Raw genomic sequence first — 57,671 nt, 5'->3', positions numbered from 1 at the left:
ACAATCAAGGGCATTTTATAGCCATGCGCTTGCACTTCACGTAGTAATTCGAAGCCGTTCATACCAGGCATTTGAATATCTAGAAACACCAAATCAGGCTGCTCGCGTCCAATAACCTCCAGCGCCTCTCGTGCGCTAGGACACTCTTGTAGGAGTTCAATTTGCTCAAACTCCTGCAAACGCACCACTAAACCACGTCGAGCGAGTGATTCATCATCGACAACTAAGGTGCGAATTTTATCAGTCATGCTTACTCTACCTGCTCTAATGGAATGCGAATTTCAATGCGTAAACCGCGCGGTTTGTTAGGTGTTAATGTAAATGAGTAATTCTTTCCATACAAGGCTTGTAATCGCTCACGTGTGTTCGCTAAGCCAACACCGCCTGATTCTGACAAGCTTTCGAGAGGTTTTGTGCAGCCTGGGCCATTATCAGCCACGGTAATTAGCAAATCTTCGCTAAATCGCTGAGCACGAACAACAACTTCACCCCCCTCTTCCAACTTGGCAATGGCATACTTTATCGAATTTTCAATTAATGGTTGCAAAAATAAACTCGGCACCAATGCGTGCTTTACATCTTCATCAATATCAACCGTAACTTTCAAACGGTCATCAAAACGCACTTTTTCAATATCTAAATACAGCATCAAAGCATCTAACTCACGCTCAAGCGGTATTTTTTTAATCGGCTCATTATCTAAGCTAAAGCGCAAAAATAAACTGAGCTTCGACATCATGCGATTAGCTAAATCATTTTCCTTCACCAAAATCAGCGTTGAAATGGCATTTAGTGTGTTAAACAAAAAATGCGGGTTTAATTGATATCGCAACATTTTTAACTGTGCTTGATGCGCCATCGATGTTGCCATTAAAGCCTTTTGTTTCTCATCTTGTAGCATCTGGTAATACTTGATACCAAAATACAAACCACTCCAACTTAACATGATGTAAAACTTGGCAATTGTATTCTTAAAATAGAACCAATTACTATCGGGACTAAAACCGAACTTATAAATTTCCCAATACGTTGCGTTATCCACTACTGCCCACAATGCAGCACAGACATAGCTTGCAGCAAGCACCACCAAAATCAATAACCACGGGCTTGAATCCCATATCCGGCGGTATAGGTATCGAAGTGGTACCGTTAATAGAAAACCTGCATAGGCGCCAAGTAGCAGAATTAACGCATAAATATCGCGCATTTCATGCATTAATGAGCCAATGTAATGCACTAAGGCATAACCACTCCAGCCGGCTGCTTGTAGAACCCAGAAAAAGCGATTACGGTCTTCTAACAGTTGTTTCCAATTATTCAGCATAAAGCCCCGAATGAGCGAAAGGTATTACCATCATTATACCGATTAAAATTCGCCAAGTGACATCCTTCATCGCAGTTCAACTGCTATATAGCGCGCTTCACCCGTGCTAAGATGTTTAACAAAAGCTAATTCAAGCATTTTGAGGATCGCTATGCTGCATTACCTAATTCGTGTTCAAGATGCCAACGCACACACCTTTTCGGTCACGATTGATATTCCCATTGTCAAAGCCCAAGAAGCTATTCATCTGAGCCTACCCGCTTGGATTCCAGGTAGCTATATGATCCGCGACTTTTCCAAAAACATCATTGGCATAAAAGCAGAACAACAAGGTAGTGCCTTGCCAATTGTGCATTGTGACAAGCAAACGTGGCGTATTGAAGCGCCAGAAGCCGGCATTGTTCAAGTAACCTACGAAGTTTACGCCTACGATTTAAGTGTGCGCAGTGCCTATTTAGATCAGCACTGGGGTTTCTATAATCATTCAAGCTTGTGTATGGCTGTTGATGGGCGCACTAACGAGGCCTGTGGTGTGACTATTACTGCACATAATGGTTGGCATGTCGCAACAGGAATGCCACGCAAGCAAGGGCACCCTTTTGGGCCTGGCGAATTCGAAGCAGAAAGCTATGAGGCACTGATCGATTACCCAGTGCTGATGGGGCGTTTAGATATCCATGAATTCATTGCCGGTGGAATTAAACATTCCATGGTGTTCGCTGGCCGTCATTTTGGCGATGCCGACAGAATTTGTCGCGACGTGGCCGCTATTTGTGAATACCAAATAGAAATGTTTGGGCAAGAACCGCCTTTTAAAGAGTATTTATTCCTTACCATGGTGGTCGGTAAAGGCTTTGGCGGGCTTGAGCATCGGAACTCAACCGCATTAGTCTGTAGCCGTAAAGATCTTATCCTGCCAGGCAAAGCGCAAATCGACGCGGATTACCGGACGTTTTTAAGCTTATGTAGTCATGAATATTTTCACAGCTGGAATATTAAGACGCTGAAGCCGAAAACATTTATCCCGTATCAATTAGACAAAGAGCATTACACGGAGCAGCTATGGTTCTATGAAGGTGTGACATCCTATTTTGACGATTATGTTTTACACCAAGTGGGCCTTATTGATGCCCCAACCTATTTGAGCCTAGTTGGTGAAACCATTGCGCGAGTTCAGCGCGGTGCGGGCGTAGACAAGCAAACTGTTACCGAATCGAGCTTTCATGCGTGGACCAAATTTTATAAACAAGATGAAAACTCGCCCAATAGCATCGTTAGTTATTATGCCAAAGGTGCCTTGATAGCCTTGTGTCTTGATTTAACCTTGCGGCTTGAATCGAATCATCAAGTTACTCTCGGTCTACTCATGCATGATTTATGGCATCGCTACGGGAAAACCTTAGAAGGCACGGATGATGACACCGTGGTTGAATTTATTCGTGACAACTATGGCATTGACTTGACAGGTTTCATTCACCAAGCACTTTACACCACTCAGCCGCTGCCAATCACCGAGCTACTAAACAAGTTTGGCGTGCAAGTAAAACGCGAAATCGGTGCTGACGATAACAGTTATGGCGGTAAACATGCGACCAATCAGTTACCTGTTGCACTTGGCGCAAAATACAAAGCGTCCAATCAGGGCTTAGAGTTACAAGTGGTTTTTGATGCTGAAGCAGCCCAAGCGGCGGGCCTTAGTGCTAGCGATAGAATTATTGCTATCGATAACCTGCAAGTTACCGACAGCAATGTCAAAGAGGTATTTGAACGATATAAACCTGACCAACAGGTTACTGTTCACGCATTTCGTCGCGATGAATTGATGCAACTTACACTAACCTGGCAAGCGCCGAAAAAAAACAATTATTTGTTGAGCGTTAGCGCAGCTCAGCAGGCACAGGGTTGGTTGCAGTTGCCGAAAAATGCTCAATAACTAACGCTGGGTCAAGCCGTTGATGGCGCCAATTGACGCGCCAATCGAGGTGAGGCCCAGTCACTCGGCCTGTTGCACCAATATCTGCAATGCGTTGTCCCTGCTCGACTTCTTCACCAACCTTGACGTGTAGCTTGTGTAAATGAATATAGGCGCTGGTGACGCCGTAACCATGGTCAATAATTAATGTGCCACCGGAATAAAATAAATCATTCTCAGCAACAATCACTTTACCCGCCCAAGGCGCAATGACCGGGCTACCGGTTGGAGCTGCTACATCCAAACCAAAGTGCGGATTGCGCGGGGTACCGTTAAAAATACGTTGGCTACCGTAAACACCACTGATACGACCTTTCGCCGGCATGATGGCAGGCTCTAAAAAATCAAGACGCTCACTCACTGCATCATTTCGTGCTTTCCAGACTAAAGCTGCTTCGCGACGCGCGCGCTCTTGCTGTTGCGGATCTGGTGTAACGGTTTGTTGCGGCACGCCATCAACCCGATCAATTTTATATTCGCGCGGCGCGATATCGATCACCCGTTTAAATTCGCGCCCCTCATCCGTAAACAGTGACAGTGTTTGAGGTCCATGTTGATCTCGCCCGAACCCGAATACAACACGGTTATCTGGCGTTAATTTTAACGCTTGACCATTAAGTTCCACGCGGGTTGCGCCGGTTATTTCAGCGATAATCAGGCCTCCAGACGTTAACGCGCCAGACAGCTCAGCGTTTGGAGTTTCTGCCGCTACGGAGCCAAACCAGCAACCCAAAGTAACTATTGCTAACGCTGCGAGCTTACGCATATCCAATCGCCCCTTTCCCGACACCTTCGAAACCAGTGACTTGTATCGATTCATTCGGATGGCTACGTTTGATAGTTTGCGCCAGATAAGTGGCAATGCACTCAACCGTTGAATCTGTCGGAATGATGTAATTCTCAGCCACTGGTACGAGTAATTCAAACAACCCCTGATCAGCAATATAGCTATAACCCACGTGACTTTGCGCAGTAACGTGTTGGGCATTTTGTGATCGTTGTAGCTGCGCAACTGGAACGACATCCTCTTCGGAGCCCAAATAAATATCTTGCCAGGTAGACGCCCATTGTTGTTCTAACGATTCAGAACGAGTCCCATTTAATGCGATATAGATACGCGAGCGGTGACCGTGAGCAATGCGCTGGCAATTACCATCATGTTTCTTCAAACCGTGCGTATAGTGGTAAAACGCCCCCGGAATTTCTTCGGCGCGCAATTGCAGTTCCAAGCCTTGTACATTATCTGGTAATTCGCGCTTTATGACTGCCCGCAGATAGTCAGTCACCGACGCCATGGTGACTCGTTGCGCGTCGATAAAGGCAAACGCATCAGCTGGACAAAATAAATGAATAGAGCGCTGCTCAGGCCGCATAAAATCGACCCAATAACTATTACCATCGTCATGATGAGTGACATGTGTATAGGCGTGTTCGGCTGGCACGGCAAGCTTGTGGTCGACAGCACCGTCAATAATTCGCTTGATTTGCTTTTTAACTCGACCAAAATCTAAAACCATCGATTGCTCGTTAAGCGAGCCATCAAGAATGATATCAACAATCCAACTCTCTCCTACCATGCCACGTTCGGGACACAGGTAAGAAAAATCAATAACGGTTAGATCGTTTACAAATAACTGCATAATTGTCTCTAATATCTCGAAAAATAAGCTCGTGCCAAGTATATCACCGCCTATGGCGTAGCGATAACTTTGATCAACACAAACCAATCATAAATAAGTTTTGCACTCAATAGCAGCAATGCTGTGCCCATGGTGCGATCGATCCAATGGCTAATTGCCCACAGACGGCGATAAAATGGGCGCCAAGTTATCAATGTGGCAAGCAAGGCAAACCAAATACCCGTGGCAATGGCCATGTAAATGCCATAAAACAACTTCACGCTTGTTGGTGTTGCAGGGTTAATCACCGTACTAAACAAGGCTAAGAAAAACAGTGTTGCTTTTACGTTTAAGCCATTCGTAAGAAAGCCGACCCTAAACGCTTTGGCGGAGCTAATTTCACTTGCCTGTAGGTGGTGTTCGGGAGCTGAACCTTGACGCGGCTGAGATTGAATTGCTTGCCATCCGAGCCAGCCTAGATAGCCTGCTCCAACTAATAATAATGTGCCATATATCCAAGTATAACGATGAATAATCAGTGCAACGCCAAGAACCGAATAAGCAACATGCAATAAGATGCCAGTGCCGATGCCTAACGCAACCCAACGACCAACCCGTCGGCCAAAACTCATGCTGTAACGCGTGGTGACAGCAAAGTCAGGACCGGGGCTGGCGACAGCCAATAAATGTAACGTGGCGATAGTTAAAAACTCTGCCCAATAGATTGCCAAATAATCCATTCTGATTTACTTTAAGTTAATTGGTTTTCGCGCTGGAATTCTAAAATGAAACAACAGAAACTCCCTTCTCTCAATGCGTTACGCGTATTTGCAGTTGCTGCACATGCCGAAAGTTTTAAACAGGCCGCACAGCAATTAGGCGTGTCGCAATCAAACATTACACGGCAAATTCAAGCACTTGAAGAGCAATTAGGGACACGTTTATTTCAACGAGATAATCGCGTTCACGCACTTACTACCGCAGGCGAGACGCTGGCCCCTGATCTCTTACGATTGTTTCGAGAACTGGATCGCACGGTTGATCGCGCTCGAAATATCGGTGATAGTGAGGCCACTACGTTACGCATTGCGCTTCCCGAAAGTTTTCTCCGCTGGTGGTTATCAAGTCGACTTGCCGAGTTTTACGCTTTATATCCACACATTCAGGTACAATTTAATACCGTATCACTGTTTCCAGATGCTTCAGAGCGCGCCAATATATGCTCCGAGCTTCAACATGAACAGCTTGATATTGCACTTCACTACGGACAACTTCGTGATCAGGCATTAAAACAGATGCCATTATACACGCCAACTTATGTTCCCGTCGCCCCTATTGATAGCGAAATACCATTAGCGTCACGTCCGTGGTACGTTGACCCAAAAGCGCCGTATTGGCAACACTTTAAAAAAGCTCAATCTCATCTGGCTCGGCAGTTACAAACGCGTCACGTTGGCAACAGCAATATAGCTATTGATTTGTTGCATGGTACCGATAGCATTACCCTTATTGACCAACTGTATTTAACCCACCCACAGTTACAGCAGTTTGCTAAACACACCGAATATCAAGTGACGCTTCCAGAGCCCATTGCACTAGCAGTTAAACAGCGGCAACGTCAACCGGTCGCACTTGTGGCTTTTACCAAATGGTTACAGGCTCGATTACTTAGTTCGCAGGCGGATACCGTTCGGCAAGACTAATGCTATCGCCAGTATGGGTAACCACTCGCGCATGACGACGATTCAATTGACGCGGATCGGAAACACCACATGAATGCGCAATAATATTGACGCCGTACTCTAAATATTTATGGTAATTGGCAACGCGGACGCTTTTATCAGCTGGGTCCAACCCACGTTGAAGGCTCTTATCGTGGGTTGTAACGCCAGTTGGACAGGTGTTTTTGTTGCATTGCATGGCCTGTATGCAGCCCAACGAGAACATAAAACCGCGTGCAGACACCACAAAATCAGCACCAATTGCCAGCGCCCAAGCAACATCTGCTGGGGTTATCATTTTACCGGAAGCAACAATACGAATACGTTCCTTAAGCCCTGCTGCGGCCAACTTATCAACTAAAATTGGTAAACTTTCAGAGAGCTTTAAGCCGACATAATCCATTAATGGTTGCGGTGCAGAGCCTGTTCCGCCATCGGCACTATCTAAGGTAATAAAGTCAGGGGCTGAGGCTTCACCACGAGATTTTATGGTCGCAACGAGCTCGTCAATCCAATTAGGCTCCCCCATAACAAACTTAATGCCGGTTGGCTTCCCCGTGATGGTGCGTACACGATGGATAAAGTCGAGCAACTCGTCGTTATTGCTAATTTCAGGATGCCGATTTGGTGAAATGGAATCTTTGCCTTGTGGAATACCTCGAATTTCGGCGATTTCCGCATTGACTTTAATACCGGGAAGTATTCCGCCCTTGCCCGGCTTAGCGCCTTGACTGAGCTTGATTTCAAACATTTTTACGTGTTTTTTCGCAGCAATATCCCGCAATTTACCCTCGTGTAATTCACCGGTAGCGGTTCGCACACCGTATTTCGCGGTACCGATTTGAAAAACAAGATCGCACTCACCCACTAAGTGATAAGGACTAAGCCCTCCCTCGCCAGTATTCAGCCAACACCCAGCTAGTTTTGCTCCTTTTGATAGAGCGGTTACGGCAACTGGCGATAGTGCACCGTAACTCATTCCAGAGATGTGAAAATAACTGATTGGCGAGTATGGATACTCACAATTCGCGCCAATTGTTACAGGTTCAGGTTGTGTTTTATCCTCTTCCTGATGCGGATATGCGCTATTGGCAAAAATTATCGTGCCATTTTTAGTTAAATCTCGGGTCGAACCAAATGCGAGTGTTCTGTCTGCATTTTTTGCTGCGCGATAAACCCAACTGCGTTGTGCTCGGTTAAACGGCATCTCTTCCCTGTCCATGGCATAAAAATACTGCCGGAAAAATTCACCGAGATGCTCGAACATGTAACGGAATCGCCCAATAACTGGGAAGTTCCGTCGAATGGTATGGCGTGTTTGCCGTTTATCAATGACATACATGACGCCCACAGCAACCACACCCAGTAACAGGGCAAGTATAAATAAGGCAACCAACCATTGCGCAATTACTAATAATGTCGTCATCCAGCCATTCACAGCAATTTCCCTTAGCATTATTGAAAAACCTTATACACAACATATAAAAAGCCCCCGCATTTGGCGAGGGCTTCGTTCAATTTATTTAGCAAAACTAATTATCAGAGTGCTTAATGGCGCTAAACACTTCGGCGAAACTTGTCGCGCGCGGGTACAGGCGCACTGATTCGCCAGTTACTGCGAGTATTTTTAGCGACACGATCATGCCATGAAGTGCATTACTCTCTGTTATGACAATAAAATCACAACCAGCTTCTTGCATTGTTGCAGCAATATCGCCAATACGTGAGTTTTTTACCTGAGCAAGCGTAATCGATGGTAACCGCCGTAATGGCGTCATGACATACCCAACGGTTAGTTCGTGCCATGGTAACTGCAACAAGTTGGCAATAACGCCGCTTTGCCGACCATGTAAATCACGAGCCATCAATACCCCAACAATCGTGTTTTCGCTATCTACAACGGCCGCGTATCGTTTGTCCGTGCGGCTCAATAACTGCTCTGCATCGCCTACGCCCATCGACATCGGCAGAACGGCAAGTTGCAAACTATTAAGCTTATCAACCACATGGGTTGCGCTTTGGTGCCAATCTAAATAGGTTGGCGCGGTACTTTTTTCCGGCAGCGGCAAAAAATTATCGGCTGGAACTGGCGCCCACCGAAGTGCGTGAAATTCAGACATAACTTACCTCTGTTCAATAATAATGAATTATTTAGTCGTTTATTTAAGCGACTGACAGAGGTGGGCCCCGTACGTAGTGAGTTTGTTTATGAGGTTGCGTATCAACAAAATAAACAGCGACAACGATATGCCCCAAATTAGGACAAGGTGTTGTGTGGTTTTGAGTAACGGCGCCGTCATCAGATTCGTCAGAATATTGACGTTCGGGCGCGACAGAGTATGCAAAGGAATCTTGCGCTAGTTGATAGCCATCGATAGTCGTGAGGGTACCCTGCGGGCTGAGCCACAGTAACGACAAAACAATGGGGAATAAACACGCTCGAAGTAAATACACAAGAAGTCTTTAGTAATTGATATACATCAAAGATAAGGACGTTTCGTCGCAATAACAAGGTGTCGGAATAAAAATAATGAACTTTAAAAAGAATGGTGCCCGGGGCCGGACTTGAACCGGCACGCTGTTACCAGCGAGGGATTTTAAATCCCTTGTGTCTACCAATTTCACCACCCGGGCATTCTGTATTGCCTGAGGTACTCTTCAATGGAGGCGGGTCCCGGAGTCGAACCGAGATCCACGGATTTGCAATCCGCTGCATAGCCATTCTGCCAACCCGCCATTGAATTTGGAGCGGGAAACGAGATTCGAACTCGCGACCCCAACCTTGGCAAGGTTGTGCTCTACCACTGAGCTATTCCCGCATCCAGTGCTTGCGCATTCTACTGTCTATTTCGGCGAGGTCAACGACTTTTTCGCTTGAAAGCGTTCGTTTGGCTATTTTTAATCCACTTGGCTTAAATCTGACCAAGCAGCGCGCAAATATTCCCACATTGACCATAACGTTAGAACGAACGCAGCATACAATAAAATCGTTGCGGTGACGATAACAAATGTATTCGCCTCCCAAATTAGTCCGCCAATGGCAACCATTTGTGCAATCGTCTTAAATTTACCCAAACTAGAAACCTTCACCTGTTCTTGTCGACCAATTTGTGCCATCCATTCGCGTAACGCCGAAATCACCAGTTCACGGCTGATAATGGTTAATGCGGGTATGCTAATCCACCAGGTGGCATAGTGCTCAACCACAACTACTAACGATGCTGCAACCATGACTTTATCGGCCACTGGGTCTAAAAATGCACCGAACTTGGTAAATTGATTAAACTTCCGTGCTACCCAACCATCAAGTGCGTCGGTGATACCGGCAACAGCAAAGACAAATGCAGCCCAAAAATGAGCTTCTTGCCCTGGTAGATAATAAATAATCAAAAATACCGGTATCAGTATGATCCGAAAGCTCGTTAGAACGTTTGGAATGTTCCACATTTGTAATTTTATCCTCTATTCATCGCGAAAAGCATGGTAGATAGTTTCTGCCAATTCACGACTAATTCCTGGCACCGCGATAAGTTGCTCAATACTAGCTTGTTTTACTTCCTGTAATCCACCAAGATTTTGCAATAATTTCTGCCGACGCTTAGCCCCTATTCCCGGAATATCTTCTAATTTTGAAGTGCGCCTAACTTTTGCTCGACGCTGTCGGTGTCCGGTTATAGCAAAGCGATGCGACTCATCGCGAATGTGTTGCACCAAGTGCAACGCCGGTGCATCGGCAGCGAGCGGGATGGTTTCATGACTACCAGCTAGAATAAGGGTTTCTAGGCCAGGTTTACGCGATTCGCCTTTTGCAACACCAATAAGCATAGGAGGTTTCACGCCGGCATCGACACCCCAATCATTAAAGTAACTTTCCGCTTGGGCTAATTGTCCTTTGCCACCATCGATGAATAGAATGTCGGGAATGGCTGATTTCCCTTCATCGCTTAAAAGCGCTGCATCGAAACGTCGCTGGAGAGCTTGCGCCATCGCAGCATAATCATCTCCAGGAGTAATGCCTTTAATGTTAAAACGGCGATAATCCGATTTTTTTGGCCCTTGCCGATCAAACACCACGCAAGATGCTACCGTTTCTTGCCCCATGGTATGGCTGATATCAAAACATTCCATGCGTTGAATTGGGTTTTCAAGATCGAGTACCTGTTCGAGTTGTTGCAAGCGCATCACCATGGTGTTTTCTTGATTCAGCTTACCCTCTAGCGCATTCAATGCATTCTTCTGCGCTAATATTTGGTACTGTTTGCGTTCGCCTCGTACGTTATGGGTCATGCGTACTTTTTGTGCAAGAGCTTGCTCTAGCACTTGCAGGTTATGCTCAGGATCAAGAACCTGTGCGGCATTCGCTTCCGGTAGAATTATTTCCCGCGGTAATCGGCGCCCGACTTGATCGTTCAAATAGAATTGCAGCATAAATGCCAGCAATATCTCAGAGTCATCGGTATTGGCTGGAACCTTCGGAAAGTAGCTGCGGCTTCCTTGCACGGCACCTTCGCGAATAAACAGCAGATGCACTGCAGCAATACCGCCACGACGAATAAACCCAATTACATCAAGCTCTTGTTGATTTCCGGTTACCGCGTTACGCTCTTGTACTTTGCGCATAGCCGCTATCTGATCACGAAACCGAGCCGCTCGTTCAAAATCAAGTGATTCACTGGCTTGTTCCATTCGTTGCACCAGTTGGTCAATCACCTGCTGATTCTTACCGAGTAAGAAGGCCTTCGCTAAATCGACCTGCTCTTGGTATTCGCTATCTGTACAATAACCTTCTACACACGGCGCTAAGCAACGTTTTAGCTGATATTGTAAACAAGGTCGACTACGCGCGCGATAGTATGAATCTTCGCATTGGCGAACGGGGAAAATTTTCTGCATGAGACGCAAACTTTCACGTACCGCTACGCCACTTGGGAAAGGCCCAAAGTAATCCCCTTTTTCTCGACGCGCACCACGATGAAATGCCAAGCGCGGATGTTGATGAGAACTAACAAAGATGTAAGGGTAAGACTTATCGTCGCGTAACAACACGTTATAACGTGGCCGATATTTCTTAATGAAATTATTTTCAAGGATTAGGGCTTCAGCTTCGGTATTAGTAACCGTCACATCCATTGAAGCAATTTGTTTGACTAACGTTTGGGTTTTTGGCGTGTCAATATTTTGTCGAAAATAACTGCTGACACGCTTTTTAAGATCTTTCGCCTTCCCCACATAAATAACAACACCATCATTATCGTACATCCGGTATACACCCGGCTGATGAGTCAAATGCTGAATAAATGTCTTGGAGTTAAATTGCGAGTCAGTCATACCTTTGCGTTGGGTCGATTTCAACAAGACCTGATTGTATCGCAAGATGCGTCAATTCGACATCTCCTGCGACACCAAGTTTGCTAAAAATGCGATAACGGAAGGTATTCACTGTTTTGCTGCTTATATTAAGGTACTTGGCGATATCCACAACACGAATACCACGCCCTAACATTTGCGTCACTTGTAACTCGCGATCGCTAAGTGATTTAAGTAATCGGCGAAAGCTCTGACTACGAGGATTTTTTGCCAAATATTCGGCAACTTCGCTCGCAACATACATTTGTCCACGGCTAACATTGGCGCACGCCCGCTCAAATTCCTCATAACGTGCGTTAGTTAACAGAAAACCATCAACTTTGTTTGTATTACATTGAAAATCCAGTACATCTTGGAAATTTTCAGCCCAGAGTATGATCTGAAGATCATTGTGTCGTCGGTGTAACCGGCGCCAACTTTCTATCGTCCCATCACCTGCAAGTCGACTGGATAAAATGACAGCTGCGAACGGATGATTTTTAACTTCATCGCGTAATTCATTAATGGTCGAAACACTTGCTACAACGCGGTATTTATTATTATGTGAGCTTAATGTTGTGTACATACCCGCACGCAACAAATCACTCGGTATTGCAATGATAAAGTCGGTCATGACGACACGTTCCTTGTGTGGTTAGCTTAGCAACTTATTCACTAAGTGAACTCAGATATGAACTATCTTTGAACTAAAATCAACAATAAATTCATAAAATTACATCATAATCAGCAAATAGCTTACAAAGTGAAGATAAGTTAACCAAACACCGTCACAGTTTGTCGGCTGATGGCTACTAATTTACCGTTATCATCCCATATGTGAGCATGCGTGTGCCCATAGCCGTCTGCCGCGTAATCGATATAAGCCACATATTGCCACCAATCATGACTGCTTTTTTCCGAATCTAACGGTTCAGGGAATTCGATGGTCCAGGTTAACGAACTTGCTGGTGCCGGCTCGCTTAAATGTGGTAACAAAGCTGGCGGCCAGGCATCCACCAAACCGAGAAGTAAACCAATGGAAATCCGGTGGCGTTCCTCGCTATAACGCATCCAACCACCGAACTCGCGTGACTTATTACCGGTAAAAGGAAGTCCTCCTACCGATACTGAGTAGTCGTAGTGATGGGTAAATTCGGGAAGAATAGCTACCTTTGGAAATGATGGTCCATGTTCGCGACTAGGTACCTGCGCTGTTGGCGTATCAGTTACCCGCACTGCCGATGGTCTAGAGCGACCATAACTGGCCAAGGCTGCTAGAACGACGGCGTTATCTTGCTCAATTTCAACGGCAATTTGCGTCACGTTTTTACCTTCACGCAGTATTCGCCGTTTTAACACGGCCATCCCAGCTTGAATCGGTGCGACAAACGATACCGTAAATGCACGCAGTGCTTGCTCTTCACTGGCACCATAATGAGCGTGCTGCCAGGCAATTGCAGCGGTTAGCCCGCCAAACAGCGCACGCCCCTGCCCCCAACCTTCTGGAAGCTGAATGGTTTGCTCTGCGGATTGATCAATCTGCTTCAACACATCCGTAAATAACATAACACCTCCAAGTTCGTTACTCGTACGCTGCGCTGTTCGTGCTTCGTGCGTTCGCTTCGCTCTCTGTTGGTCTTTTGATTTTTCGAGCAGCGTAGCGGACGAACAGCGCAGCGCACGAACAACGAATAACGCTTTTGCCGTTAGTATACACAGGTACGACCAGATGAAAACGTCAGAATTTACAGGCATAGAAACGAAAAAAGCCCGCTCATTTGAGCGGGCTTTCGAGAATAGTGGCGGAGAGAGAGGGATTCGAACCCCCGGTGGGCGCGAGCCCACGCCTGATTTCAAGTCAGGTGCATTCAACCGAACTCTGCCATCTCTCCGCGGTCATATGAGGTGTGTGCCTCAAGACGAAGCGAATGATAAAGAGGTGAAACACGCTTGTAAAGTAAAAATTTAATTCAAGTGGATCGTTTGCTGGCATTTTATACAATCAGTAGACGTTTTCACTTGAAAACATTGCCTTGTGCACCCATTTTTACGGTACACTGTTACCTAGTCATGTTGGTAAGTTAACTTATTCGAAAGAATTAAGACGCAAATTAAGACATTTAGGACAACAACGGAGATATCCATGAGTAACCAAGCTCACATTTCAACCTCGCAGCGCAGCGAGACGGTATTGCAGACCAATAAAGTATTGCGTAACACGTATATGCTACTCGGTCTTACCCTGGCGTTTAGTGCGCTTACAGCATTCCTGTCAGCGAGCATGAATTTACCTCACCCTGGTTTGATTATTACCTTGGTTGGCTTTTATGGCTTGTTGTTCTTAGTACACAAAACTGCCAACAGCGGCGTCGGCTTGCTTTCAGTGTTCGCACTAACAGGCTTCATGGGTTACACCCTAGGTCCGATTCTTGGCATGATTAGTGCGATTGGCCCAACTGGCGATCAAATTATTATGACTGCGCTTGGCGGCACCGCCTTAATTTTCTTTGCGTTATCAGCTTATGTGCTAACAACCAAGAAAGATATGTCGTTTTTAGGCGGCATGATGATGGCATTATTTGTTGTGCTTATTGTTGCATTCATCGCCAACATTTTCTTGAATATGCCGGCATTAAGCTTGACGTTGTCAGCGTTATTTATCTTATTCTCAGCGGGCGCCATTTTAATGCAAACCAGCTCAATCATTCATGGCGGCGAGCGCAACTATGTTCTAGCAACCGTGACTCTTTACGTTTCGATTTATAATATTTTCGTCAGCCTGTTGAACATTCTTATGGCATTCGGCGGCGACGAATAAGCAAGGAAAACTCGTGGCGCGGATTGTCATTGCTTTACACGCAGCGCCTGCTGCTGACACCCCAGCCCAACATCGCAGCCTGTTAGCGTACCAATACGCGCAGGCTGCGCTTGTTTCTGGGCACCAGATTGATATGGTTTTTTTTTACAGTGACGCTGTTTTGCATGCCGCTAAGCGCCAAAATTCTGGTGCAGCACATCAAGCTGTTTCACAGTGGCAACTATTAGCAAGTCAGCATAATGTGCCGCTCGTTATTTGTAATACAGTAGCCGAAGTTGACCACCAAATGACGACAGAAGATTTGGTTTCACCGTTTCAGAACGGTGGCTTAACTGAATTTTCAATGGCGGCAGCTGCTGCCGATCACGTGATTCAATTTTAAAGGTTATCTTGTGAGTATTGCCGTTATTCAAACCCAAAATGCAAAGCACAACGTCGCCTGGCACGGTCAAGATATGCTACTCGCATTGGCGAGTATGGATCTCAATCCACAATTAATTCTCACCGGCGGCGGCATTGAGTTATGGTTAAACAACCATGATGAAATACGCAATAATCGCTCGCTACAAAAGCGTTATGCCATGCTGGAGTTATTCGACTGCCCTGCTCCTTGGATAAATCAGCGAGAGCTTGATGCGGTAGGTTATGATGCCGATGATTTTATTGCTGAAGTTGAAATTCTCGACGATGACGTGTGGCAGCAACGACTTGCAGATTTAACCAAAGTGCTTACCTACTAAAGGCCAACCATGATTGATACAGCTGCATTAGACCATCCAAAATCAGCGGTGCTCGTGGTACGTCATTGGCCAAGCGAGAAATGGCTAGCACAGTGGTTAAGCCCGAACGCAACGCTAATATTGAGTGAACAAGCGCTTATCGATGCAATCAATGATCCATCGCTAATTGAACGACTATCGATAACGCCCTACGCACTGCACAGCGAACTAAAACTATTAGGCGTTGATGAACTACCGGCTTCTATCATACAGCTTGGTGATGCGCGCTGGGTGGAGCTTTCTTTAGACGCATCAACGTACATGGTGTGGGATAACCCGCAAAGCTAATTTCTTTCACTGATAAATTATTCATTAGAGTAAAAGCATGTTTGAATTGAACGGACGCCAATACGAGACTGACAAGCACGAGTATTTAGCGCACTTTGATGAGTGGTCGCCAGAGCTTGCTGAATACATTGCGACGCTGGAAAATATTGAGCTAACCGATGCGCATTGGGAAGTTGTTCATTTCGTGCGGGAATTTTATCAAACTTACGATACTAGCCCAGCGATGCGGGTGCTGGTTAAAGCCATTGGACAAAGTTTGGGACCAGACAAAGCAAATAGTATGTATTTGTACAAATTATTTCCTAAAGGCCCAGCGAAGCAAGCGACGCGCATAGCGGGCTTACCTAAGCCCGCCAAGTGCATTTAGATTGTTTATGACGCATTGATTTGCGTCATTCCCCCCATATACGGCTGAAGCGCCACTGGAATCGCAACGGAACCGTCCGCTTGCTGGAAGTTTTCAAGTAAAGCCACTAAGGTACGGCCTACCGCCAAACCTGAACCGTTTAATGTATGCATTAATTCTGGTTTCTTCGCACCTTTACGGCGGAATCGCGCTTGCATACGGCGAGCTTGGAAATCCCACATGTTTGAGCACGAGCTAATTTCACGGTACTTACCTTGCGTTGGCAACCAAACCTCTAAATCGTAGGTTTTTGCTGCCCCAAAGCCCATATCGCCTGTACACAATAATACTTTCCGATATGGCAGTTCCAGCAATTGTAAAACTCGCTCCGCATGCCCTGTTAGTTTCTCTAGAGCATCCATTGAATCCTCTGGTTTCACCAGCCACACCAATTCAACTTTATCAAATTGATGCTGACGAATAAGTCCACGGGTATCACGACCGTGTGAACCTGCTTCGCTACGGAAGCATGGCGTATGGGCAGCATACTGTATTGGCAACTGGCTTTCGTCGGCAATCTCATCACGCCATAGATTTGTTAATGGTACTTCGGCTGTTGGAATTAATGACAACGGTACCTGATTTTCAGTTGCACCTTGCACATGGAACAAGTCTTCACCAAATTTTGGTAACTGCCCGGTGCCAAATAACGTGTCATGGTTCACTAAGTACGGTACATAAGTTTCTTGATAGCCGTGCTCAGCAGTGTGTAAATCCAGCATAAATTGGGTTAACGCCCGATGTAGACGTGCAATGTGGCCACGCAGCACGACAAAACGTGCACCAGCAAGCTTTGAACCAGCATCAAAATCCATTCCGTTGTTCAACGCGATGGCAACATCGACGTGATCTCTCGGTTCAAAACTGAACTGGCGTGGCTCGCCCCAACGACTAACTTCTACGTTGTCTTCTTCATCGGCGCCTAATGGTACTTCGGCGTCTGGTAAGTTTGGCACACCAGCGATAATGGTCTGTAATTCGTTTTGAACATCTGTGAGTTCTTGCTTGGCTGCTTCCAATTGCTCGCCGAGATCATCCACTGCGGCCAACAATGGCGCAATATCCTCACCTTTTGCTTTTGCCTGACCAATCGCTTTTGATCGGGAATTACGCTCTGCCTGAAGTGTTTCTGTACGAACTTGCAAGTCTTTACGCTTATTCTCCAGCGCATCAAGGCGTGCGACATCTAATTCAAAACCGCGAGTCGTTTTAAGACGTTCTGCAGTTTCTGTGAGTTCACTACGAAATAACTTAGCGTCTAACATGTGTTTCCCAAATCAAAAGTTATGACTTTAACCACAGCGCTAAGAGCACTGCAGCAATGCATCCAAAAGTATTTAAAAGTGCGTAAACAAGGGCTTTCAACCATTCACCCTGCTGTGCCATCAGTACCACATCGAGTGAAAATGTCGAAAATGTTGTAAAGGCACCTAGAACGCCAACACCGAGCAACAACCAAAGCTGTTGGTTCGCTCCTTCTTGTTGTACTTGCCAGGCGAATAACAGCGCCAGTAAAAATGAGCCTGTTATGTTAACTATTAGTGTGGCGAAAGGAAATAATTTGCTGAGATTAATTAACCACAATCCCATACCGTAGCGCGCCATGGCACCGATTGCTCCACCTATGGCTACCCACATCAAGTTAATCATCGTCGCCCCGCTGCCAAATACTGTTTTGATGTTGCTGATTCATCCAATTAAGCTTTTCTTGCAATTGCTTTTCAAGCCCGCGGTCATTCGGCTGATACAAGGTAACGCCCGCTATTGCACTCGGTAAATAGCGTTCACCCGCAACAAAAGCGTGCGGATAATCATGCGCATAGCGATAATCGACGCCATAACCTTCGGCTTGATGAAGTGACGTTGGGGCATTCGTCAGGTGTTTCGGTACCGGTAAATCAGGATACTGCTCAGCAAGCTTTTTCGCCTGATTAAACGCGCTATAAACCGCATTACTTTTCGGTGCCATTGCACAAAAAATTAAGGCCTGCGCAATCGCTCGTTCGCCTTCAGCTGGCCCTACGCGGGTAAAGGTATCCCACGCATTCAGCGCGAGTTGCATGGCGCGCGGATCGGCATTGCCGATATCCTCGGAGGCTATAGCTAAAATGCGTCGTGCCACTATTAAGGGGTCGCCACCACCTTGTAGAATGCGTGCATACCAATATAACGCGCCGTCTGGAGAGGAGCCGCGTACTGATTTATGTAGTGCTGAGAGCAGCTCGTAGTAGGCATCACCTTGTTTGTCGAATACCGCTTGGCGACTGCCGACAGCTTCTTGAACAAGGTTTAAATCGATCTGCTCATCGACCGCAGCATCAGCACAAATCTCAAGAAAATTAAGCGCTCGACGCGCATCACCAGCGGCAGCATAAATTAAATACTTGAGCGCATTTTCCGCCAGCACTAAATGGCGCGCTCCAAGGCCACGTTCGGTATCATCAAGCGCTTGGCGAATCACTTGCTCTATATCAGCATCATCAAGATGTTTTAATCGGTACACGCGGGTCCGCGATAACAAAGCATTGTTGAGCTCGAAAGCCGGATTCTCAGTGGTTGCGCCAACAAAAATAATGGTGCCATCTTCAATATGTGGCAAAAAGGCATCTTGTTGGCTTTTGTTAAAACGATGCACTTCATCTACAAATAACACGGTGCGCCGCTGTTGTGATTGGGCGCGTTGTTTTGCTGTATCAATAGCCGCACGAATGTCTTTCACGCCAGCTGTCACCGCACTAATTCTATCAAGCGTTGCTTCAGCGCTATGCGCCACCATCTCTGCTAAGGTTGTCTTCCCGGTGCCCGGAGGCCCCCACAGAATCATGGAATGCAAAAGCCCCCGGTTGATCGCTTCATAAAGCGGCTTACCAGGGGCTAAAAGATGCGACTGCCCAATATACTCATCAAGCCGCCGCGGCCGCATTCGTGCGGCTAGCGGCCTGAAATCCGGCTCTAAATTTAACCGACCGTTAACGTTGGTCATCCACGTCAATTCCTTCCGGCACCTCAAATTTAAATAAATCACGATTTAAAGCACGGTTGAGCTGAACGTTTTCAAGCTCGATGGTACTAATTTGACCTTGTCCGTCGTCTAGAATAATTCGTTGCAGTTTGGCTTGCTCGCCTTTTTCACTGAACACGAGTTGCAAACTCTGTGTGCTATCGGCGCTTGGCAATGGCTGCAATGCAAAGCTATTCGCTTCGGCTTTAACTTCGTAGTCTGCCCAAGCTTGACTATCACCATCTAACAACAACAATAACGGACTCTGTGCCACGGCTTCGGCTTGCGCATACACCGTTACCTGCTCAACAAATGGGTTGTAGTACCAAAGATTTTGGCCATCAGCTACCATCAAGGTTTCATCTGGTGCATCGGTTTGCCAATGTAATAAATTAGGTCGGGCAAGCGCCATATGACCATGTAGCTGCTGAACTAGCTCACCGTTCATATCGGTAACTTCTTGCGAGAAATCTGCTTCTAGGGTTGTTAAGCCATCAAGCCGCGTCAATAACGCTTGGCGGTCAGCGTCTGAAGCCATCGCAGGAAGCACCAGCGTTGCGCTCATCATAGTGCTTACAATAGTGCCTACAAAAACCGTCGAAACTTTCTTTAATACGTTCATAATTTATTCCGTTACCACTTCAAATTAATCGCGCGGTGGGCGCGGGGCGAGAACTTCGCGTTGGCCATTATTTCCAGCACTACTAACGACACCACTTGCTTCCATTTGTTCCACAATTCGAGCGGCGCGATTGTAACCAATTCTGAATTTACGCTGCACACTCGATACCGAAACACGACGCGTTTCAGTAACAAATGCAACGGCTTCGTCGTAAAGTGGGTCACTTTCCTCGTCGCCAAGATCAAGTTGCTCACCTGGCAACAAATTGTCTTCATCTAAACTACCGTTGAGTATTTCATCCAGATAGTTTGGCTTACCACGCTTTTTCCAGTCGGCAACAACGGCGTGAACTTCATGATCATCCACAAATGCACCGTGCACCCGCGTAGGTACACCGCTTCCAGGTGGCAGATAAAGCATATCACCTTGCCCCAACAGCTGATCTGCACCAGGCTGGTCAAGAATAGTACGCGAATCAATTTTGGACTGAACTTGGAACGCAATCCGCGTTGGAATATTGGCCTTGATCAAACCTGTGATAACGTCAACAGACGGCCGCTGCGTAGCCAAAATTAAATGAATTCCTGCGGCACGAGCCTTTTGTGCGATACGTGCGATAAGCTCTTCAACTTTTTTACCGACAATCATCATCATGTCGGCAAATTCGTCAATCACCACGACAATGCTTGGCAACTTCTCCAAGTATGGAGGCAATTCATCCATCGAATCACCCGGTTTCCATATCGGGTCACGTATCGGTTCACCCGCGTCTTTCGCTTCCTGTACCTTATGGTTATACCCCTTCAGGTTACGCACCCCAAGAGCCGACATTAATTTATAACGTCGTTCCATTTCGCCAACACACCAACGCAACGCATTCGCGGCATCTTTCATGTCAGTCACTACTTCCGTGAGCAGGTGTGGAATGCCCTCATATACCGACAGTTCAAGCATTTTCGGGTCAATCATGATTAAACGCACATCCTCTGGCGAGCTCTTATATAGCAAGCTGAGAATCATAACGTTAACACCCACTGATTTACCCGAGCCAGTGGTACCTGCGACCAAAAGATGCGGCATCTTAGCGAGATCGACTACCACGGGCGCACCGGAAATACCCTTACCAAGCACCATGGTTAATGGCGATTGACTTTGCTGGAATGCATCACAGGCAATGACTTCACTAAAAAATACCGTTTCACGAGATTTATTCGGCAATTCCAAGCCAACATATGATTTACCAGGAATCACTTCCACTACGCGCACCGAAATGGCACTTAGCGAACGTGCAATATCTTTATCAAGGTTTGAAATTTTTGAAACCTTAACACCGGGTGCCAAATCAAGTTCAAAGCGAGTGATTACCGGGCCAGGTTGCACGTTAGCAACCTTTACTTCGACGCCAAAGTCTTGCAATACCGCCTCAACGGTTTGGCTAATCTGTTGTAATTCTTCCGGTGTTAACGGATTACCCGTCTTATTCGGCCGATCAAGTAATTCAATCGATGGCAACGGATCAACGCTTAAAACGGGGGCTTCGTTATCGTCGTCATCGGTTCCTGCATTCTCAGTAGCTGGCGGCTGCTTAGGCTTTGGTTTAAAGCGAGCATCGTCAGACTTATTCGGTGCCTCTTTGGCCGATTTGAAATCATCGGTTATTTGTTCGCCAGGAAATGGTTCGTCATCATCAAGCGCCGACAACGTCAAATCTAAATCAAGCTCAGGCTCTTGCCGAATTGTTGTTGCCGGCAGTGTTTTCTGACTCGGCGATAATTTCTCGGGAGATTTCGGTTTGTCAGCTTTCACAGGACGCTCGTAACTTTGTGCTTTGTTTACGAGTTTCTTTACTAATCCAACTAAACCGACCGTTCCGGTGATGGTTACTTCACCCAACTTATCCGCTAACCAAATCCACGAAATACCTGTAACTAAAGTTAAACCGGTGCATAAAAAGGTTAATAACAACAGCGTGGTGCCAATAAGATTAAAGTATGGCAATAGTGACGAACTGATCACATCACCAACTACTCCACCGGCTGAAAATGAATAAATATCACTGAAATTAAGAGCAGCCAGCGCTGATGCGCCTACTAAGGTAAGAACCAAGCCAATTAACCGCAAACCAACGGCTAAATAATCAAGCTCGAGCAATTTGTGCGGCTGGCGAAACATCATATAGCCCAGTGAGGCCAAACCAAATGGAATTAAATACGCGACAAAGCCAAACGCAAACAGCAAAGCGTCAGCGAACCATGCGCCAATAGCGCCGGCAGCATTATGAATATTCCCTTCATAGCTTGTTTGTGACCAACTGGGGTCTGCTGGATTAAAGCTCGCTAATGCTAGAAATAGAAAGATAGCAAAAGCGCCGCAGAGTAAGAGCCCAACTTCTAAAACGCGTTGTACACCGCTCATATACCACTCCAGCTCACTGATTGACTTACCATAGGGTTCTGTCGTCCTTTTGTTCTGAGCTTCATATTCTTATTATTCTGAATTTCTTATTGAAGCTATTGTAACTTGCTTGACCACGTTATTCAGCTATTTATCCTGCCTTTTCTTAACCTTTAATGAGCACTTTATTATCGTCTTTTACTTCTTCCATCACCACATAAGTACGTGATTCATTCACGCCAGGCATGGTTAAGATGGTTTCGCCCAACAGCTTACGATACGCCGGCATGTCTGGCACGCGCGCTTTAATCAAAAAATCAAAATCGCCGGCTACAAGGTGACACTCGAGAATTTCAGGTGTTTTGCGCACGGCTTCACTAAATTCAGCGAAGGCATCGGACGATGTTCGTGTCAGTGTTATTTCTACAAACACCATTAAGTTTGCGCCGAGTTTAGCGGGATTGATACGGGCATGATAACTATCAATCACCCCTTCCCGTTCAAGCTTGCGTACACGCTCGTTACAGGCGGTAGGACTAAGACCAACGCGCTGAGCAAGATTAACGTTGCTGATGCGCCCATCGTCTTGCAGAATACGCAAAATCTTCCGATCAATTCTATCGATAGTTATTTCCACTGGATCTTCGGCATTAAACATTGTTTTTCTCTATTTTATATATTCCATACCTATTTATAGCCTATAAATCGACATAAAAAAAGTACGAAACACACCTACCTAATCATCTATAATTGCCGCCGAAATAAGTAGCTATCATAAAGCTATGTAACAAACTTAACGACAAGTCATTATCGGAGACGCACAACCATGCTAATTGGTGTACCTAAAGAGATTAAAAACCACGAGTATCGTATTGGATTAACCCCTGCGGCAGTTCGCGAATATGTTGCCCATGGTCATCAAGTGATGGTTGAGCAAAACGGCGGTTTAGCAATTGGTTTCACCAACGAAGATTACGAGCAAGCTGGTGCGACAATTGTTGCCGACGCCAAAGAGATTTTTGCTAAAGCAGAAATGATCATCAAGGTAAAAGAGCCACAGCCACACGAGTGTGAACAATTGCGTGAAGGCCAAATTCTTTATACTTACCTGCACCTTGCGCCAGACCCAGTGCAAACTGAATTGTTAGCAAAAGCTGGTGTAACCGCTATTGCCTACGAAACAGTAACCGACCGCAACGGCGGTTTGCCGTTATTAGCACCAATGAGTGAAGTGGCTGGCCGTATGTCGATTCAAGCCGGTGCTCACCATTTAGAGAAAGCGAATGGCGGTAGCGGCACCTTATTGGGTGGCGTCCCAGGTGTAGCGCCTGCGAAGGTACTCGTCATCGGTGGTGGCGTGGTTGGTACTCAGGCAGCGAAAATGGCTGTTGGTATGGGCGCAGATGTCACCATTCTCGACCGTTCGTTGCCGCGCTTACGTCAGTTAGACGATATCTTCGGTGGTCGCGTGAAAACTATCTATTCAACTGTTGATGCTATTGATGTGTTCTCTCGTGAAGCTGATTTAGTCATCGGTGCGGTTCTAATTCCTGGCGCTGCAGCACCGAAATTATTAACTCGCGAACACCTACAAAACATGAAACCTGGTTCTGTTGTTGTTGACGTCGCAATTGACCAAGGTGGCTGTTTTGAAACATCAAAAGCAACCACACACCAAGACCCAACCTACGTTGTTGAAGATGTTATTCACTACTGTGTAGCGAACATGCCAGGTGGTGTTGCGCGTACTTCAACTATCGCACTGAACAACGCCACCTTGCCATTTGGCTTGGCGTTAGCGAACAAAGGTTTGAAGGCGATGGCAGACGACCCGCATTTATTAAATGGCTTGAACATGCATAAAGGTAAAATCACTTACAAAGCAGTTCACGACGATTTAGGTGCACAGCTTGGCCTTGATTATCAAGACCCTGCGGAAGCTATCAAAGCGTAAACCGTTCTTGGCTTTTGTGCCGGAGCGATAGCTTGACAAGACCCGCCGTGGATTTCCACCGCGGGTCTCTTGTTTCAAGGGCTTGTAATCCCTACAATCACCCCCATAGTGTCAAGTATCTAGCCAAAAAATAAAGAACAACGGAGTACCAAACTTATGGCTGAAGCCAAACATTGCCGCCTGCTGATCCTCGGTTCAGGCCCAGCGGGTTACACCGCAGCTGTCTATGCGGCACGCGCAAACTTAAATCCTGTATTAGTCACCGGTATGCAGCAAGGCGGTCAGTTGACCACCACAACGGATGTCGAAAACTGGCCGGGCGATCCAGAAGGTCTTACTGGCCCTGATCTGATGGTTCGTATGCAACAGCACGCCGAAAAATTTAATACAGAAATGATTTTTGATCATATCAATCGCGTTGATTTTTCAAGCAAACCATTAAAATTGTTTGGTGATTCAGGCGAATACACAGCCGATGCCGTGATTATTGCAACCGGTGCTTCTGCGAAATATCTTGGATTAGACTCTGAAGAAGCATTTATGGGTCGCGGTGTTTCTGCCTGCGCAACCTGTGATGGTTTCTTCTATCGCAATCAAAAAGTAGCTGTCGTTGGCGGTGGTAATACAGCCGTTGAAGAAGCACTCTACTTAGCCAACATTGCCAGTGAAGTTCACGTGATTCATCGCCGTGATACCTTCCGTGCTGAAAAGATCTTAGTCGACCGACTAATGGACAAAGCCTCTAATGGCAACGTCACCTTGCATCTCAATAAAACTTTGGACGAAGTGTTAGGTGACGATGCTGGCGTAACCGGTGTACGTATTAAAGATACACAAGATGGCGCACTGTCTGAACTCGACGTGATGGGTTGCTTTATTGCCATTGGCCACCAGCCGAACACGGGTATTTTTGCCGATCAACTTGAGATGCACGATGGTTACATTGTGGTGAAATCAGGATTGCACGGTAATGCAACAGCAACCAGCGTTCCTGGCGTATTTGCTGCCGGCGACGTGATGGATCATATCTATCGTCAGGCAATTACCTCGGCAGGTACCGGCTGTATGGCTGCGCTCGATGCCGAACGCTACCTTGATGGATTAACCAAAGCTTAGGGCCTTGGTTAACCGCCTGGGGAAAAGAGAGAACTCTGGTGTTGTTTGAACTTACGACCAATTCGGTCTGGTTTCCATCGCCAGAGTTCGCTTTACGCGACCCCGATGGCCTACTCGCATTCGGTGGCGATTTGTCACCAGAACGTCTTATTGAAGCCTATAAACACGGTATTTTCCCTTGGTATAGCGCGGAAGACCCGATTTTATGGTGGAGTCCTGACCCACGCACGGTTTTTACCGCCGAAAGTCTTCATGTAAGCCGTTCTATGCAACGTTTTTTAAAACGAACGTCATTCCAAGTAACGTTGAACTACGCCTTCAACGAAGTCATACAAGCCTGCGCGAATGTTCACGAACGCGCAAACCGAGGCGTTTGGATACACCCCGAAATGCAATTAGCCTATACTAGGCTGCATCAATTGGGCCACGCTCATTCGGTGGAAGTATGGTACGAAAGTCAGTTAGTTGGCGGGCTATATGGTATGAGTGTTGGTAATATCTTTTGCGCTGAGAGTATGTTTCACACTCAAACCAACGCCAGCAAAACGGCGCTGCTCGTTTTCGCTCACGAGTTCTTCGCCGCCGGCGGTCAATTGATTGACGCCCAAATTCGCAATGAGCACACGACAAGCCTTGGCGCCCAAGATATTTCGCGGCAACATTATTTGCGTAAATTACGCACACAAAAGAGTACATTGCGTACAAATTTCTGGACACCGACCCGTCTAAAAGCTTGAACAATCAAGATAAGCAGTGGCAATTGTCATTAAAAACGGCTAAAATTCTGCCACTTTTCGCGGCGTAAGCCTTATTACGTTAGCAATTTAATAAAATTTGCGACTTCATCGCATCATTAGAAAATTTATCGAGGACTTGAATGGCAAAAGAAGACAGTATTGAAATGCAAGGCACGGTATTAGAAACCCTGCCGAATACAATGTTTCGTGTTGAGCTAGAGAACGGCCACGTGGTGACCGCTCATATTTCTGGCAAAATGCGCAAGCACTACATTCGCATTTTAACCGGTGACACTGTCACGGTGCAGCTTACTCCTTACGACCTAACCAAAGGCCGTATCGTCTTCCGCGCCCGTTAATTCAGGCCACTCGCGGTTCAATCAGTGGTTGAACCGCGCGCCTCCCGCTCTTCAATTTTAAGTTCTAACTGACCTTTCGCAACGGACACGGTAACCGCACCACCATGAGCGAGTTTTCCAAACAAAATTTCGTTCGCTAATGGTTTTTTCAGGTGCTCCTGAATCACTCGCGCCATTGGTCGTGCCCCCATCGCTTTATCGTAACCTTTTTCGGCTAACCAGCGAATCGCGGCCGGCTCAAGTTCAAGCGACACATGTTTCTTATCCAACTGCGCTTGAAGCTCGCAAATAAACTTATCAACCACCTGCTCTATCACTTCTTGATTCAAGTGATTGAACCAGACGATGCCGTCTAAGCGATTACGAAATTCCGGTGAGAATGTCCGATTAATCTCAACCATTGCATCAGGCGCATGATCTTGCTGTTGAAAACCAATTGACTGACGCACTGTTTCTTGCACGCCAGCGTTGGTTGTCATCACCACAATCACATTTCTAAAATCAGCTTTGCGGCCGTTATTATCGGTCAATGTTCCGTGATCCATTACTTGCAACAGAATGTTATAAATGTCGCTATGTGCTTTCTCGATTTCATCTAACAGCAACACGCAATGCGGATGTTTGATCACCGCATCGGTTAATAAACCACCCTGTTCAAAACCCACGTAGCCTGGCGGTGCACCAATCAAACGGCTCACGGCATGGCGTTCCATGTATTCCGACATATCAAACCGAACAAATTCGATACCCAATACTTTTGCTAGCTGCTGGGTTATTTCAGTTTTGCCAACCCCGGTAGGGCCAGCAAATAGAAACGAGCCGATTGGCTTATGTTCTTGCCCTAATCCTGAACGCGATAACCGAATTGCAGCCGTCAGTTGATCAATGGCTTGATCTTGTCCAAACACCACGAGTTTCAAATTACGGTCGAGATTTTTCAAAATCTGCTGATCGCTGCGCGATACCGATTGTTCTGGAATACGGGCAATTTTTGCAATAATACTTTCAATATCTTGCACACCAATGGTTTTTTTGCGTTTCGATGGCGGCAATAATCGCTGACTGGCGCCGGCTTCATCCAGTACATCAATCGCTTTGTCTGGCAAATGACGCTCGTTGATGTAGCGCGCCGATAGCTCCGCTGCTGCCCGAATTGCTGGCTGGGTATATCGAATGCCATGATGTTCCTCATAGCGTTCTTTTAACCCCTGTAGAATTCGCGTGGTATCGTCAACCGAAGGCTCTGCGACATCAATCTTTTGAAAACGGCGCACCAACGCGCGATCTTTCTCAAAAATATTTTTATATTCAGTGTATGTGGTCGAACCAATGCATTTAAGTTCACCGCTACTCAACAGCGGTTTCAGTAGGTTAGAAGCATCTAATACCCCACCGCTGGCGGCACCCGCACCGATAATCGTGTGAATTTCATCAATAAATAAAATAGCATCAGGTTGTTCGGCGAGTTCTTTCAATAATTGCTTAAAACGCTTCTCAAAATCACCGCGGTATTTAGTGCCGGCTAATAGCCCGCCCATATCTAACGAATAAATGACAGCGTTATGCATTACCTCTGGCACATCATCCGTTACAATTCGATGTGCTAAACCTTCCGCAATTGCAGTTTTACCTACCCCAGCTTCGCCTACCAATAGCGGGTTGTTCTTGCGGCGACGACAGAGTACCTGAATGCAACGCTCCAACTCAAAATCGCGGCCGATTAATGGATCAATTTTACCCTCGCGAGCGCGCGCATTTAAATTCGTACAGAAACGTTTCAGAAAGCTCTGCTGTTCTTCGGCTTGTGCTTCAATTGTCTCGGCATCGCTACTATCGGTTTGCGATGATTCATCATCAATTTTCGTCATCCCGTGCGATAAATAATGAACCACATCAAGCCGTGTAATATCGTGTTTATTTAATAAATACACCGCATGGGATTCTTGTTCACCGAAAATCGCCACCAACACATTAGCGCCGGTTACTTCGCTGTTACCTGAAGATTGAACGTGGAATACGGCACGTTGCAATACACGCTGAAAACCCAGCGTCGGTTGCGTATCCGTGTCAGCACTCTCATCATCGAAACTCGGTGTACTGCGGTCAACGTAGCTCAATAATTCTTGCTTTAACTGAGTGAACTCTAGCCCACATGCACGCAAAGCTTGCGCAGCTTCTGGATTATCCAGCAACGCTAATAGGAGATGCTCTACCGTCATTAACTCGTGACGGTGGTCTCGGGCTAACCGAAACGCATCATTTAATGTAATTTCTAGCGCTTTATTTAACATGAGCTACTCCTTAAAAGGCTCAGTGTACAGCTTGCAAGCCTCAGGCTTTTTCCATTGAGCACAACAACGGATGTTGGTGCTCACGGGCATACTGGTTCACTTGTACTACTTTGGTTTCCGCAATTTCTGCAGAATAGACGCCACAAATGGCACGTCCTTTATAATGAATGGTCAACATCGTATCGGTTGCCCGCTCTTGATCCATTCGAAAAAACTTAATCAATACTTCAACGACAAAATCCATCGGGGTGTAGTCGTCATTATTTAATATCACCTTATACATCGGTGGCGGCTGTAACTTTTGCTTTTCTGCAACGCGTTCGCTGCCTTGTTGGTGATGATCTGCCATACCCATGGATGACCCTTTCTTTATATATAGTAGCTATTTGCGCAAATGGCTTAAAAATTTGTAAGTTCGGTGAAAAATACCCACCTTCCGACTCAATTTGTTCACAAAACAATCAAAAAACGGCTTGACTATCACCAGAACTCACCTAGAGTAAAACATGGTGTTAACAAAGCGACATTTCAAGTGTTTCGAACATGTCGGTTGGTTAGCAACCATTCTAACAATAACTAAATTTTAAATGCAGAATAAAGGAAGTAGAAGTATGGCAACCGGTAAAGTGAAATGGTTCAATAATTCCAAGGGTTTTGGCTTTATCGAGGCAGAAGATCGCGAAGGCGATATTTTTGCGCATTACTCAACGATTGATATGGAAGGCTATCGCACGCTGAAAGCTGGACAAGATGTTGAGTTTCAACTCGAGGAAGGTCCAAAAGGTCTTCATGCAACCAACATTATTCCGGTGCAAGGTAAGTAAATAACACGCCGCACGCACCATTTAAAACGCCGACTTTTAGGTCGGCGTTTTTCGTTCTGTCCTGCTCGAGTTTAACTATCAATGCCAAAATAACGGCGTAATTGGTCACGCAAATTCGGTGGCGTGCCGTGAATCGTTAATTTATCCGAATGCGCATCATATTCTACTCGAGCACCAAGTAACTCTTGGTCAAAGCCAACACTCAAGCCACCACCTTGTCCTTGAAACTTCACCAGTTTACGCAGTGTACTTCTATCTGCTCGAATTTCTTCTGGTAACGGTTGTGCTTGCTCAGCGGTGAAATCTGCAAAACTTCGCTCCGCTGGTACAGCCTGTTGTAACTGCTCCGATAAATCTTTGACGCGCACCGGTTCGTTACTTTTCCATGAATTGTCACAGATATCATACACCGATTTACGCAATGTATTGGCCTGTTCGGTAGGAATCTCAGAAGCTTTCACATAGTCGTGCAGGCTTTCAACTAACTGTTGTGATTGCTTTTTCGCGTTTAAACCTTCCGCACATCCTAAAAAATCTAGGAAGAAATCAGAGACTTTGCGCCCAACCCGGCCTTTAATAAATGAGATATACGTCGCTGATTCTGGCTCTTCTTGCCACTCAGTCAGGTTAATCGTGGCTGCTAATTGAACCTTATTAATATCAAGCTGTGATGAACGATCCACTGACAAATCCGGGGCAATGGAAACACCTTCTTTACTCGGCAGGAATGCGACGACTAAATAATCCTGGCCCAGCTCGGTGTAGCTTGCGATTACCAAAAAACCATCTTCTAAAATGCCATAGTGCTGCAGTTGTTGATGAAGAATCTTTGCCGCCTGCTGCGAAAAGCCAACAAATTCGTCTTCACCCTTCCGCCAAGCTTTCAATTTATCAGGAAACTCACTTATTTGATGTTCTTCGGCATCATCGTTGACGGGGTCAATAAAGCGCGCATAACCTTTGCTTGGTTTCGCGTTATAGACTTCAGTTAACTCACTCAACAACAGACCAACTTCGTCATTAATTGCCAGTGTTGTCGGTGCCACCCGCAGACCAATCTGCCCGTCATTGGTATAGAATTGATGGATAATGCTATGTTTCACATCAGCTTGCATGTTATCTCGGTGTCCTCTGTGATTCCCTGTGATACTATGTGTGCTAGTTTAACATGTTGAGATTTAAAACCATGCCGATTGTTTCGAAATACGATGTAAAAACCCAACAACAACTACTTGATGCTGTGATTGATGTCTTGAATCAACACAAAGCACCAACCGATTTAGCCTTGATGACGCTCGGCAATGCCGTTTCAAATATCATTAATGCCAGCTATAAATCAGAAGATGCGTACAAGGTTGCTGAACAATTTGGCAAAGTACTGCTACAATCGATGGAAAAACAAGCATAAAGGTTCAGTCACCGCATGAAACAACGTAAACAACGTCGCGACAAAATTGCTCGATTAATTAGCTGGGGCCACTGGTTTACGTTTTTCAATATCTTACTTGTATTAGCGATAGGCACACTCTACATCGAGGCAACGGAAGCACCTGGTAGCGCGCTGGGTGTACTTTATCTCATCATGAATTGGCTTGGGCATTTTGCCTTTTTGCCGTTCATTGTATTTATCATTCTCATTTTTCCTTTTTGCCTACTTATTCCATATACCCGAATACTCCGCGGTATCGCAACGTTAGTGGCCTCATTTGGCCTCATCGCACTCGTTGCAGACGCGCTGTTTTACCGTCAATACGGCTATCATTTAAACACGTATTCATTATCCCAATTGGCTACCGATGCAGAAACGGCATTCGCCGGAGCTAGTTTTTTGATTTTATTGGGTATGCTACTAATCTTCGTCGTTCTGTTAATTTTCGAGCTAGGCCTAGCCAATATTGCGTGGAAACGACTTGACCAACTACAACAAAAACACTGGGGTAACGCATTTAGTGCAGTTTTCGTCTTGTGCTTTTTAGCCAGTCATAGCATTCACATCTGGGCTGATGCGGTGTTCTACACCCCGATTACCAAGCAAGACGACATGTTTCCGTTAAGTTATCCAACCACAGCCAAAACCTTGATGAGCAAACACGGGTTATTGGTTGAACAGCGTCTTGAAGCAACTGAAAACCTCATTCGTCAAGGCACCGCAGTTAACCTGGCTTATCCAAGCCGCGCCCTGCAATGCGCGCGCGTGCCCGAAGCTCCGAATACGCTCGTGATTGCGTTGAATCAACTTGATACAACGACAGTGACAGCATTGCTGCACGAATTCCCAGAATTGACACAATATGAAAGTCCTGTACTCGGTCATCGCAATAGCACCAGCGGCCTGTTTGAACTTATGTACGCCCTGCCCGATCTTTATCAGGCACCAATAGAGCACGCCAATAAGCAACCGGTCTATTTTTCAACATTACGCGACTACCGTGTCGAGGTGGCACTGCAAAACCAATTGCAAACATCGTCGCTTCCAGGTGTACTCAACGAATTTACCGCGTTTAATTTACCAGAACCTTCGGCCTTTATCGGCCTCGCTACTGCTGACACCATGACAACCGAGATGAAACGCATATTGCGTCGACAAATCGATCAGCAAACGCAAGTTGTTGTCGTAGGTATTCAACCGCAACAACCCGCGGGTAAAGAAGCGCTGTCAATAACTGCCATGCAAGTACCGTTATTGTACACCGCCGGCATTTCTTTGAAGCCGCAGCCTTTGGTATTACTTACCGATATCATGCCGACTATTTTGGCGCGCTACATTAATTGCGTTGATGAAGCTGATGCGTATTCGATTGGTATCGATTTGTCGGCGGAGCAACGACGACTCCCCGTCATGACTAGTTTCGGTCACGATCTCGTCGTTTATGATGAAGAAATGACATCGATAATCCAAGCCGACGCAAGTATTCGTACGTTTGATAATCAAGAACAGAAGCTATTACCTGGTGTATCGCCCGCAACCCCAGTTTTGGTTGACGGTATTCGTAGACTAAAACGCTTCAGTCAAGAGCAACAATCTACCGCGGTTGACTAATAAAGCATCAGTTGGTGCGCTGGCTACTTGCCTATTTGATGGTTATCGGTAATATAGCCAACTCGGTCGGCGTGTAGCGCAGCTTGGTAGCGCACTGTCATGGGGTGTCAGGGGTCGCTGGTTCAAATCCAGTCACGCCGACCAATTAATTTTCTCTACTCCGCGAAGCAAAATTGGTTACGTCCCCCCTCTTTTGCTTTATACATGGCGGCATCAGCAATTTTCAGTAACTGCTTCGGCGTATCCGCATGGTCGGGGTACAAAGCAACACCCATCGAGGCGCCAATCTGTAAAGTCAACGTACCGATACGAAATGGCTTTTGTAACGCCACAATGACTTCACCAGCAATTTTCTCGATATCGCTTCGCTGTTGTATGTTCTCGATTAAAATAACGAATTCATCACCACCTAAACGTCCAACAATATCCGACGAACGCAAACACTCGCGAACACGCGGACCTATTGCCTGTAACAATGCGTCACCAACATCGTGACCGTGTGTGTCATTCACAGGTTTAAAGAAGTCTAAATCAAAAAACAGCAACGCGCAGGATTGTTTCGATAGATTGGTTCGCTTAATAGCATCATCGAGATGTTGTAACACCGCAAAACGATTGGGTAAATGAGTGAGCGTGTCAGTTAAAGCCAACTGCTGAAGACGCTCTTGGGCGTGTTTTTCTGCCGAAATATCGTTAAAAATATGAATCAACTGAAGCGCCCGGCCATCATTATTGCGAACGGGGGTGATGGTTTGCAGCGCAGGAAACGACTGACCGCCTGGCTTTTTATACCAGACCTCCCCTTGCCAGCTATCATTTTTCTGAATATGGCGCCGCACTTGTCGTTGAATCTCATTGGTCATACGACCGTCATCGATAAACGCCAATAAACAGGTGTTTTTTATCTTATCAACTTCAATATTAAACAACTGCACAAAGGCCTTATTAGCTCGCAATATGATTAACGAGTTATCAGTAATCACAATGGCTTCTTGCGCTTTTTCAAACACCGTATTTGCTAGTTTTAACTTGCGATTCGATTCACGAAGTTGTCGATGTTGCGCCAGTTGCGCCCGAATGATTGGTTGCGAATATTTGTGCAGCCACCAAGCTCCGATAGTTACCGCAATAAGTATAACCAGAGCGACTGATGCAAACTCGGTAACTAACGCACCAAAAACTGAGGTTTCAGCATGAATCACCACCAGCCCCCACGCCGAATCGCTGAAAGGAATAAAGTAATGTAGTCGCGGGGCTTCTTTCGAGGTATCGCGATAGACAAACGGAACATTACCGTACGCCGCAATATAAAATGACTCGTTAGAACCAAATTCACGTTGTTTCAGTTGATTGGAAACTTGATCAAACTCGATATATAAACGCTCGCGGGAGTTAACAAGACGGAAGTTTGTGCTCTGCCCGAAGGTATTTAGCTCTCGCAAAATATCAAGAATTTCGGTTGGCCCAAAAAGTAGAATATCGATACCAATGGTGCGTTTGTCTTCGTCAACGATAGGTGCAGCTGCTGAAATAAAGAGGTCATCATCAACCGTCACATAATGCATGCCGTACGGTCTTAATTGTTGCCAATCGAGATTCAATTTTGCATCGAGTAATGAACTTGCGGGGCCATCGTATTGGGCCACAATTTCTCCGCTGTTAGTCACTCTCACGCCGGCAACTAGATTCGGGATAAAGGCGGCAGCATCAGTAATGCGATCACGAGTTACTTGCACCAGTTGGGCGATATCTAACTCGCCAGCAGAATAGGCAATCAAAGCCTTCCTAATTTGGGTACGACTGGCAAACTGTTTCGCAATTGATTGGTAATGCTGAAGTTGCTTTTGCACCGACATTGCTTGAGCTGATGCATAAGCTAAGCCGGTGCGTTCTTGCGACTGGGAAATGTAAAACGAAAGAGGAAGTAGCGTCGCCAGACTTGCAGCAATGCCAGTCAGCAAAATACCCCACACGACTCTGCGTATCAGCGAACGATATTTTCCTGAGATATCCGTAGCAGTTTGACCCACCGCGTATCCTTAAGCTGGTTTTTGAATGACTGCGTAACATCCTTTATTTAATGACAGTATAGCTAAGTTTGTCGGAACTTTATGCAGCTAAGTGTAGGTAATCAGCTACCCATAACGGCTAGTTCGCATGACTCCAGAAACCGCGGCAGAGCTCAGTTACGTCGCGCACACATTCCTGACGTTGCGCGTCTCGCACAAAACTACGCTGATTTAAGCTCGACCATTGAGGATGTCGGCGCGCTAATTTCAACCTGCCCGACAAGGCTCGCAAAAACTGTTCTCGTAATTTTGACGATTGCGTCACTAATAATAAATCCTGCGAACCATGTCCTCGGGTTGCCAATTGTTGTAGCAAGTTTAATTGCCGCAATGTTAGTAGCTTTAAAATCTCATCATCAACAATGAGTTCACGCTCACCTTTAAAGTGGCCAAGCAATTTTTTCCCGTAGTGATTCCAACCTTGCCAAATACCACCAATTGCGGCACCAACCGCGGTACCGGCGCCTAAGCTCATACCACCAACCATTAAATCAATACCGGCACCAATCGCCGCACCGCTACCGACCCCGACACTGGTCTTTATGCCAAATTCCTTGAGTGTTTCTAACTCAAATAGGTCATCTTTCCAAGTACCGTCACTGAGGCGCAACTGCTGCAAGCGAACATGTTCTAAACGAAACGCATATAGCGCAAGCATTTCTGTCACACAATTACGCTCGCGTCGTTTTACCAAGTTTTGCATCTGCTCAACAATTGGTTTCAGTTGGGCATCGTCAACATCAGCTTTAACGTGCTCATGAAATGCTGCGACATCAACCAGTAATTCGGCTATTTGAGTTAAACCCGTGTTTAGACGATGTGCACGTTGTTGAGTGCGATACTCAGCCAATTGCTCTAGTTGGTGCTGGAACCCAGGTACTATCGCGCTTAGCCGGTTGAATAAAATCGCTTCGCCACCTTCCGGTGGACTCACTGCATCGAACTCAATATGCGCATGCAAGTTAACTTTGGTGAGAGCTAACTTCCATTCATTTACATTATTTGGTTTTTTTGCAGTGAAATTGAGAATTGGTAATATCGGTTTGCCACAGCGCGCAAGAACGCTTAACTCGTCCTGATACTTGGGTAACACCGGATCACGCACGTCGATAACGTACAAGGCCGCGTGACATTTTAATAATTGACGCAGTACCTTTGATTCTTGTTCAAACTCATGAGCCGCCGCCATCGTGTTCAAAAAGTGACGCACCTGCGCTGGTCCATCGTGGCGAAAACTCGATTCGCTTTTTACCAAATGTTCATATAAGTCAGACCCGGCCTCTAACCCTGGCGTATCGAATAACCGAAGTAGTATTTGGCCATCGGCGTCAACATCAATGCTAGTGACTTCACGTGTTGTGCTTGGTCGCGAGTCGACCTCACCGAACTGGCTGTCATGCAACAATGTTCGCATTAAGGATGTCTTACCTGTGTTGGTATGGCCAACAACAGCCAACATGAGTGCGTTTACTGCTTCCATTTCACGCCCTCCTCAGTTAAGCACTCTTGCCAATGAATAACACGTTTTTCATCGGTGTTCTCAGGAATCACTAAAATGGCTTCAACGTTTAAACAATATTGCTGAAGCAGCGTCAAAAAGCGCATTGCAGCTCTGTCGGGGGTTAACTGGGCATTTAAACGCACGGTTAAGTGACCTACTGGATGCTCATCCAAGCGAGCTAGCAACCGTTGTTTGTCGTCACTTCGGGCAATCACTCCGGCATACCAGTTTTCTTGTTGATGCTGTTTCAACCAAGTCGAATCGGCCTCATGATCGAGGCTTATTACGAGTTCGCCGTGACCAGGCTTCGGCGTCCGCCACTGTGCTGTATCAATTCCTGAAACATCACTATCAGCATCAACTAATTCGGTTGCCGCTGATACCGTTAACTTGCGAATAATTGGCGCGTAGCCAGGTAGCGTCAAATCAATCGTCATTTTGCGAATTCGCGAAATTAAGACGCTGATAGAACCAATCAAAAATATCAATCGCCAAGCAACACCGTAAATGATAACGCAGCTAAGTAACCAACGTCCGGCTTCAAGCTGCGCGCTTTCACGAGGCTGATCCCAAAGTGCTGCAACCGAAGGTGCCTCAACACCAAATAAACTGGGAATTAAACCAATAACACTCACCCAGCTCTGTAGTGTTTCGGCTGGCCAAATGGTCGTTGCCCAAGTAAAAGCGTACGCGCTAGTGCTCAAGTGGAAGAATAATACAAACCATACTGCCAGCATAAATAATGTCCAATAACCGTGCGTTAGCGCGGCACCTGCCGGTTTAGTCAAACCGTACTGATTGGCGATGGTGAGTAAGGTATTATTGAATTGTTGGTTATACTGGCGTTGGCCGATATGCTCTAACCCCCACAATGAAATTCGCCCAACCCAACCAAAACTATCTTTGATAATGAGCGAAAAGCACCATAGAACAAACAAGATGATGTGTAAGCCAAGTAGCATCATCAAGGCATAACTTAAAGATATCGGTTGCGTAACGCTTAAAGTGCCGCGAACAATCGCAATGGCACCCATAATGGCGAAAACACTGAGAAGAATAGCAATGAGGCGCCGAAAATGATCCCAAACGCGGAGTTGATGAACGAGTCCAAGCCGAGCTGCTAATAACTCAGCACGTTTAAATACGCGCTGTTCCATTGTTGGCAACTGGCGAGCTTGTTGTTCGATGGCATCGGCGCGTTGAAAGCCATTTTGTAATTCATGGCGGCGAACGAGTTCCGCCATCCATACTGAGCGAAAACGAGAGAATATTTTAAGCATTGAACCGCTGTCTACTTAGCTAAACTGCATTGTAATTATTATTTTCAATAGCCTTCATTTAACCTGAGAAGCAGTCGATTTACAACGCTTGATTCGGGTATTTCTAACGAAGATTTATAATTGCGTACGTTGACGGCATGTTGCTTCAGATAAGTCGTAATTCACACTTACATAATGACCATTCGGGCAAACCAACTTTTCTGAATCTTTTTTATTATTGGAAGATAACTGCGTTAATTTCACCGCCCAATCGTTTAAGTTCACGTTTGGGGTCATATCAATTTGCTGGTCGCGGTTATAGTACTGAAACGCAACGCCGCCGAAGATAAGGAGCAACAATAATTTGCGCATGGCTATTTCCACCTAATTTACAATCAAATAAGAAAATGGCAATTTTGCCCTCAATGCAGCATTGAGTCTAAGCAAAACTTGCTATTTGCACCGTAAATTTACGGTAAAGCCAGTGTAAATTTTGGTCTGTATTTTTAACTTTATGATTTCGCTTGAGTTAACTTAACCGCAGTACCATAGGCTAATAATTCTGCTGCACCATGCGCAAGCATTGAAGTACTGAAACGCACATCAATCACTGCGTCGGCGCCTAGTGTTCGAGCTTCATCGACCATTCTATCTAAAGCCTGTTCGCGGCTCTCGCCAAGTAGTTTGGTGTAATCATGAATTTCACCACCAACAATATTTCTAAAAGCAGCCAAAATATCTCGACCAAGATGACGCGCTCGAATGGTATTCCCGCGTACTAAACCCAGATGCTCGGTAATTTTAAACCCAGCAATATGGTCACTACTCACAACTCGCACGTGTTTCATAATTGTACCTTCTTGTACCGATCATTCTTAGCGGCAATCCATCGTTGGCGTGCCACCGCTCCAAACAAGAGTAAAAACCCAAGCCCTAAACTGCTAGTGACGAGTTTGAGTGCCATCGGTATCGATTCATCCGACCAATAGCTAAAAATTCCATATATCGCGAGCAAAGACAACGTGGTTAATACAAGAACCCATCCCGCGATGAACGCCCATCGACTCGGCTTATCCTTGTCGAATTTCGCCAGCAGTTGCCCATCATCAAATTTCGGTATCGCATTGCGCAGTTGCTCTCGCATACCTTGTAACTCTTTTAATTCGCTCTGACACCCCGCACACTCGGCTAGGTGATGATGCAATTGTTGCTGCTGCTGTTGCGTCAATTCATTATCCATGAAACCAGAAATTAGCGTTGCTGCCTGTTCGCATGTTAAACCACTCATTTTTCACCTCGTTGCAACGTCTCTAACACCTGTTTTAAAGCTAGCCGGGCGCGATGTAACCGCGACATAACGGTACCTTGTTCAAGCTGCATAATTTGGGTTATATCGGCATAGCTACAGCCATTAATTTCACGTAAGACAATAATTTCGCGCTGTTCAATCGGTAACTTCTGAAGCGCCATTCTTACCATTTGTTGGGTCTGCCAAGTTTCGAACTGGTGTTCAGGCTCAATCATGGTTGGCGCTTGCTGCTCATAATCTTCGCCCCCTAAGCCTTGCTCTTTGCGCTGACGCCGAATGACGTCAATCGCCGCATTATGAACGGCGCGCAAAAGCCAAGCTTTCAACTGGTGTTTATCAGTTGGCATATCGGTAACCGTCAACGCCCTTTCTAACACCTGTTGCACACTATCGGCAGCACGCTGCTCGCATTGCTGGATAGCCATGGCATGTGTCATAGCATCGGCTATCAATGGTTTAAGCAGCGCCAAGCGTTCAGACATATGAGTTCCTAATTAAATAGTCGCTTACCTATAAAACGAATGAAGCAGTGTGTTTATTCCCTCAAATACAAAATAAATTTTGGTTTTAATTAATCTGGAAGAAAACCGCCCGATTGACGCGCCCATAACTGCGCATACAAACCGCCATGAGCCAGTAATTCTTCGTGGCTCCCTTGCTCTACAATTCTTCCCTCATCCATCACTACTAATCGATCCATAGCAGCAATGGTCGATAAACGGTGCGCAATCGCGATAACCGTTTTACCTTCCATTAAGCGATATAGGTTTTCTTGTATCGCCGCTTCCACTTCAGAATCGAGCGCTGATGTTGCTTCATCAAGAATTAGAATTGGTGCGTCTTTCAACATCACTCGCGCAATCGCAATACGTTGACGCTGCCCACCCGAGAGTTTTACGCCACGCTCGCCGACATGCGCGTCATAACCTCGTCGCCCCTGTGAATCTTCTAAGTCGGCAATAAATACGTCCGCTTCTGCTCGATGCGCGGCTTGCTCTATCATTTCTTGTGTTGCGTCAGGGCGTCCGTATGCAATGTTCCCCCGCACCGATCGATGTAATAACGACGTATCCTGTGTCACCATGCCAATATGCTGACGTAGACTTTCTTGGGTAACTGTTGAAATATCTTGACCATCAATGGTGATACGCCCATCTCGAACTTCATAAAATCGTAGCAATAGGTTAACCAACGTCGATTTACCAGCGCCTGAGCGGCCTACCAAACCAATTTTTTCACCTGCTTTAATGGCGAGATCAAGGTCACGTAATATCGGTTTGTCCTCGCTATAGTAGAAATTAAGATGTTCGAAATGTATATCGCCTTGCTGAACCTTAAGTGGCATTGCATTTGGCTTATCTTGAATATCCTGTGGCACTGAGACAGTCTTAATGCCATCTTGAACGGTGCCGATATTTTCGAACAGCGACGAAATTTCCCACATAATCCACTGGCTCATACCCCACAAGCGCAACACTAAACTCAGTGCAACAGCAATGGCGCCAACTGTAATCAAACTTTCAACCCAAAGGTAAATCGCTAAAAAACCAACACTGAATAGCAAGAGTGAATTGAGCAGATAGAGGCACGTATAAAGCTTCGTTACAAGGCGCATTTGGCGGTGCACTGTGCCTAAAAAATCGCTCATCCCTTCTTTTGCAAATGCCAATTCCCGTTGTGCATGCGAAAACAATTTAACGGTTTGTATGTTGGTATAGCTGTCGACAATGCGTCCCGTCATCACTGAGCGCGCATCAGCTTGATCCGCTGCCACTTTGCCAAGGCGCGGTACGAAATAGCGCAAAAGCACCACGTATAAACCTAGCCAAGCAATTAACGGTAACGCCAATCGCCAATCGGCGGCACCGATAATCACCACGGTGCCGATAAAATATACGGTCACATAATTCAGTACATCAAACAGTTTGATGACGCACTCGCGCACCGCCAAAGCGGTCTGCATAACTTTTGTCGCAATGCGGCCAGCGAATTCGTCCTGATAGAATGTGACCGATTGGTTTAAAAGGTACTTGTGAACTAACCAGCGGATTCTCATCGGATAATTGCCTAACAGACTTTGATAGGTAATCAATGAATGCAGAATAACTAACAGCGGCAGTCCAATTAGAACAACTATCGCCATTCCGGTCAGACCCCAAAACTGCTCTTCCACGAAAGTTTCGCGATTTTGCTCCGCTAACCAATCAACAATGTTGCCAATAAAACTAAATAACCAAACTTCGGTAAGTGCAATAAGCATCATTAACGTGCCGGCGGTGAGAATAAAGGGCCACGCACCTTTGCTGTAATACAAACAAAACGCCACCAAGGTTTTCGGCGGTTGCTCGGGGTTACCATCTGGAAATGGTTTAAGACGTCGTTCAAACCAACTGAACATGAATAATCCTTAATTGCAGGTTGCACGTAACAAGCTAGACTTTGGTCGTATGTCAGTTGTTAGTATGCATGAAGTACCATAACGCAGTTATTGTTGTACCAATAATAAACTAAAAAGGGTAACGCCATGAATGCAATTCTGCTAATGCTACTCGGATTAGGCGCGATGTTTTTAGGCTATGTGTTTTATTCAAAATTTGTAGCTGAAAAGATTTTCAAACTTGATCCAAATTTCCGAACGCCTGCTCATGAGTTTGAGGACGGTGTTGATTTTGTTCCAACCAACAAATATGTTCTTTGGGGACACCACTTCACCTCGGTTGCGGGCGCAGCGCCTATCATAGGCCCTGCGATTGCCGTTATCTGGGGTTGGGTCCCAGCCTTTTTGTGGGTCGTCTTCGGTACCATCTTCTTTGCTGGCGTGCACGACGCTGGTGCGATTTGGGCATCGAACCGAAATAAGGCTCGTTCCATTGGAGCATTAACGGGTGATGTGGTTGGCAAGCGTTCGCAAAGCTTGTTTATGATCGTCATTTTCCTTGTACTGCTTATGGTCAATGCCGTATTTGCGACTGCCATTTCAGGGTTACTGATCAACTTCCCAAGCTCAGTTGTGCCTGTTTGGGGTGCAATTTTTGTCGCCTTAATCATCGGTCAGTTTATTTTCCGCAAATGGATGAACCTTGGTACCGTATCTATTCTTGGTGTTATCGCTCTCTATGCATTGATTTACACTGGACCTTCGTTCCCAATCACATTACCTGAAACTGTGTTTGGTGTATCTGATAACGCGCAATGGATTATTATCCTGTTCCTATACGCTGCTATTGCGTCGTTATTGCCAGTTTGGATGCTGTTGCAACCACGTGATTACATCAACGGCCTGCAATTGTTTATTGGTCTGATTTTAGTTTATGGCGCTGTGCTAATCAGTGGCCCTGAATTGGTTGCCCCAGCATTTAATACGAACACGCCGGAAGGTACACCGAGTTTAGTACCGCTCCTATTTGTGACTATCGCTTGCGGCGCTATTTCTGGCTTCCACGGCTTAGTCGCATCTGGAACGACCTCAAAGCAATTGGACAAAGAAACTGATGCGCGTTTTGTTGGTTACTTTGGTGCCATTGGCGAGGGTTCGCTATCACTCGCCACCATCATTGCTGCGACTGCGGGTTTCGCGACTTTAGCTGACTGGCAAGCGGTATATCACAGCTTTGGTCAAGGCGGCGTATCTGCCTTCGTTGAGGGCGGTGCCAATATCTTAAATAACGGTATTGGGCTTGATGTCAAGTTATCACAAACATTGCTAACCGTCATGGCAGTGCTGTTTGCGGGTACCACCATGGATACCGGTTTACGTCTACAACGGTATATTTTCCAAGAGTGGGGAAATATCTACAACATTAAGTGGATGGAAAAAGCTGCACCGGCAACACTACTCGCTGTTGCTTCATGTCTGTTGCTTGCTTTTGGCGCGGGCGGCGCCGACGGTGCCGGTGGTCTACTGATTTGGCCGTTATTCGGTACTACCAATCAATTACTAGCAGGTTTAACGCTATTAGTAATCACAACAATGCTGGTTAAACTTGGGCGGCCGATGTACGTGACCTTGGTACCGTTGTTATTCCTGTTGGTGATGACCATCTATGCCCTACTTATTCAGCTCATGGGCTTCTATCAGAAGTCAGACTGGTTCTTGTTCGGTTTAGATTTAGTGGTACTTGTTGCAGCGATTTGGATTGCATTAGAAGCTGCAGGTACGTTAACGCGCCTTCGTCGCGAAATACGTCAATCAACGCAATCGGCTGAATAAGGTAACATAATGAAAATACGAGCAATTGTTGAATGGTTAAAACAGGCTAACGAGTACGCAACCAATGTGTATAACGCGCCCTACCGTTCAGCCATTGCTCGCGCTAAGCGGGATGAGGATGATTTATTTATGCTGTTAGTTTTTTCAGAACTAATGGGCGTTCCAAATCCCGCTTCTTATTATACGCTTGAGTTACAACCGCTATTGTTAGAGCGGTTTCACGAATGGCATCTGAGAATGGGGATGGAACACTCTCCACTTGACGGTTTTCGTTGTTGCTAAACAGCGGCAAACGTATCTCGATAGTCTGCTTTTTATTCTAATCTCACGGTGGCCTGATGTTCTCGCTTAATACCAAAAAAATCATTTTTGTCGGTGGTAAAGGTGGTGTTGGGAAAACGACAATTTCCTCTGCCATCGCCCTGCAACAAGCTGAACTCGGACGCAAGGTACTACTTATCTCGACCGACCCTGCGCACAGCCTGGCCGATGCATTTGATCAACCTATCGGTGATTCTAAAGCTAGAGTGGCTGCGGGTGTTGATGCGCTCGAGATCGATCCCGATCGCGAAGTTGATGCACATATTGAACGTGTGATGCGCACCATGAAGCGATTCAGTAAACCGGACATGTTTCCAGAAATTGAGCGGCAAATGCGTTTAACGCAACAATCGCCGGGCGCCCAAGAAGCGGCATTATTAGAGCGTATTGCGCGTATTATTGATGAAGAACCAGAACACTACGACGTGATCATTTTCGATACCGCGCCAACCGGCCATACCCTGCGACTATTAAGCCTCCCTGAAGCTATGGCTGCATGGACGCAAGGCCTATTGAAACAAAGCCAGAAAGCTAAACAACTCGAAGGCGTGCTGGAACATCTGTCACCAAAAGCGGGTAAAGACATTACCAACCCAATGGCGGACCCGACTCAACATGAAACGGCGACGATGGATGATCGCACCGCAGAAATTACCGAAACGCTGTTACGCCGCCAGCGTTTATTTCACCGCATTCGGCATGTGTTGACCGACCCGCAACAAACTGGGCTCGTGTTTGTATTAACACCAGAGAAATTACCGATTTTAGAAACAACACGCGCGGTAGCAGCATTAAAATCAGAACACTTGCCTATTGCAGGCTTGGTAATTAACCGTAATTTACCTGATTTAATTGATAGTGACTTCTTTGCGCAACGCCGTCAGCAAGAATCGATTTATCGAGAAGAGATTGAAAACACATTTGCCGATTTACCACGCGTGTATCTGCCGTTGTTTCCGACGGATTTACATGGCTTGGCAGCGTTGCAGAAAGTTTGCGCAGAATTACCAAGTGATTAAACGCGCCAACCAGCGGTCGGCGCGTTTATTATTGGTTGAGTGCATGAATACTATTCACCAAATGCACCAGCAGGGCCTGGGTAAACAACCGGGCTCTCGAAGTCATCTTGGCTAACACTAGCAACGCCAAAGAAGTAGTTATCAATCACGATATTTTCGAGGGTGTACTCGGTCACATTACCGACATAGCGGCTGAATTCCCAGTTCGGTGCATCGGTATGGCGCCAATAGATGCGATAACCCTTAACATGCTCTTTTTCAGCTTCTGCAGGCGCTGCCCAGCTTAACGTTGTGCTTGGACTCACTGCTCCGGCAATTTTGACTTCCGCCGGTGGGCTCGGCGCCCATGCCATGCTTGCTAAAGATACCGCATTCAAAGCGGTTAACTTAGCTGCGTAATCAAAATCAACGCCATCGATGGTGTCGCCATAGGCAATGCCATTTTCAACCCGTAAATCTTGGTGCTGACGGTTGTAGTTTTCGTTGGTTTCCATAATGCGTACACCAGGGAAACCAAGGTCGTTAAACGGGCGATGATGTCCGCCACGCGCAAAACGATCTAAACGATAAATCACCATCGTATCGAGGTTTGGTATATAGCGATCGGCCATCCAATCGATATAACGTGCAACATTTCGGCTTGGCGAATCAACCTCACCGCCAGTGAATCGACGACGGCGGATATCTTCAGGGGTTTCATCTTGGCGCGTCCCTTCAGCAAAAATACGCGCTGTGGTGTTGTTAATGACACCATTAATCCCCTCGATATTACCAATCATATCGTTGTTCAATACAGCCTTAATACGCCAACCGTCTTGCTTGGCTTGCTCAGCCATAATCTGGCCGCCAAATAACCCCTGCTCTTCACCTGCTAATGCGGCATAAACAATGCTTCCGGCAAATTTGTATTTGCTCAGTACGCGTGCGGCCTCAAGTGTACCGGCGACTCCTGACGCATTATCATTCGCGCCTGGAGCATCCGAGGTGTAATTCATGACATCACTCACGCGCGAATCAATATCACCTGACATAATCACGTAACGCGAAGGATCAACAGTGCCTTTTTGCACGGCAATCACACTGACCACCTCGACCGGTTCAGGAATGCGTGGCTCGTCAGATATAACACGTGATTGATAATAGACCTCGAGGCAGCCACCACATTCAGCCGAAATTTTATCAAACTCGGCCTTAATCCAGCGGCGTGCAGCACCAATACCACGCGTATCCGATTCTGTTTCTGACAACGTATGGCGGGTGCCGAAACTCACAAGTTTTTCAATGTCGGTTTCAATTCGCTCCGCTGAGACGGCTTGTTGGATGGCGTGCAGTTGCGGCTGATCCGTATATTCAACATCCGCGTGTGCACTGACGGCAAAAACACCCACAGCGACAGACGACATTAGCGCCCACGGTTTAAAGTTCATGGCGACTTCCTCTAGTTGGTCTGTTTAGAATAACGTACTATACCTTTATACGTTATGCATAAAAGAGGACGCAACCATGAAAGCAGTTGGTTATCGACACTCTGGGTCGATTGATACAGAAAATGCGTTAATTGACACTACGGTACCCGATCCGGTGCTTGGACCAAACGATATTTTGGTGGCAGTTTACGGGATTGGGGTTAATCCAGTTGATACAAAAATACGATCACGGCGCGAGCCAGATACGGGTCAAATCGGTATCCTTGGTTGGGATGCCGCAGGTACCGTGCTGAGCGTTGGAGAAAATGTCTTTGACTTCAAAGAAGGTGACGAAGTCTGGTATGCCGGTGCAGTCAATCGCCAAGGCTGTAATGCACAGTATCAAGTAGTTGATGCTCGTATTGTTAGTAAAAAACCAAAGTCGCTGGCTTTTGCAGAAGCCGCGGCAATGCCATTAACGTTTCTTACAGCATGGGAGCTTTTATTTGACCGGCTTGCACTCTCAGTAGATAGCTCAGCTACATTGCTTATAACCGGCGCAGCCGGCGGCGTTGGTTCGGCGATGCTGCAGTTGGCAGCACTCAATAATAACCTCACGACCATCGCGACAGCATCGCGCCCCGAATCACAGCAATGGGTGAAAAAGATGGGCGCCGATATTGTTATCGATCATAGCCAAGCGTTGGCGCCTCAGTTAAAGCAACATGGTATTGAACAGGTGACGCATGTTGCGAGCCTTACTCATACCGATAATCATTTTGCCGCACTGGTCGACTTATTAGCGCCACAAGGTCATTTTGCCCTGATTGATGACCCAGAGCAGCCATTAGATATTAAGCTCATGAAACAAAAAAGTATCGCACTGCATTGGGAATTTATGTTTACTCGCTCGTTATTTGAAACGGCGGACATGCACCGACAAGGCCAAATCTTAAATGAAGTTGCCGAACTAACTGATGCAGGTCGCCTTATCAGCACAAAAACCCAGCATTTCGGTGAACTCAGTGCCGCTAATCTAATCCGTGCGCATCGACAACTCGAAACGCACAGCACTATCGGCAAAATCGTTTTAGATGGTTACAACGCGCCACTTGCTTAGCTTAAGTGGCGCATTGATCACCAGTGAAGCGCAATTCAAATAACAGTGCTTCACTGCGATCTAAATAGCGAATCAGCAAAAACTCAGCATGCTCTCGATAGTACGTTAACATCTCACTTTCACAGTATTGTTGTTGCATTGCCGGCTCAATTTGCTGACGAATTTCATCGACATTGTGTTGATACTTATCGACATCCACCAAACTATAGATAAATCGCATACCGTAATTGACAACTTCTGCACGTTCGAAGCGAGTCTGTTTATCCAACAGTCGTGGTAAGTCTCGATTTAATTTTCCAGAGCGTTCGAGTAACTCTTGATACAAATCGTTACGATTTTTTGTCGTGTTACTTTTCACCAACTGGCTATATACCACAATGGCCAACAAGCCAAGCGCGAGCACACCAACACTAAGTAAAATCTGGCGTTTAAAGCGATTTGTCATAAACTTCACCTATAATTTGCACTTAATTATTAGATTGAACGTATCGAAAATATTCGTGACCTTCACTTACAAACATACATGAATGTATGTATAATTAGCGGCATTAAAAATCATTAACCAAATACGAGGTATTTACATGCAACAACGTTTTCGTAAGCCGTTGTTCGTATCTGTGTTAGCAAGCTCTATTTTGCTAGCTAGTTGTGGCGATGCCGAGCAAAACGCACAAGACGCAGCTCAACAACAGCAAATGACTGTTGGCGTTGTCACCATTAGCACACGTGATGTTGATTTAACCACTACCCTTCCAGGTCGTGCAAGTGCATTTCGAGTAGCGGAAGTTCGCCCGCAAGTAAGTGGTATTCTCGAAAAGCGCTTATTCGAGGAAGGTTCGATGGTCACTGCTGGCCAACAGTTATACCAAATTGATGCCGCCATGTTCGAAGCCGATCTTGCTAGCGCAAAAGCTGAAACCGCACGAGCTCAGGCTGCCGTTAAGTCAACGAAGTCACGCTTCGAACGAAGCCAAGAGTTGTTACAGGATAAAGCAATCAGCCAACAAGATTTTGATGAAGCTGAAGCCGCCTATTTACAGGCAGAAGCGCAACTAAAAGTGGCTCAAGCCAACTTAGCCCGCGCCGAGCTCAACCTAGAATATACCCAAGTTAAAGCGCCGATTGATGGCCGTATTGGTCGCTCACAGCTAACTGAAGGTGCGCTATTAAGTGTTGGCCAATCACAAGCGCTAACGACTATCACTCAGCTTGATCCAATTTATGTCGACATTGCGCAAAGTACAAGTGATTACCTAGCCTTGCAACAAGCGATTGCCGACGGTCGCATCGAAACCGACTCGGAAAACCGTGCGGAAGTTACCGTGCAAGTTGGTGAAAACAGTAACTTCAGTACCAAAGGTGAATTACTTTTCAACGAAGTGACTGTTGACCCACAAACCAGCGCAATCACACTGCGGGCGCGTCTCGCTAACCCGAATCATGCAATTTTGCCTGGCATGTATGTTCGTGCTGAAGTTGGAACCGGTAACTTAAAGAACGCAATACTAGCCCCGCAAACTGGTGTCAGTCGTGATCCTCGCGGTCGCGCCATTGCCTTTGTTGTGAATTCGAAAGGTGAAGTTGAGCAGCGCTATCTGCAAGTAGAACGTACTGTCGGCACCGATTGGGTGGTCACGGATGGCTTAGAAGCAGGTGACCAAGTGATTGTTGAAGGGTTGCAAAAAATTCAACCTGGAATGCCTGTAAAAACTGAAGAAGTGAAGTAAATCATGGCTAAGTTTTTTATCGATCGCCCAATATTCGCATGGGTTATCGCTATCGTCATCATGCTTGCTGGTGGCCTAGCGGTAACGCAGCTACCAGTTGAACAATATCCTGAAATTGCACCACCTTCAGTGCAGATTAACGCAAGCTATCCAGGCGCTACAGCAGCGACCTTGGAAGAAAGCGTGACCCAGGTTATTGAACAAAACATGAACGGTATTGATAACCTCAAATACTTTTCATCAACGAGTGATTCTGCCGGCAACGCGAGTATAACCCTCACCTTCGAGGCTGGTACTGACGCTGATATTGCGCAAGTTCAAGTTCAGAACAAACTGCAACTTGCTTTGCCTTTATTACCACAGGAAGTGCAAAATCAGGGACTTGTTGTAGCTAAGTCGAACAACTCATTTTTGTTAGTTGCAGCGCTCATCTCAAGTAATCCAGAGATTACTCAGATTGACCTAGGCGACTATATCGCAAGCAACATGCAAGACCCGATAAGTCGGACCCCGGGCGTTGGTAACGTCCGATTGTTTGGTGCGCCATATGCCATGCGTATCTGGCTCGATCCGGATAAACTGGTTCGCTACAACATGAGTACCTTAGACGTAGTCATGGCACTTCGTGAGCAAAACAACCAAGTTGCTGCTGGTCAAATTGGCGGTACACCAGCCGTTGAAAATCAGCGCCTTACTGCATCGATTATCGCCCAAACGCGGCTCGAAACTGTTGAACAGTTTGAAGATGTACTGTTGCGCGTCAATAGCGATGGCTCAAAAGTCACCGTTGGAGATGTTGCTGAAGTTGAACTCGGTGGCCAAGATTACGGCACCATTGCACGCTATAACCGACAAGCAGCAAGCGGCCTTGCAGTCAACCTTGCAACGGGCGCTAACGCACTTGATACGGCTGAAGCGGTCAAGGCAAAACTAGCCGAGTTAGAGCAATTCTTCCCCGAAGGCGTTGAGCTAGTTATTCCTTACGACACCACGCCATTCGTGGAAATTTCGATTAAAGAAGTGGTGAAAATTCTATTTGAAGCCGTTGTTTTGGTTTTCATCTTGATGTTCATCTTCTTGCAAAATCTGCGTGCGACAATCATCCCGTCACTCGCCATTCCAGTCGTTCTGCTTGGTACATTCGGCATCATGTCCGTGCTGGGTTTCTCGATTAATACCTTGACGATGTTTGGTTTAGTACTAGCGATAGGTCTTTTGGTTGACGATGCCATTGTTGTTGTTGAGAACGTTGAGCGTTTAATGAGCGAAGAAAAGCTCACACCGCGACAGGCAACGATTAAGTCGATGCAACAAATTACCGGCGCCCTCGTCGCGATTGGCCTCGTTATGGCCGCCGTATTTGTGCCCATGGCTTTCTTCGGTGGTTCGACCGGTGCGGTTTATCGCCAGTTCTCGATAACGATTATTTCTGCGATGTCATTATCCGTATTAGTGGCCATTATCTTCACACCGTCATTGTGTGCGACGATACTTAAGCCTCTCAATCACGATCATGAAGCCAAAGGTATTCTCGGCTGGTTTAACCGCAACCTTGAACGTGCAACGAAAAAATACACGAACTCCGTACAATCGATTATTAAACGAAGCGTACGTTTTGTCGTCATTTACCTCGGGCTTGTCGTGGTATTGGGTTTCTTGTTTGCACGCATGCCAAGTTCCTTCATACCCAATGAAGATCGCGGCGTATTTCTGACACAAATGCAATTACCTTCGGGTGCAACGCAAGAGCAATCACGCGAAACCATGACCAAAATCGAAGATTATTATCTTGAAGAAGCGCAAGGTATTCGTTCGGTCTTCTCAGTTGTTGGTTTTAGTTTCAGCGGTCAAGGTCAAAACTCTGGACTCGCGTTCGTTCGATTAGAGGATTGGAGTGAGCGAACGTCTCCGGAGCTACAAATTGATGCCATTATTGGTCAGGCTTTTGGTTATTTCGCGCAAATTCGCGAAGCGATGGTATTTGCCTTCAATCTTCCATCGATTCCTGAACTTGGCACCGCAAGCGGTTTCAACTTATATATTCAAGATCGCGGTGGTCTCGGTCACGAAGGCTTGCTTGAAGCACGCAACCAGCTGCTTGGAATGGCTGCGGAAGAGCCAATGCTTTCAGGAGTGCGACCAAACGGCCTCGAAGATACTGCTCAACTCCGTGTTGACGTTGATTATGAGAAAGCAAAAGCATTGGGGTTAAGCATCAGCGATATTAATGCAACCTTATCTAATGCTTTTGGTACGACCTATGTCAACGACTTTGTCGATCGCGGTCGAGTGAAGAAGGTTTATCTGCAGGGTATTCCAGAAGCGCGTATGACCCCGTCTGATATAGGTAAGTGGTATGTCCGCAATGCGACGGGTGAAATGGTATCGTTTGCCTCGTTCTCAACTGCTCATTGGGATTTCGGGCCACAGCGTCTTGAACGCTACAACGGCGTACCTTCGATGAATATTCAAGGTGAAGCAGCATCTGGTTATTCATCGGGTGATGCCATGCGAAAAATGGAAGAACTCATTGCGCAGTTACCTCAAGGTATAGGCTTTGAATGGACGGGCATTTCATTAGAGGAACGTACGTCAGGCGATCAGGCACCATTGTTGTATGCCCTATCGCTTCTGATTGTATTCTTATGCTTAGCGGCGTTGTACGAAAGTTGGTCAATTCCGTTTTCAGTCATGCTCGTCGTCCCGCTTGGTATTCTTGGCGCGGTCATTGCAGCTACAATGCGTGGCCTTGAGAACGATGTGTATTTCCAAGTTGGTTTGTTAACGACGGTGGGTGTATCGGCACGTAACGCGATACTCATTGTTGAATTTGCAAAAGATTTACAAGCCCAAGGAAAAGAGCTTTTGCAAGCGACACTAGAAGCAGTGCGTTTACGTTTACGCCCTATTCTAATGACCTCATTAGCCTTTACTTTTGGTGTGCTCCCGCTAGCATTATCAACGGGTGCAGGCGCGGTAAGTCGTCAAGCAATTGGTACAGGTGTTATCGGAGGAATGTTAGGTGGTACTATCTTAGCCATCTTCTTTGTTCCACTCCTGTTCTATATTGTGCGACGGACATTCCCTCCCAAGCCTCCATACGAGGACTAATAGGGACTAGCAGCCTTAAATAAGAACGTGCTAAGGTTGAGTGGTGTTCTGCCACTCAACTTTTTTTTATGCTGCATCGTTATTTTGTTTTAGCCATTGCTTTAGTCGCTGTATTGATTGGGGTTCAGGTACCAAATTTTATCACTCAATATCAGCAGCGATTGGATTCGCAGCTGACAGAAGCAATGGTGTATTACAAAGAGTATCAACAGATTGCCGATAAGTACTTAAACGGCGATATGAATGCACTGATTCAAATGCACGAAGAAAGCGATAACCCGGTCTTTAAAGATGAGGCTGTACCGATTCGTGAATTAATACGGCGTGTTGATTTGTACCGCCACGAACAGCAACAGTTACAACAAGGCTATTTGAAACAGCTTTGGTTTGTCGCGACTGAAGCAAACCGTGAAATGGTTGATAACACCTGGCGTGCATACAGCTTTAACGTACCTCTAACGCGTCAGGCAGTGTTTTCAGGCGTCATTGCCGCCCTACTCGCGGTATTCATATTCGATGGTTGTATCGGCGGTTGTAAGCTGGTTTATCGTCGCTGGCAACGTAAACGCCACCAGCCACAACGCCACGCTTAAATTTAGCGACGTTCGTCACTGTCCTTCACTTGATACTCGCCTTCGATAACTGAACTGTCTTGGCGGTTTTGTTGTTGCTCGCGTTGCTGTTGATAGTGGCGACGAGCTTGTTGTTGCGCTTGGCGAGTTGCCTTGGTGAATTGCCACATCTGTTTCATTTCACGACGTTTACGCCACATCAACGGTAGTAGCAAAATCCAACCGAATAGTAGCATTAGCAAACCCAGGCTTAGTCCAACCACTAACAACAAACCAAATAGTAGCCAACTGAGCACGACAATAAATGGATTCGCTCCGGGTTGCGGTTTGATTTTGTTCTGCCACTGTCGAATGTATATCAGCATTGTCTTTTCACTTCATTGTAAATGTATCGCGTTCTTTAAGACTATATTGGGATCAATTTGGTTCAGACAAGCGTCCGCGGCGATGATCTTGTAACAATTTAAGAACGATGCTGGTTAAATTCACAATATTAAACACCGTGCCCGACACGCTACCCACCATGATTGCATAAGCTAAACCTAGCAATTCAGCTAGCAAAAACCATTGCCGAATGCGGTGCGGATCATTGAGCACAATCGAGCCAACCGTAAAAATAATTGATGAAGTGTACGCCACCAATAGCGGCACTATCGGCGCATCGGTTGTTAGCTCCCAACCTAAAAATACGAAATTAACGAGGACAAAGCCCCACAGCACCAGAGGCCCGCGCCAACGTAGGGCAATAATATTCCGTACAACCGCAATGGCGGTGACAACGCACCCTGCAATTGCGCCTAACATAAAAAAATGCAATGACAGTGCGCCAAGAGCACAGGCGCTAACAATGCGATAACGATTTGCCGTACTTTGGCGGTAGGCAATAAAATTCGCAATCAGCGCAAATAATCCGAATAATTCAGCAATGGAAATCACAAATCACCATAAAAAAACGGTAATGAGATCAATCATCGTCTCATTACCGTTCACATTTAACGTCAGTTATTGGCGTTCGCTAGCGCTAGCGTCGCGAATACCACGGAATTCATTTCCTGGATACCAGTTTGGCCATTCATCGCTATTTGCCAACTCCTGCCCAACCCAGTAGTACAGCCATAAATCTTGCTGCACACCGCGCAAATCCCACTCAGGATCAAACTCATCCGCTGGTTTATGATAGGCGTCACGAACATAGTCCGCGCGTTTCTGTTTACCATACTCTTCACCAAACTCAATGTGGTCGTTACCGCCTTTCGCGTACAACATTGGTACACCGCGCTTCGCCAAGTTGAAATGATCTGAGCGATAAAATGAACCCGCTTCGGGTGTAGGCTCCGGAGCGATATAACGATCTTGCTCCGCAACGTACTTGGCAAGATATTCTTCCATTTCAGAATTACCATGGCCGACAACAACCATGTCGCGCATTGGACCATAAACGTTAAGTACGTCAGTGTTAATACCACCAACAGCTTTGCTCAACGGCAGCATTGGGTTATCTGCATACCAATCAGAGCCGAGCAAGCCTCGCTCTTCAGCAGTAACTAATACAAACACAATAGAACGCTCTGGTTGTGGCTGACTGGCGAAAAACTCTGCTAATGCCATAACCCCAGCAGTACCACTCGCATTATCCTGTGCACCATTATAAATACCGTCATCAGGATTAATCGGGTCAACCCCCATATGGTCCCAATGCGCCATATAAATTACGTGTTCTTCAGGTTTTGATTTGCCTTCAATATAACCAATTAAATTCGGCGAGTTGAGGTAATCAAACTTAGTGGCCACACGAATCGACATGCCCGTGTCTAACGTTACCGGTTTAAAATCAGGTTGTTGAGCGGCCTCGCGCATTTCTTGGTAACTACTGCCAAGGCGCGCAAATAAGGTGTCTGCGCTTTCCTCAGTAATCCAACCTTCAATAGCCACGCGATCCATATTTTTATTCTCGCGAGCTAAATCGAAACGCATCGGTGAGCCCCCGGCTATAACACCCCAGCCATAGCCCGCAGGCCCTGTTTCGTGGATAACAATAGCGCCAGCAGCACCCTGCCGAGCCGCTTCTTCAAACTTGTATGTCCAGCGACCATAATAAGTCATCGCCTTGCCATTAAACACTTCAGGATCTTGCGTATCGAAACCAGGATCATTTACGAGCATGACCACGGTTTTGCCTTCAACATTGAGACCTTCATAATCGTTCCAGCCAAATTCTGGCGCCACAATACCGTAACCGACGAACACCATCTCACTGTTATCGAGTTCAATGTCTTCTTGCACACGCGGGCTCCAAGCCATCATTTCTGTGCGGTACTCAAACGAATCGAGGTCATCTGCACTAAAACTCATTGCTGAAACTTGGGTTGGCAACATACGTACTAAAGGAACTTGTTGTTGATAATTATTGTGTTCCGAGTCGTAAGGCTTTAAACCCCATTCACGAAATTTTCCCTCAACAAATGCAACTGTTTTCTTTTCGCCTTCAGAGGCTGGTGCACGCCCTTCAAACTCGTCAGAGCTTAAAGTTTCTAAGTAACTGGTGTAGTTCTCGTTAAAACTATATGGATCTACACTTGCGTGAGGTTGTTCGCCTGTACTGCTCTGCTCAGCCGGACTGCATGCAGCGAGCATCAATCCGACGGCAGCAAGTACCGAGAGGTGTTTCATTTTATAATTCTCCTTATTCACACTGTTTGAATTTGCGCCCTAAACCAATATTAAAGCGTTCAAAATAACCTTTATTTAGTTCAACAGCACCATAATACGGGACGCCAGGTCGATAGGCTGGACAACGATTGGGATCAATACTCGGGCAAGGTTCCATGGTAATGATGGATACAATTTTCATATCGCTGTCTAAATAGGCAATATCGAGTGGTATCAAAGTGTTATACATCCAAAAGCCTGCGGTCGCGGGCCGCTCGGAGGTATATTTGAACCACATACCGGCATGTTCGGCGAGTGATTCACGCCCCATTAAACCACGCGCTCGCGACTCGAACGTGTCGGCTATTTCTACCTGAATACGATGCGGGTGCTCATCGATACATAATTCGACCGTATCAGCCGCCATCCCTGATAGCGGCAGCAGCAATGCGCCTAGCATTATCGCTTTCATAAAATACCCTGTACTTGGTTTAAATTGCCTTTAGTATCGCTTGAATAGCCCCAGAAAAAAAGGCAAAAAAAAGCCCCCAATGAAGGAGGCTCAACGGGAGAGATTAAAAGCTCAATCTCAATTACTCAATGGTAACGGTCGTAACGGTTTCACCTGCTTCCACAGTAACGTTTTGTGCACCGATGAACACAATATCATCATCGGCTTCAGGGTCATCTGTGGTGTTACAAGTCCAAGCTGCGGTGTAGTCACCCGCCGCGACAAATCCGATTTCGAAGTTATATGCCGCCGCACCGTCAAATAGAACCGACGTTGCTGCATAAGCTTCGGTTTCTTCTGTGCCGCCAAAATCTGCCATACTTTCGAGCGTGACATCAGCGCCTGGATATAAATAAACAGCGGCAACTGGCTCACTGGTATCCGCCGGGGCGACAGTACAGTCGTTCTCAATTAATAACGCTTCAGCAAGCGTTCCTTCAATGTGACCAACTTCCATATTATCAACTAAACGCACGCCACGTGGTTTTAAGAAATAGCCAGCTTGACCGACCGGATTCACCAACGCTTGACGTAAATCGAACTCGATTGTGTACGCCACGTTGCTACCGGCGTCGAGCGTAAAGCTATCGAACTTCAATTCATTCGACGGCACTGACAGTGGGATGCGCTCTTCACCGACAAGTACGTATGAGCCTTCGGCCATTTCTAAACGTAATTGACCATAGGTACCGGCTGGCACCTCAACCCCAGACAACAAATCCTCTGATTCCGAACCGGTAAACTCGAGTAAGTTAATACCGCGAGTATTCGGAATAACATTACCATCCGCATCCAAACAGGCATCATTGGCTTCAATCGTGTTGGTGTCTTCGCCAATCGTAAATGTTTGTGAGCCTTGCAGATTGCCCACTAGCTCAACACTGTGAAAGCAAGCCCATACCTCATCCGCTGCATCCACTGGCGCATCACTCACGCCCAAACTAAACATCGCGGTGTTCGAGTCATTCGAATCAGAACCACACGCAGAAAGTAAGGCAGACGTCGTAATGACGGCCGCCAAGGTTGTTAACTTACGATTCAGTAACATAAAACACCTCTTGTGCTATGAAAGTTGCAGTATTTATAGCAAAGGTATCTCACTGTAACTAACTATTTACCCACCTTTTACGTTGCTGAAATTAAGTGAATATTCGCACCTAAACACAGCATTTAGCTAAGCCGAAACATTGATTGTGTATGCATTAGCGCTTAAAGTAGCGCAGATTATGACAACAACATGAAGCTAACATGAACCAGCATTACGTTCAGGTAACACCAGTTGATCCGACCCCACATGCGATTGCGCAATTGCAATGCGTGACCGCTATTGGTGGTGGGCATGGGCTGGGGCGAGTACTCAAGACGTTATCTTTTCTTGAACGTCGATTGATCGGCATCGTCGCGACCACAGATGATGGTGGTGCCAGCGGTTTGTTACGCCGTCATCATGAGTGTATCGCATGGGGAGACATTCGAAACTGTTTGTCACAACTCGCTCAGCATCCACTTGCCGCCGACGTATTAAACTACCGATTTAGCTCAGATCACGAGTTAAAAGGTCATAATTTGGGGAATTTAATTCTATATACTCTCGATCAAATTAGTGCGCGCCCCCTCGACGGCATTCAATTATTAAGTCGCTTATTGAATATTAATACACGCTTATTGCCAATGTCAGAAATGCCGGTTGATTTGGTGGCATCGACCTATGACGGCCTCGAATGCTTTGGCGAACTTCATGTTGATGGATTGCTGCGGATGCCGAAAAAACTCAGCTTGTCACACCCAGTAACACCAACCCCCGAAGCGCTTGCGCATATTCGTCGAAGCGATTTAATCATTCTCGGCCCTGGGAGTTTTCTGACTTCGGTTATGCCGCCGTTGCTGGTGGACGAATTTGCGCAAACTATCGCAGATAGTAAAGCACCTGTCATATTTGTTGATAATCTAGCTGCTGAACATAGCCCTGCGGGTGAGTTATCGCTGAGTGAACGGTTGCAGTGGATGACCGATCAACTTGGATTTAATCTGGTTGATGCGGTTATCACCAATAACCCCGATAAGCAGCTTCAAGTACCGGTTTTTGATCATGTCAGCGCCGCTCAAGAAGCCCCCCAGCGACACGAGCCAAGTTCATTATTAGCGGCATTAAATGCCGCAGTCACTCACTTTTGTTGAGGAATAACCATGCGTTTTAAAAAACTTTTAGCGGTATCTTGCATTGCCGCGGCGTTACAGTTGACGACCACTGCTAACGCACAAGAGCTCGGTTTGGA

General features: G+C 46.2%; 58 protein-coding genes and 5 tRNA genes (2 of these 63 only partly in view). 24 read left to right on the top strand and 39 right to left on the bottom strand.

The genetic code is table 11. The annotated features are described in order from the left end of the window. A protein-coding gene (locus tag LG272_RS07910) for a LytTR family DNA-binding domain-containing protein (protein WP_126758803.1) crosses the window boundary here: on the bottom strand, positions 1 to 248 show its 5' end (the start). It extends 580 nt beyond the left edge of the window; 248 of the gene's 828 nt are visible here — the first part of the coding sequence; its start codon is at positions 246 to 248; its stop codon lies beyond the left edge, outside the window. A gap of 2 nt (positions 249 to 250) precedes the next feature. Further along, positions 251 to 1,324 carry a sensor histidine kinase gene (locus LG272_RS07905; RefSeq protein WP_404407798.1) on the bottom strand — a complete coding sequence of 358 codons (1,074 nt, stop codon included), beginning with the start codon at positions 1,322 to 1,324 and terminating at the stop codon, positions 251 to 253. Between the two features lie 151 nt (positions 1,325 to 1,475). Here LG272_RS07905 and LG272_RS07900 point away from each other — a divergent pair, with 151 nt between their 5' ends. Next, complete coding sequence (locus LG272_RS07900) at positions 1,476 to 3,257, top strand: M61 family metallopeptidase (protein ID WP_404407796.1); 1,782 nt, start codon at positions 1,476 to 1,478, stop codon at positions 3,255 to 3,257. Here the strand turns inward: LG272_RS07900 and LG272_RS07895 are convergent. The 3 genes from LG272_RS07895 to LG272_RS07885 are packed head-to-tail and all read right to left on the bottom strand — an operon-like array spanning position 3,202 to position 5,655. Next, a complete protein-coding gene (locus tag LG272_RS07895) occupies positions 3,202 to 4,062 on the bottom strand; it encodes a M23 family metallopeptidase (RefSeq protein ID WP_404407794.1) in 861 nt (286 codons plus the stop codon). The two genes, LG272_RS07900 and LG272_RS07895, sit on opposite strands and share 56 nt — an antisense overlap. Beyond that, positions 4,055 to 4,936: a 6-carboxytetrahydropterin synthase gene (locus LG272_RS07890; protein WP_404407792.1), complete on the bottom strand. Its 882-nt coding sequence runs from the start codon at positions 4,934 to 4,936 to the stop codon at positions 4,055 to 4,057. The genes LG272_RS07895 and LG272_RS07890 overlap by 8 nt, the downstream gene beginning before the upstream one ends. Positions 4,937 to 4,986: 50 nt before the next feature. Then, positions 4,987 to 5,655: a LysE family translocator gene (locus LG272_RS07885; RefSeq protein ID WP_404407790.1), complete on the bottom strand. Its 669-nt coding sequence runs from the start codon at positions 5,653 to 5,655 to the stop codon at positions 4,987 to 4,989. A 45-nt stretch (positions 5,656 to 5,700) separates the two neighbouring features. On the opposite strand from LG272_RS07885, the gene LG272_RS07880 reads away from it, so the two are divergent. Then, on the top strand, positions 5,701 to 6,618 hold the full coding sequence (locus LG272_RS07880) for a LysR family transcriptional regulator (RefSeq protein ID WP_404407788.1): 918 nt from the start codon (positions 5,701 to 5,703) through the stop codon (positions 6,616 to 6,618). Here the strand turns inward: LG272_RS07880 and LG272_RS07875 are convergent. From LG272_RS07875 to LG272_RS07830, 10 genes are all read right to left on the bottom strand, one after another. Further along, positions 6,584 to 8,062, bottom strand: a complete 1,479-nt coding sequence (locus LG272_RS07875) for an FMN-binding glutamate synthase family protein (RefSeq protein WP_404409978.1) — start codon at positions 8,060 to 8,062, stop codon at positions 6,584 to 6,586. The genes LG272_RS07880 and LG272_RS07875 overlap by 35 nt on opposite strands. A 106-nt stretch (positions 8,063 to 8,168) precedes the next feature. Beyond that, positions 8,169 to 8,756: a CBS domain-containing protein gene (locus LG272_RS07870; protein WP_126758796.1), complete on the bottom strand. Its 588-nt coding sequence runs from the start codon at positions 8,754 to 8,756 to the stop codon at positions 8,169 to 8,171. A gap of 427 nt (positions 8,757 to 9,183) precedes the next feature. Continuing rightward, a tRNA-Leu gene (locus tag LG272_RS07865) sits at positions 9,184 to 9,270 on the bottom strand. A 28-nt stretch (positions 9,271 to 9,298) separates the two neighbouring features. Next, positions 9,299 to 9,372 (bottom strand) — tRNA-Cys (locus LG272_RS07860). Positions 9,373 to 9,380: 8 nt separating this feature from the next. After that, a tRNA-Gly gene (locus LG272_RS07855) sits at positions 9,381 to 9,455 on the bottom strand. 79 nt (positions 9,456 to 9,534) lie between these two features. After that, entirely contained in the window at positions 9,535 to 10,083 is a 549-nt protein-coding gene (pgsA, locus tag LG272_RS07850) for a CDP-diacylglycerol--glycerol-3-phosphate 3-phosphatidyltransferase (RefSeq protein ID WP_126758795.1), read from the bottom strand. 15 nt (positions 10,084 to 10,098) lie between these two features. After that, positions 10,099 to 11,964, bottom strand: a complete 1,866-nt coding sequence (uvrC, locus tag LG272_RS07845; protein ID WP_126758794.1) for an excinuclease ABC subunit UvrC — start codon at positions 11,962 to 11,964, stop codon at positions 10,099 to 10,101. After that, positions 11,957 to 12,616 carry a LuxR C-terminal-related transcriptional regulator gene (locus LG272_RS07840; protein WP_404407785.1) on the bottom strand — a complete coding sequence of 220 codons (660 nt, stop codon included), beginning with the start codon at positions 12,614 to 12,616 and terminating at the stop codon, positions 11,957 to 11,959. Before LG272_RS07840 ends, uvrC begins: the two co-directional genes overlap by 8 nt. Positions 12,617 to 12,756: 140 nt before the next feature. Next, positions 12,757 to 13,548, bottom strand: coding sequence for a thioesterase family protein (locus LG272_RS07835; RefSeq protein WP_404407783.1), 792 nt, complete (start codon positions 13,546 to 13,548; stop codon positions 12,757 to 12,759). 234 nt (positions 13,549 to 13,782) lie between these two features. Continuing rightward, positions 13,783 to 13,874: transfer RNA gene (locus LG272_RS07830), tRNA-Ser, on the bottom strand. Positions 13,875 to 14,125: 251 nt separating this feature from the next. Here LG272_RS07830 and LG272_RS07825 point away from each other — a divergent pair. From LG272_RS07825 to LG272_RS07805, 5 genes are read left to right on the top strand one after another with little or no spacing between them, the layout of a single operon-like run. Next, positions 14,126 to 14,800: a Bax inhibitor-1/YccA family protein gene (locus LG272_RS07825; protein ID WP_126758791.1), complete on the top strand. Its 675-nt coding sequence runs from the start codon at positions 14,126 to 14,128 to the stop codon at positions 14,798 to 14,800. Between the two features lie 13 nt (positions 14,801 to 14,813). Then, positions 14,814 to 15,182 carry a DsrE/DsrF/TusD sulfur relay family protein gene (locus LG272_RS07820; RefSeq protein WP_404407780.1) on the top strand — a complete coding sequence of 123 codons (369 nt, stop codon included), beginning with the start codon at positions 14,814 to 14,816 and terminating at the stop codon, positions 15,180 to 15,182. A gap of 10 nt (positions 15,183 to 15,192) precedes the next feature. Continuing rightward, positions 15,193 to 15,540, top strand: coding sequence for a DsrE family protein (locus LG272_RS07815; protein WP_404407778.1), 348 nt, complete (start codon positions 15,193 to 15,195; stop codon positions 15,538 to 15,540). A gap of 9 nt (positions 15,541 to 15,549) precedes the next feature. Continuing rightward, positions 15,550 to 15,867, top strand: a complete 318-nt coding sequence (locus LG272_RS07810) for a hypothetical protein (protein WP_404407776.1) — start codon at positions 15,550 to 15,552, stop codon at positions 15,865 to 15,867. A gap of 37 nt (positions 15,868 to 15,904) precedes the next feature. Then, a complete protein-coding gene (locus LG272_RS07805) occupies positions 15,905 to 16,234 on the top strand; it encodes a TusE/DsrC/DsvC family sulfur relay protein (RefSeq protein WP_126758787.1) in 330 nt (109 codons plus the stop codon). 5 nt (positions 16,235 to 16,239) lie between these two features. Here the strand turns inward: LG272_RS07805 and serS are convergent, their stop codons facing one another. The 6 genes from serS to lrp form a co-directional block, all read right to left on the bottom strand. Further along, positions 16,240 to 17,538 carry a serine--tRNA ligase gene (serS, locus tag LG272_RS07800; protein WP_404407774.1) on the bottom strand — a complete coding sequence of 433 codons (1,299 nt, stop codon included), beginning with the start codon at positions 17,536 to 17,538 and terminating at the stop codon, positions 16,240 to 16,242. 19 nt (positions 17,539 to 17,557) lie between these two features. Then, positions 17,558 to 17,923 (bottom strand): fluoride efflux transporter CrcB, encoded by a 366-nt coding sequence (crcB, locus tag LG272_RS07795; protein WP_404407772.1) that lies wholly within the window; start codon positions 17,921 to 17,923, stop codon positions 17,558 to 17,560. Continuing rightward, positions 17,916 to 19,256, bottom strand: a complete 1,341-nt coding sequence (locus tag LG272_RS07790) for a replication-associated recombination protein A (protein WP_404407770.1) — start codon at positions 19,254 to 19,256, stop codon at positions 17,916 to 17,918. The genes crcB and LG272_RS07790 overlap by 8 nt, the downstream gene beginning before the upstream one ends. Beyond that, entirely contained in the window at positions 19,243 to 19,896 is a 654-nt protein-coding gene (gene lolA / locus LG272_RS07785; RefSeq protein WP_404407768.1) for an outer membrane lipoprotein chaperone LolA, read from the bottom strand. Before lolA ends, LG272_RS07790 begins: the two co-directional genes overlap by 14 nt. Before the next feature lie 24 nt (positions 19,897 to 19,920). After that, positions 19,921 to 22,311, bottom strand: coding sequence for a DNA translocase FtsK (locus tag LG272_RS07780; RefSeq protein ID WP_404407766.1), 2,391 nt, complete (start codon positions 22,309 to 22,311; stop codon positions 19,921 to 19,923). 145 nt (positions 22,312 to 22,456) lie between these two features. Continuing rightward, the gene (gene lrp, locus LG272_RS07775; RefSeq protein WP_126758781.1) at positions 22,457 to 22,948 is read right to left on the bottom strand and encodes a leucine-responsive transcriptional regulator Lrp; all 492 of its coding nucleotides are present in this window, start codon (positions 22,946 to 22,948) and stop codon (positions 22,457 to 22,459) included. A 168-nt stretch (positions 22,949 to 23,116) separates the two neighbouring features. Between lrp and ald the strand changes: the two genes are divergently transcribed. The 4 genes from ald (at position 23,117) to infA (ending at position 26,456) form a co-directional block, all read left to right on the top strand. Next, positions 23,117 to 24,244: an alanine dehydrogenase gene (gene ald, locus LG272_RS07770; protein WP_126758780.1), complete on the top strand. Its 1,128-nt coding sequence runs from the start codon at positions 23,117 to 23,119 to the stop codon at positions 24,242 to 24,244. Positions 24,245 to 24,400: 156 nt separating this feature from the next. Beyond that, positions 24,401 to 25,360: a thioredoxin-disulfide reductase gene (gene trxB / locus LG272_RS07765; RefSeq protein ID WP_126758779.1), complete on the top strand. Its 960-nt coding sequence runs from the start codon at positions 24,401 to 24,403 to the stop codon at positions 25,358 to 25,360. A gap of 38 nt (positions 25,361 to 25,398) precedes the next feature. Continuing rightward, complete coding sequence (gene aat, locus LG272_RS07760) at positions 25,399 to 26,097, top strand: leucyl/phenylalanyl-tRNA--protein transferase (protein ID WP_404407763.1); 699 nt, start codon at positions 25,399 to 25,401, stop codon at positions 26,095 to 26,097. Between the two features lie 140 nt (positions 26,098 to 26,237). Beyond that, positions 26,238 to 26,456, top strand: a complete 219-nt coding sequence (gene infA / locus LG272_RS07755; RefSeq protein ID WP_054487875.1) for a translation initiation factor IF-1 — start codon at positions 26,238 to 26,240, stop codon at positions 26,454 to 26,456. Between the two features lie 17 nt (positions 26,457 to 26,473). On the opposite strand, the gene clpA is transcribed toward infA, so the two are convergent. Next, positions 26,474 to 28,747, bottom strand: coding sequence for an ATP-dependent Clp protease ATP-binding subunit ClpA (clpA, locus tag LG272_RS07750; RefSeq protein ID WP_126758777.1), 2,274 nt, complete (start codon positions 28,745 to 28,747; stop codon positions 26,474 to 26,476). A 40-nt stretch (positions 28,748 to 28,787) separates the two neighbouring features. After that, the gene (gene clpS / locus LG272_RS07745) at positions 28,788 to 29,096 is read right to left on the bottom strand and encodes an ATP-dependent Clp protease adapter ClpS (protein ID WP_126759360.1); all 309 of its coding nucleotides are present in this window, start codon (positions 29,094 to 29,096) and stop codon (positions 28,788 to 28,790) included. A 262-nt stretch (positions 29,097 to 29,358) separates the two neighbouring features. Here clpS and cspD point away from each other — a divergent pair, with 262 nt between their 5' ends. Beyond that, on the top strand, positions 29,359 to 29,571 hold the full coding sequence (cspD, locus tag LG272_RS07740) for a cold shock domain-containing protein CspD (RefSeq protein WP_126758776.1): 213 nt from the start codon (positions 29,359 to 29,361) through the stop codon (positions 29,569 to 29,571). Positions 29,572 to 29,642: 71 nt separating this feature from the next. Here cspD and yejK read toward each other — a convergent pair whose 3' ends face one another. Next, the gene (gene yejK, locus LG272_RS07735) at positions 29,643 to 30,686 is read right to left on the bottom strand and encodes a nucleoid-associated protein YejK (RefSeq protein ID WP_404407760.1); all 1,044 of its coding nucleotides are present in this window, start codon (positions 30,684 to 30,686) and stop codon (positions 29,643 to 29,645) included. 71 nt (positions 30,687 to 30,757) lie between these two features. Between yejK and LG272_RS07730 the strand changes: the two genes are divergently transcribed. The 3 genes from LG272_RS07730 to LG272_RS07720 all read left to right on the top strand — a co-directional run bounded on the left by LG272_RS07730 (position 30,758) and on the right by LG272_RS07720 (position 32,755). Next, the gene (locus LG272_RS07730) at positions 30,758 to 30,979 is read left to right on the top strand and encodes a DUF1414 domain-containing protein (RefSeq protein ID WP_092854893.1); all 222 of its coding nucleotides are present in this window, start codon (positions 30,758 to 30,760) and stop codon (positions 30,977 to 30,979) included. A 15-nt stretch (positions 30,980 to 30,994) separates the two neighbouring features. Beyond that, positions 30,995 to 32,611, top strand: coding sequence for a DUF3413 domain-containing protein (locus LG272_RS07725; RefSeq protein ID WP_404407757.1), 1,617 nt, complete (start codon positions 30,995 to 30,997; stop codon positions 32,609 to 32,611). 67 nt (positions 32,612 to 32,678) lie between these two features. Beyond that, positions 32,679 to 32,755: transfer RNA gene (locus LG272_RS07720), tRNA-Pro, on the top strand. An 11-nt stretch (positions 32,756 to 32,766) separates the two neighbouring features. Here the strand turns inward: LG272_RS07720 and LG272_RS07715 are convergent. From LG272_RS07715 to LG272_RS07680, 8 genes are all read right to left on the bottom strand, one after another. Then, positions 32,767 to 34,641, bottom strand: a complete 1,875-nt coding sequence (locus LG272_RS07715) for a diguanylate cyclase domain-containing protein (RefSeq protein ID WP_404407755.1) — start codon at positions 34,639 to 34,641, stop codon at positions 32,767 to 32,769. A gap of 118 nt (positions 34,642 to 34,759) precedes the next feature. Next, positions 34,760 to 36,160 carry a DUF3482 domain-containing protein gene (locus LG272_RS07710; RefSeq protein ID WP_404407753.1) on the bottom strand — a complete coding sequence of 467 codons (1,401 nt, stop codon included), beginning with the start codon at positions 36,158 to 36,160 and terminating at the stop codon, positions 34,760 to 34,762. After that, complete coding sequence (locus LG272_RS07705; protein ID WP_404407751.1) at positions 36,148 to 37,461, bottom strand: DUF2868 domain-containing protein; 1,314 nt, start codon at positions 37,459 to 37,461, stop codon at positions 36,148 to 36,150. The genes LG272_RS07710 and LG272_RS07705 overlap by 13 nt, the downstream gene beginning before the upstream one ends. 114 nt (positions 37,462 to 37,575) lie before the next feature. After that, entirely contained in the window at positions 37,576 to 37,812 is a 237-nt protein-coding gene (locus LG272_RS07700; RefSeq protein ID WP_126758770.1) for a hypothetical protein, read from the bottom strand. 140 nt (positions 37,813 to 37,952) lie between these two features. Then, positions 37,953 to 38,288, bottom strand: coding sequence for a YbjQ family protein (locus LG272_RS07695; protein WP_126758769.1), 336 nt, complete (start codon positions 38,286 to 38,288; stop codon positions 37,953 to 37,955). Further along, entirely contained in the window at positions 38,285 to 38,680 is a 396-nt protein-coding gene (locus LG272_RS07690; protein WP_375294523.1) for a hypothetical protein, read from the bottom strand. Before LG272_RS07690 ends, LG272_RS07695 begins: the two co-directional genes overlap by 4 nt. Positions 38,681 to 38,724: 44 nt before the next feature. Then, positions 38,725 to 39,231: an RNA polymerase sigma factor gene (locus LG272_RS07685; RefSeq protein ID WP_126758767.1), complete on the bottom strand. Its 507-nt coding sequence runs from the start codon at positions 39,229 to 39,231 to the stop codon at positions 38,725 to 38,727. An 89-nt stretch (positions 39,232 to 39,320) separates the two neighbouring features. After that, positions 39,321 to 41,147, bottom strand: a complete 1,827-nt coding sequence (locus tag LG272_RS07680) for an ABC transporter ATP-binding protein (protein WP_126758766.1) — start codon at positions 41,145 to 41,147, stop codon at positions 39,321 to 39,323. A gap of 126 nt (positions 41,148 to 41,273) precedes the next feature. Between LG272_RS07680 and LG272_RS07675 the strand changes: the two genes are divergently transcribed. From LG272_RS07675 to LG272_RS07665, 3 genes are read left to right on the top strand one after another with little or no spacing between them, the layout of a single operon-like run. Continuing rightward, positions 41,274 to 42,959, top strand: a complete 1,686-nt coding sequence (locus tag LG272_RS07675) for a carbon starvation protein A (RefSeq protein WP_404407747.1) — start codon at positions 41,274 to 41,276, stop codon at positions 42,957 to 42,959. Between the two features lie 9 nt (positions 42,960 to 42,968). Further along, a complete protein-coding gene (locus LG272_RS07670) occupies positions 42,969 to 43,241 on the top strand; it encodes a cory-CC-star protein (RefSeq protein WP_126758764.1) in 273 nt (90 codons plus the stop codon). Positions 43,242 to 43,297: 56 nt separating this feature from the next. Next, complete coding sequence (locus tag LG272_RS07665) at positions 43,298 to 44,299, top strand: ArsA family ATPase (protein WP_404407745.1); 1,002 nt, start codon at positions 43,298 to 43,300, stop codon at positions 44,297 to 44,299. Positions 44,300 to 44,349: 50 nt separating this feature from the next. Here the strand turns inward: LG272_RS07665 and LG272_RS07660 are convergent, their stop codons facing one another. Beyond that, positions 44,350 to 45,702, bottom strand: coding sequence for a M28 family metallopeptidase (locus LG272_RS07660; protein WP_404409977.1), 1,353 nt, complete (start codon positions 45,700 to 45,702; stop codon positions 44,350 to 44,352). A gap of 100 nt (positions 45,703 to 45,802) precedes the next feature. On the opposite strand from LG272_RS07660, the gene LG272_RS07655 reads away from it, so the two are divergent. Then, positions 45,803 to 46,825, top strand: coding sequence for a zinc-binding alcohol dehydrogenase family protein (locus LG272_RS07655; RefSeq protein WP_404407743.1), 1,023 nt, complete (start codon positions 45,803 to 45,805; stop codon positions 46,823 to 46,825). A gap of 1 nt (position 46,826) precedes the next feature. On the opposite strand, the gene LG272_RS07650 is transcribed toward LG272_RS07655, so the two are convergent. Next, positions 46,827 to 47,270, bottom strand: a complete 444-nt coding sequence (locus LG272_RS07650) for a hypothetical protein (protein WP_404407741.1) — start codon at positions 47,268 to 47,270, stop codon at positions 46,827 to 46,829. A 136-nt stretch (positions 47,271 to 47,406) separates the two neighbouring features. Here LG272_RS07650 and LG272_RS07645 point away from each other — a divergent pair, with 136 nt between their 5' ends. The 3 genes from LG272_RS07645 to LG272_RS07635 all read left to right on the top strand — a co-directional run bounded on the left by LG272_RS07645 (position 47,407) and on the right by LG272_RS07635 (position 52,256). Beyond that, positions 47,407 to 48,552 (top strand): efflux RND transporter periplasmic adaptor subunit, encoded by a 1,146-nt coding sequence (locus tag LG272_RS07645; RefSeq protein WP_404407739.1) that lies wholly within the window; start codon positions 47,407 to 47,409, stop codon positions 48,550 to 48,552. A gap of 3 nt (positions 48,553 to 48,555) precedes the next feature. Further along, positions 48,556 to 51,663 (top strand): efflux RND transporter permease subunit, encoded by a 3,108-nt coding sequence (locus LG272_RS07640; RefSeq protein WP_404407737.1) that lies wholly within the window; start codon positions 48,556 to 48,558, stop codon positions 51,661 to 51,663. Positions 51,664 to 51,731: 68 nt separating this feature from the next. Continuing rightward, positions 51,732 to 52,256, top strand: a complete 525-nt coding sequence (locus LG272_RS07635; RefSeq protein WP_404407735.1) for a DUF2937 family protein — start codon at positions 51,732 to 51,734, stop codon at positions 52,254 to 52,256. 2 nt (positions 52,257 to 52,258) lie between these two features. On the opposite strand, the gene LG272_RS07630 is transcribed toward LG272_RS07635, so the two are convergent. From LG272_RS07630 to LG272_RS07610, 5 genes are all read right to left on the bottom strand, one after another. After that, complete coding sequence (locus LG272_RS07630; protein WP_126758755.1) at positions 52,259 to 52,600, bottom strand: hypothetical protein; 342 nt, start codon at positions 52,598 to 52,600, stop codon at positions 52,259 to 52,261. Positions 52,601 to 52,652: 52 nt separating this feature from the next. Then, positions 52,653 to 53,171 (bottom strand): YgjV family protein, encoded by a 519-nt coding sequence (locus LG272_RS07625; protein ID WP_126758754.1) that lies wholly within the window; start codon positions 53,169 to 53,171, stop codon positions 52,653 to 52,655. Between the two features lie 66 nt (positions 53,172 to 53,237). Beyond that, on the bottom strand, positions 53,238 to 54,905 hold the full coding sequence (locus LG272_RS07620; protein ID WP_404407733.1) for a M28 family metallopeptidase: 1,668 nt from the start codon (positions 54,903 to 54,905) through the stop codon (positions 53,238 to 53,240). Between the two features lie 13 nt (positions 54,906 to 54,918). Beyond that, positions 54,919 to 55,356 (bottom strand): DUF192 domain-containing protein, encoded by a 438-nt coding sequence (locus LG272_RS07615; RefSeq protein ID WP_126758752.1) that lies wholly within the window; start codon positions 55,354 to 55,356, stop codon positions 54,919 to 54,921. A 121-nt stretch (positions 55,357 to 55,477) separates the two neighbouring features. Next, entirely contained in the window at positions 55,478 to 56,443 is a 966-nt protein-coding gene (locus LG272_RS07610) for a DUF4382 domain-containing protein (protein WP_241967934.1), read from the bottom strand. A gap of 200 nt (positions 56,444 to 56,643) precedes the next feature. On the opposite strand from LG272_RS07610, the gene yvcK reads away from it, so the two are divergent. Continuing rightward, positions 56,644 to 57,573 carry a uridine diphosphate-N-acetylglucosamine-binding protein YvcK gene (yvcK, locus tag LG272_RS07605; protein WP_404407730.1) on the top strand — a complete coding sequence of 310 codons (930 nt, stop codon included), beginning with the start codon at positions 56,644 to 56,646 and terminating at the stop codon, positions 57,571 to 57,573. Positions 57,574 to 57,582: 9 nt separating this feature from the next. Then, positions 57,583 to 57,671: the beginning of a M14 family metallopeptidase gene (locus tag LG272_RS07600; protein ID WP_404407728.1), read on the top strand. 2,569 nt of this gene lie beyond the right edge of the window; 89 of the gene's 2,658 nt are visible here — the first part of the coding sequence; its start codon is at positions 57,583 to 57,585; its stop codon lies off the right edge, out of view.

Origin of the sequence: Pseudidiomarina marina (assembly GCF_044807045.1) — a bacterium.
GTDB classification, from domain to species: Bacteria; Pseudomonadota; Gammaproteobacteria; order Enterobacterales; family Alteromonadaceae; genus Pseudidiomarina; species Pseudidiomarina marina.
The sequence above is the reverse complement of the archived record's forward strand: the minus strand, read 5'-3'. Positions and strand labels throughout refer to the sequence as shown.

Bases quoted from the DNA above. Each gene is read 5' to 3' on its own strand.
- LG272_RS07905 (WP_404407798.1), bottom strand. From the start codon at position 1,324: ATGCTGAATAATTGGAAACAACTGTTAGAAGACCGTAATCGCTTTTTC.
- LG272_RS07900 (WP_404407796.1), top strand. From the start codon at position 1,476: ATGCTGCATTACCTAATTCGTGTTCAAGATGCCAACGCACACACCTTT.
- LG272_RS07895 (WP_404407794.1), bottom strand. From the start codon at position 4,062: ATGCGTAAGCTCGCAGCGTTAGCAATAGTTACTTTGGGTTGCTGGTTT.
- LG272_RS07890 (WP_404407792.1), bottom strand. From the start codon at position 4,936: ATGCAGTTATTTGTAAACGATCTAACCGTTATTGATTTTTCTTACCTG.
- LG272_RS07885 (WP_404407790.1), bottom strand. From the start codon at position 5,655: ATGGATTATTTGGCAATCTATTGGGCAGAGTTTTTAACTATCGCCACG.
- LG272_RS07880 (WP_404407788.1), top strand. From the start codon at position 5,701: ATGAAACAACAGAAACTCCCTTCTCTCAATGCGTTACGCGTATTTGCA.
- LG272_RS07875 (WP_404409978.1), bottom strand. From the start codon at position 8,062: ATGACGACATTATTAGTAATTGCGCAATGGTTGGTTGCCTTATTTATA.
- LG272_RS07870 (WP_126758796.1), bottom strand. From the start codon at position 8,756: ATGTCTGAATTTCACGCACTTCGGTGGGCGCCAGTTCCAGCCGATAAT.
- pgsA (WP_126758795.1), bottom strand. From the start codon at position 10,083: ATGTGGAACATTCCAAACGTTCTAACGAGCTTTCGGATCATACTGATA.
- uvrC (WP_126758794.1), bottom strand. From the start codon at position 11,964: ATGACTGACTCGCAATTTAACTCCAAGACATTTATTCAGCATTTGACT.
- LG272_RS07840 (WP_404407785.1), bottom strand. From the start codon at position 12,616: ATGACCGACTTTATCATTGCAATACCGAGTGATTTGTTGCGTGCGGGT.
- LG272_RS07835 (WP_404407783.1), bottom strand. From the start codon at position 13,548: ATGTTATTTACGGATGTGTTGAAGCAGATTGATCAATCCGCAGAGCAA.
- LG272_RS07825 (WP_126758791.1), top strand. From the start codon at position 14,126: ATGAGTAACCAAGCTCACATTTCAACCTCGCAGCGCAGCGAGACGGTA.
- LG272_RS07810 (WP_404407776.1), top strand. From the start codon at position 15,550: ATGATTGATACAGCTGCATTAGACCATCCAAAATCAGCGGTGCTCGTG.
- LG272_RS07805 (WP_126758787.1), top strand. From the start codon at position 15,905: ATGTTTGAATTGAACGGACGCCAATACGAGACTGACAAGCACGAGTAT.
- serS (WP_404407774.1), bottom strand. From the start codon at position 17,538: ATGTTAGACGCTAAGTTATTTCGTAGTGAACTCACAGAAACTGCAGAA.
- crcB (WP_404407772.1), bottom strand. From the start codon at position 17,923: ATGATTAACTTGATGTGGGTAGCCATAGGTGGAGCAATCGGTGCCATG.
- LG272_RS07790 (WP_404407770.1), bottom strand. From the start codon at position 19,256: ATGACCAACGTTAACGGTCGGTTAAATTTAGAGCCGGATTTCAGGCCG.
- lolA (WP_404407768.1), bottom strand. From the start codon at position 19,896: ATGAACGTATTAAAGAAAGTTTCGACGGTTTTTGTAGGCACTATTGTA.
- LG272_RS07780 (WP_404407766.1), bottom strand. From the start codon at position 22,311: ATGAGCGGTGTACAACGCGTTTTAGAAGTTGGGCTCTTACTCTGCGGC.
- lrp (WP_126758781.1), bottom strand. From the start codon at position 22,948: ATGTTTAATGCCGAAGATCCAGTGGAAATAACTATCGATAGAATTGAT.
- ald (WP_126758780.1), top strand. From the start codon at position 23,117: ATGCTAATTGGTGTACCTAAAGAGATTAAAAACCACGAGTATCGTATT.
- trxB (WP_126758779.1), top strand. From the start codon at position 24,401: ATGGCTGAAGCCAAACATTGCCGCCTGCTGATCCTCGGTTCAGGCCCA.
- infA (WP_054487875.1), top strand. From the start codon at position 26,238: ATGGCAAAAGAAGACAGTATTGAAATGCAAGGCACGGTATTAGAAACC.
- clpA (WP_126758777.1), bottom strand. From the start codon at position 28,747: ATGTTAAATAAAGCGCTAGAAATTACATTAAATGATGCGTTTCGGTTA.
- clpS (WP_126759360.1), bottom strand. From the start codon at position 29,096: ATGGCAGATCATCACCAACAAGGCAGCGAACGCGTTGCAGAAAAGCAA.
- cspD (WP_126758776.1), top strand. From the start codon at position 29,359: ATGGCAACCGGTAAAGTGAAATGGTTCAATAATTCCAAGGGTTTTGGC.
- yejK (WP_404407760.1), bottom strand. From the start codon at position 30,686: ATGCAAGCTGATGTGAAACATAGCATTATCCATCAATTCTATACCAAT.
- LG272_RS07730 (WP_092854893.1), top strand. From the start codon at position 30,758: ATGCCGATTGTTTCGAAATACGATGTAAAAACCCAACAACAACTACTT.
- LG272_RS07725 (WP_404407757.1), top strand. From the start codon at position 30,995: ATGAAACAACGTAAACAACGTCGCGACAAAATTGCTCGATTAATTAGC.
- LG272_RS07710 (WP_404407753.1), bottom strand. From the start codon at position 36,160: ATGGAAGCAGTAAACGCACTCATGTTGGCTGTTGTTGGCCATACCAAC.
- LG272_RS07705 (WP_404407751.1), bottom strand. From the start codon at position 37,461: ATGCTTAAAATATTCTCTCGTTTTCGCTCAGTATGGATGGCGGAACTC.
- LG272_RS07700 (WP_126758770.1), bottom strand. From the start codon at position 37,812: ATGCGCAAATTATTGTTGCTCCTTATCTTCGGCGGCGTTGCGTTTCAG.
- LG272_RS07695 (WP_126758769.1), bottom strand. From the start codon at position 38,288: ATGAAACACGTGCGAGTTGTGAGTAGTGACCATATTGCTGGGTTTAAA.
- LG272_RS07690 (WP_375294523.1), bottom strand. From the start codon at position 38,680: ATGGATAATGAATTGACGCAACAGCAGCAGCAACAATTGCATCATCAC.
- LG272_RS07685 (WP_126758767.1), bottom strand. From the start codon at position 39,231: ATGTCTGAACGCTTGGCGCTGCTTAAACCATTGATAGCCGATGCTATG.
- LG272_RS07680 (WP_126758766.1), bottom strand. From the start codon at position 41,147: ATGTTCAGTTGGTTTGAACGACGTCTTAAACCATTTCCAGATGGTAAC.
- LG272_RS07675 (WP_404407747.1), top strand. From the start codon at position 41,274: ATGAATGCAATTCTGCTAATGCTACTCGGATTAGGCGCGATGTTTTTA.
- LG272_RS07670 (WP_126758764.1), top strand. From the start codon at position 42,969: ATGAAAATACGAGCAATTGTTGAATGGTTAAAACAGGCTAACGAGTAC.
- LG272_RS07665 (WP_404407745.1), top strand. From the start codon at position 43,298: ATGTTCTCGCTTAATACCAAAAAAATCATTTTTGTCGGTGGTAAAGGT.
- LG272_RS07660 (WP_404409977.1), bottom strand. From the start codon at position 45,702: ATGTCGTCTGTCGCTGTGGGTGTTTTTGCCGTCAGTGCACACGCGGAT.
- LG272_RS07655 (WP_404407743.1), top strand. From the start codon at position 45,803: ATGAAAGCAGTTGGTTATCGACACTCTGGGTCGATTGATACAGAAAAT.
- LG272_RS07650 (WP_404407741.1), bottom strand. From the start codon at position 47,270: ATGACAAATCGCTTTAAACGCCAGATTTTACTTAGTGTTGGTGTGCTC.
- LG272_RS07645 (WP_404407739.1), top strand. From the start codon at position 47,407: ATGCAACAACGTTTTCGTAAGCCGTTGTTCGTATCTGTGTTAGCAAGC.
- LG272_RS07640 (WP_404407737.1), top strand. From the start codon at position 48,556: ATGGCTAAGTTTTTTATCGATCGCCCAATATTCGCATGGGTTATCGCT.
- LG272_RS07635 (WP_404407735.1), top strand. From the start codon at position 51,732: ATGCTGCATCGTTATTTTGTTTTAGCCATTGCTTTAGTCGCTGTATTG.
- LG272_RS07630 (WP_126758755.1), bottom strand. From the start codon at position 52,600: ATGCTGATATACATTCGACAGTGGCAGAACAAAATCAAACCGCAACCC.
- LG272_RS07620 (WP_404407733.1), bottom strand. From the start codon at position 54,905: ATGAAACACCTCTCGGTACTTGCTGCCGTCGGATTGATGCTCGCTGCA.
- LG272_RS07615 (WP_126758752.1), bottom strand. From the start codon at position 55,356: ATGAAAGCGATAATGCTAGGCGCATTGCTGCTGCCGCTATCAGGGATG.
- LG272_RS07610 (WP_241967934.1), bottom strand. From the start codon at position 56,443: ATGTTACTGAATCGTAAGTTAACAACCTTGGCGGCCGTCATTACGACG.
- yvcK (WP_404407730.1), top strand. From the start codon at position 56,644: ATGAACCAGCATTACGTTCAGGTAACACCAGTTGATCCGACCCCACAT.